49 protein-coding genes and 1 pseudogene (1 of these 50 only partly in view) are annotated in these 57,671 nt (G+C 72.9%); 27 read left to right on the top strand and 23 right to left on the bottom strand.

Features of this window, described 5'->3' with window-relative positions; translation table 11 throughout:
* The 7 genes from K353_RS08585 to K353_RS08555 form a co-directional block, all read left to right on the top strand.
* Window positions 1–103 carry the final stretch of an ROK family transcriptional regulator gene (locus K353_RS08585; protein WP_111552975.1) on the top strand. It extends 1,067 nt beyond the left edge of the window, so the window shows 103 of its 1,170 coding nt (coding positions 1,068–1,170); the start codon falls outside the window, past its left edge; its stop codon occupies window positions 101–103.
* Window positions 104–295: 192 nt separating this feature from the next.
* A complete protein-coding gene (locus tag K353_RS08580) occupies window positions 296–1,390 on the top strand; it encodes a sugar ABC transporter substrate-binding protein (protein WP_111552974.1) in 1,095 nt (364 codons plus the stop codon).
* A gap of 153 nt (window positions 1,391–1,543) precedes the next feature.
* Window positions 1,544–2,332, top strand: coding sequence for an ATP-binding cassette domain-containing protein (locus K353_RS08575; protein WP_199528041.1), 789 nt, complete (start codon window positions 1,544–1,546; stop codon window positions 2,330–2,332).
* Complete coding sequence (locus K353_RS08570) at window positions 2,329–3,588, top strand: sugar ABC transporter permease (RefSeq protein ID WP_111552972.1); 1,260 nt, start codon at window positions 2,329–2,331, stop codon at window positions 3,586–3,588. The genes K353_RS08575 and K353_RS08570 overlap by 4 nt, the downstream gene beginning before the upstream one ends.
* Before the next feature lie 203 nt (window positions 3,589–3,791).
* Window positions 3,792–5,693: a 1-deoxy-D-xylulose-5-phosphate synthase gene (gene dxs / locus K353_RS08565; protein ID WP_199528040.1), complete on the top strand. Its 1,902-nt coding sequence runs from the start codon at window positions 3,792–3,794 to the stop codon at window positions 5,691–5,693.
* 204 nt (window positions 5,694–5,897) lie between these two features.
* Window positions 5,898–7,415 carry a glycosyltransferase family 39 protein gene (locus K353_RS08560; protein ID WP_111552970.1) on the top strand — a complete coding sequence of 506 codons (1,518 nt, stop codon included), beginning with the start codon at window positions 5,898–5,900 and terminating at the stop codon, window positions 7,413–7,415.
* 4 nt (window positions 7,416–7,419) lie between these two features.
* Entirely contained in the window at window positions 7,420–7,887 is a 468-nt protein-coding gene (locus K353_RS08555; protein ID WP_111552969.1) for a hypothetical protein, read from the top strand.
* A gap of 133 nt (window positions 7,888–8,020) precedes the next feature.
* Here K353_RS08555 and K353_RS08550 read toward each other — a convergent pair whose 3' ends face one another.
* From K353_RS08550 to K353_RS08530, 5 genes are all read right to left on the bottom strand, one after another.
* Window positions 8,021–10,147, bottom strand: a complete 2,127-nt coding sequence (locus tag K353_RS08550) for a 3-hydroxyacyl-CoA dehydrogenase NAD-binding domain-containing protein (protein WP_111552968.1) — start codon at window positions 10,145–10,147, stop codon at window positions 8,021–8,023.
* Window positions 10,148–10,149: 2 nt separating this feature from the next.
* Entirely contained in the window at window positions 10,150–11,367 is a 1,218-nt protein-coding gene (locus tag K353_RS08545; RefSeq protein WP_111552967.1) for an acetyl-CoA C-acyltransferase, read from the bottom strand.
* Window positions 11,368–11,541: 174 nt separating this feature from the next.
* Window positions 11,542–12,780, bottom strand: coding sequence for a ribonuclease D (locus K353_RS08540; protein WP_111552966.1), 1,239 nt, complete (start codon window positions 12,778–12,780; stop codon window positions 11,542–11,544).
* A 316-nt stretch (window positions 12,781–13,096) separates the two neighbouring features.
* Window positions 13,097–13,837, bottom strand: a complete 741-nt coding sequence (locus K353_RS08535; protein ID WP_111552965.1) for a response regulator transcription factor — start codon at window positions 13,835–13,837, stop codon at window positions 13,097–13,099.
* Window positions 13,838–14,268: 431 nt separating this feature from the next.
* Complete coding sequence (locus K353_RS08530) at window positions 14,269–14,922, bottom strand: DUF3000 domain-containing protein (protein WP_100840285.1); 654 nt, start codon at window positions 14,920–14,922, stop codon at window positions 14,269–14,271.
* Window positions 14,923–15,107: 185 nt separating this feature from the next.
* Here K353_RS08530 and hemE point away from each other — a divergent pair, with 185 nt between their 5' ends.
* The gene (hemE, locus tag K353_RS08525; RefSeq protein WP_111552964.1) at window positions 15,108–16,187 is read left to right on the top strand and encodes a uroporphyrinogen decarboxylase; all 1,080 of its coding nucleotides are present in this window, start codon (window positions 15,108–15,110) and stop codon (window positions 16,185–16,187) included.
* A 254-nt stretch (window positions 16,188–16,441) separates the two neighbouring features.
* Here the strand turns inward: hemE and K353_RS08520 are convergent, their stop codons facing one another.
* A complete protein-coding gene (locus K353_RS08520) occupies window positions 16,442–17,452 on the bottom strand; it encodes a DUF4349 domain-containing protein (protein WP_111552963.1) in 1,011 nt (336 codons plus the stop codon).
* A 184-nt stretch (window positions 17,453–17,636) separates the two neighbouring features.
* Between K353_RS08520 and hemG the strand changes: the two genes are divergently transcribed.
* Both hemG and hemQ read left to right on the top strand, forming a co-directional pair.
* Window positions 17,637–19,040 carry a protoporphyrinogen oxidase gene (gene hemG, locus K353_RS08515; RefSeq protein WP_111552962.1) on the top strand — a complete coding sequence of 468 codons (1,404 nt, stop codon included), beginning with the start codon at window positions 17,637–17,639 and terminating at the stop codon, window positions 19,038–19,040.
* On the top strand, window positions 19,037–19,747 hold the full coding sequence (gene hemQ / locus K353_RS08510; RefSeq protein ID WP_100840281.1) for a hydrogen peroxide-dependent heme synthase: 711 nt from the start codon (window positions 19,037–19,039) through the stop codon (window positions 19,745–19,747). Before hemG ends, hemQ begins: the two co-directional genes overlap by 4 nt.
* Window positions 19,748–19,767: 20 nt before the next feature.
* Here the strand turns inward: hemQ and K353_RS08505 are convergent, their stop codons facing one another.
* From K353_RS08505 to K353_RS08485, 4 genes and pseudogenes are all read right to left on the bottom strand, one after another.
* The gene (locus K353_RS08505) at window positions 19,768–20,664 is read right to left on the bottom strand and encodes an IS982 family transposase (RefSeq protein ID WP_111552961.1); all 897 of its coding nucleotides are present in this window, start codon (window positions 20,662–20,664) and stop codon (window positions 19,768–19,770) included.
* Window positions 20,665–20,797: 133 nt separating this feature from the next.
* The gene (locus tag K353_RS08500) at window positions 20,798–21,559 is read right to left on the bottom strand and encodes a TIGR04222 domain-containing membrane protein (RefSeq protein ID WP_111552960.1); all 762 of its coding nucleotides are present in this window, start codon (window positions 21,557–21,559) and stop codon (window positions 20,798–20,800) included.
* Between the two features lie 80 nt (window positions 21,560–21,639).
* Window positions 21,640–22,698, bottom strand: coding sequence for a TIGR04222 domain-containing membrane protein (locus K353_RS08495; RefSeq protein WP_111552959.1), 1,059 nt, complete (start codon window positions 22,696–22,698; stop codon window positions 21,640–21,642).
* Window positions 22,699–22,732: 34 nt separating this feature from the next.
* Window positions 22,733–23,993: pseudogene (locus K353_RS08485) on the bottom strand (DUF692 domain-containing protein).
* Between the two features lie 215 nt (window positions 23,994–24,208).
* On the opposite strand from K353_RS08485, the gene K353_RS08480 reads away from it, so the two are divergent.
* Window positions 24,209–25,126: a GNAT family N-acetyltransferase gene (locus K353_RS08480; protein WP_111552956.1), complete on the top strand. Its 918-nt coding sequence runs from the start codon at window positions 24,209–24,211 to the stop codon at window positions 25,124–25,126.
* A gap of 18 nt (window positions 25,127–25,144) precedes the next feature.
* On the opposite strand, the gene K353_RS08475 is transcribed toward K353_RS08480, so the two are convergent.
* The 5 genes from K353_RS08475 to K353_RS08455 all read right to left on the bottom strand — a co-directional run bounded on the left by K353_RS08475 (window position 25,145) and on the right by K353_RS08455 (window position 28,853).
* Complete coding sequence (locus tag K353_RS08475) at window positions 25,145–25,429, bottom strand: hypothetical protein (RefSeq protein ID WP_111552955.1); 285 nt, start codon at window positions 25,427–25,429, stop codon at window positions 25,145–25,147.
* Window positions 25,430–25,525: 96 nt separating this feature from the next.
* Window positions 25,526–25,930: a peptide-methionine (R)-S-oxide reductase MsrB gene (msrB, locus tag K353_RS08470; RefSeq protein WP_100840275.1), complete on the bottom strand. Its 405-nt coding sequence runs from the start codon at window positions 25,928–25,930 to the stop codon at window positions 25,526–25,528.
* Between the two features lie 39 nt (window positions 25,931–25,969).
* Complete coding sequence (murC, locus tag K353_RS08465; protein ID WP_255410687.1) at window positions 25,970–27,376, bottom strand: UDP-N-acetylmuramate--L-alanine ligase; 1,407 nt, start codon at window positions 27,374–27,376, stop codon at window positions 25,970–25,972.
* Between the two features lie 96 nt (window positions 27,377–27,472).
* On the bottom strand, window positions 27,473–27,937 hold the full coding sequence (locus tag K353_RS08460; protein ID WP_111552954.1) for an indole-3-glycerol phosphate synthase: 465 nt from the start codon (window positions 27,935–27,937) through the stop codon (window positions 27,473–27,475).
* A 121-nt stretch (window positions 27,938–28,058) separates the two neighbouring features.
* Window positions 28,059–28,853: a pyrimidine reductase family protein gene (locus K353_RS08455; protein ID WP_111552953.1), complete on the bottom strand. Its 795-nt coding sequence runs from the start codon at window positions 28,851–28,853 to the stop codon at window positions 28,059–28,061.
* Between the two features lie 280 nt (window positions 28,854–29,133).
* Between K353_RS08455 and zapE the strand changes: the two genes are divergently transcribed.
* The 4 genes from zapE to K353_RS08435 all read left to right on the top strand — a co-directional run bounded on the left by zapE (window position 29,134) and on the right by K353_RS08435 (window position 34,237).
* Window positions 29,134–30,090 carry a cell division protein ZapE gene (zapE, locus tag K353_RS08450; RefSeq protein WP_233533453.1) on the top strand — a complete coding sequence of 319 codons (957 nt, stop codon included), beginning with the start codon at window positions 29,134–29,136 and terminating at the stop codon, window positions 30,088–30,090.
* Window positions 30,091–30,128: 38 nt separating this feature from the next.
* On the top strand, window positions 30,129–32,219 hold the full coding sequence (gene uvrB, locus K353_RS08445) for an excinuclease ABC subunit UvrB (RefSeq protein ID WP_111552951.1): 2,091 nt from the start codon (window positions 30,129–30,131) through the stop codon (window positions 32,217–32,219).
* 222 nt (window positions 32,220–32,441) lie between these two features.
* Window positions 32,442–33,026 carry a TerD family protein gene (locus K353_RS08440; RefSeq protein WP_111552950.1) on the top strand — a complete coding sequence of 195 codons (585 nt, stop codon included), beginning with the start codon at window positions 32,442–32,444 and terminating at the stop codon, window positions 33,024–33,026.
* Between the two features lie 224 nt (window positions 33,027–33,250).
* Window positions 33,251–34,237 carry a TerC family protein gene (locus K353_RS08435; protein WP_111552949.1) on the top strand — a complete coding sequence of 329 codons (987 nt, stop codon included), beginning with the start codon at window positions 33,251–33,253 and terminating at the stop codon, window positions 34,235–34,237.
* 81 nt (window positions 34,238–34,318) lie between these two features.
* On the opposite strand, the gene K353_RS08430 is transcribed toward K353_RS08435, so the two are convergent.
* Entirely contained in the window at window positions 34,319–34,972 is a 654-nt protein-coding gene (locus K353_RS08430) for an MBL fold metallo-hydrolase (RefSeq protein ID WP_111552948.1), read from the bottom strand.
* Window positions 34,973–35,039: 67 nt separating this feature from the next.
* Window positions 35,040–35,855, bottom strand: a complete 816-nt coding sequence (locus K353_RS08425; RefSeq protein ID WP_111552947.1) for a maleylpyruvate isomerase family mycothiol-dependent enzyme — start codon at window positions 35,853–35,855, stop codon at window positions 35,040–35,042.
* A 251-nt stretch (window positions 35,856–36,106) separates the two neighbouring features.
* On the opposite strand from K353_RS08425, the gene uvrA reads away from it, so the two are divergent.
* The 11 genes from uvrA to K353_RS08370 all read left to right on the top strand — a co-directional run bounded on the left by uvrA (window position 36,107) and on the right by K353_RS08370 (window position 48,695).
* Window positions 36,107–38,986 (top strand): excinuclease ABC subunit UvrA, encoded by a 2,880-nt coding sequence (gene uvrA, locus K353_RS08420; protein ID WP_111552946.1) that lies wholly within the window; start codon window positions 36,107–36,109, stop codon window positions 38,984–38,986.
* A gap of 97 nt (window positions 38,987–39,083) precedes the next feature.
* The gene (locus K353_RS08415; RefSeq protein WP_111552945.1) at window positions 39,084–39,497 is read left to right on the top strand and encodes a Rieske (2Fe-2S) protein; all 414 of its coding nucleotides are present in this window, start codon (window positions 39,084–39,086) and stop codon (window positions 39,495–39,497) included.
* Between the two features lie 52 nt (window positions 39,498–39,549).
* Window positions 39,550–41,553 (top strand): excinuclease ABC subunit UvrC, encoded by a 2,004-nt coding sequence (gene uvrC / locus K353_RS08410; protein WP_111552944.1) that lies wholly within the window; start codon window positions 39,550–39,552, stop codon window positions 41,551–41,553.
* Complete coding sequence (gene rapZ, locus K353_RS08405; RefSeq protein ID WP_370447570.1) at window positions 41,550–42,434, top strand: RNase adapter RapZ; 885 nt, start codon at window positions 41,550–41,552, stop codon at window positions 42,432–42,434. Before uvrC ends, rapZ begins: the two co-directional genes overlap by 4 nt.
* Before the next feature lie 86 nt (window positions 42,435–42,520).
* The gene (gene yvcK / locus K353_RS08400) at window positions 42,521–43,552 is read left to right on the top strand and encodes a uridine diphosphate-N-acetylglucosamine-binding protein YvcK (protein WP_233533451.1); all 1,032 of its coding nucleotides are present in this window, start codon (window positions 42,521–42,523) and stop codon (window positions 43,550–43,552) included.
* On the top strand, window positions 43,543–44,523 hold the full coding sequence (whiA, locus tag K353_RS08395; protein WP_014138611.1) for a DNA-binding protein WhiA: 981 nt from the start codon (window positions 43,543–43,545) through the stop codon (window positions 44,521–44,523). The genes yvcK and whiA overlap by 10 nt, the downstream gene beginning before the upstream one ends.
* 230 nt (window positions 44,524–44,753) lie before the next feature.
* Window positions 44,754–45,761 (top strand): type I glyceraldehyde-3-phosphate dehydrogenase, encoded by a 1,008-nt coding sequence (gap, locus tag K353_RS08390; protein WP_100840261.1) that lies wholly within the window; start codon window positions 44,754–44,756, stop codon window positions 45,759–45,761.
* A 164-nt stretch (window positions 45,762–45,925) separates the two neighbouring features.
* The gene (pgk, locus tag K353_RS08385) at window positions 45,926–47,131 is read left to right on the top strand and encodes a phosphoglycerate kinase (RefSeq protein ID WP_111552941.1); all 1,206 of its coding nucleotides are present in this window, start codon (window positions 45,926–45,928) and stop codon (window positions 47,129–47,131) included.
* Window positions 47,132–47,138: 7 nt separating this feature from the next.
* Window positions 47,139–47,924: a triose-phosphate isomerase gene (gene tpiA, locus K353_RS08380; protein ID WP_111552940.1), complete on the top strand. Its 786-nt coding sequence runs from the start codon at window positions 47,139–47,141 to the stop codon at window positions 47,922–47,924.
* Between the two features lie 87 nt (window positions 47,925–48,011).
* Window positions 48,012–48,245: a preprotein translocase subunit SecG gene (secG, locus tag K353_RS08375; protein WP_100840258.1), complete on the top strand. Its 234-nt coding sequence runs from the start codon at window positions 48,012–48,014 to the stop codon at window positions 48,243–48,245.
* Window positions 48,246–48,407: 162 nt separating this feature from the next.
* Window positions 48,408–48,695: an RNA polymerase-binding protein RbpA gene (locus K353_RS08370; RefSeq protein WP_014138616.1), complete on the top strand. Its 288-nt coding sequence runs from the start codon at window positions 48,408–48,410 to the stop codon at window positions 48,693–48,695.
* Between the two features lie 98 nt (window positions 48,696–48,793).
* On the opposite strand, the gene pgl is transcribed toward K353_RS08370, so the two are convergent.
* The 5 genes from pgl to tkt all read right to left on the bottom strand — a co-directional run bounded on the left by pgl (window position 48,794) and on the right by tkt (window position 55,639).
* Window positions 48,794–49,534, bottom strand: coding sequence for a 6-phosphogluconolactonase (gene pgl, locus K353_RS08365; protein WP_111552939.1), 741 nt, complete (start codon window positions 49,532–49,534; stop codon window positions 48,794–48,796).
* Window positions 49,531–50,676 (bottom strand): glucose-6-phosphate dehydrogenase assembly protein OpcA, encoded by a 1,146-nt coding sequence (gene opcA, locus K353_RS08360; protein ID WP_111552938.1) that lies wholly within the window; start codon window positions 50,674–50,676, stop codon window positions 49,531–49,533. Before opcA ends, pgl begins: the two co-directional genes overlap by 4 nt.
* Window positions 50,673–52,232, bottom strand: a complete 1,560-nt coding sequence (gene zwf / locus K353_RS08355) for a glucose-6-phosphate dehydrogenase (RefSeq protein WP_111553029.1) — start codon at window positions 52,230–52,232, stop codon at window positions 50,673–50,675. The genes opcA and zwf overlap by 4 nt, the downstream gene beginning before the upstream one ends.
* A gap of 71 nt (window positions 52,233–52,303) precedes the next feature.
* Window positions 52,304–53,446, bottom strand: a complete 1,143-nt coding sequence (gene tal / locus K353_RS08350; RefSeq protein WP_111552937.1) for a transaldolase — start codon at window positions 53,444–53,446, stop codon at window positions 52,304–52,306.
* 96 nt (window positions 53,447–53,542) lie between these two features.
* Entirely contained in the window at window positions 53,543–55,639 is a 2,097-nt protein-coding gene (gene tkt / locus K353_RS08345; RefSeq protein ID WP_111552936.1) for a transketolase, read from the bottom strand.
* Window positions 55,640–56,040: 401 nt separating this feature from the next.
* Between tkt and K353_RS08340 the strand changes: the two genes are divergently transcribed.
* A complete protein-coding gene (locus tag K353_RS08340) occupies window positions 56,041–56,985 on the top strand; it encodes a heme o synthase (RefSeq protein WP_100840699.1) in 945 nt (314 codons plus the stop codon).
* Window positions 56,986–57,011: 26 nt separating this feature from the next.
* On the opposite strand, the gene K353_RS08335 is transcribed toward K353_RS08340, so the two are convergent.
* Window positions 57,012–57,656 (bottom strand): DUF2461 domain-containing protein, encoded by a 645-nt coding sequence (locus tag K353_RS08335; RefSeq protein WP_111552935.1) that lies wholly within the window; start codon window positions 57,654–57,656, stop codon window positions 57,012–57,014.
* Window positions 57,657–57,671: the final 15 nt, after the last annotated feature.

The following is a 57,671-nucleotide window of genomic DNA, read 5'->3' as shown; positions in this document are numbered from 1 at the left end:
CCGGCAGCTGTCGGTGGTCCCGGGGACGCTCGGCGGCCGGGCCGAGGTGCTCGGCGCGCTCGCCCTGGTGATGAGCGAGATGGGCGAGAGCGGGGTGCTCTGACCGGGACCGGCCGTCGGCCGCAGGGGGGTCCGGGGGCTCGCTCGGTATCGGGTGAGCCTTCAGGAAGATAACGAAAAGGTTTGGATCCGGGGCCTTGCGGCTTTACTTATTGACGATAAGCTTCGTCACGGGGTTGACTCCTGCCCACCTCGCCGCAACATTCGCGGCTCTGTCAGGGAGGCTCCCCCCACCATGAACGCAATGATGCGTCGCGTCGCCGTCGGCACTGTCGCTGTCTCGATGGCTCTGACCATGGCCGCCTGTGGCAAGGCCGGTGACGACAAGAAGGACAGCGCCGCCTCGGGCAACAACAAGTCGATCGGCCTGCTGCTCCCGGAGAACGCGTCCTCCACCCGGTACGAGTCCTTCGACAAGCCGTTCATCGAGGCCAAGGTCAAGGAACTCTGCGCCGACTGCAAGGTCGAGTACAACAACGCCGAGGGCTCCGCGGCCAAGCAGAAGCAGCAGTTCGACACCCTGATCGCCCAGGGCGTCAAGGTCATCATCCTGGACGCGTTCGACGCCAAGTCCACCCAGGCGTGGGTCACCGAGGCGGCCGGCAAGGGCGTCAAGGTCATCGCGTACGACCGCCTGGCCACCGGCCCGGTCTCCGCCTACGCCTCCTTCGACAACGAGAAGGTCGGCGAGCTCCAGGGCCAGGCCCTGGTCGACGCGCTGGGCGACAAGGCCGCCGACGCCAACATCGTGATGATCAACGGTGACGACGCCGACCCGAACGCCGGCAAGTTCAAGTCCGGCGCCCACAAGGTGCTCGACGGCAAGGTCAAGAAGGTCGTCTACGAGCAGAGCGGTGAGTGGAAGCCCACCGTCGCGGGCCAGAAGGTCGGCGCTGCCATCACCCAGCTCGGCAAGGACGGCTTCCAGGCCGTCTACTCCGCCAACGACGGCATGGCCGCCGCGATCATCACCCAGCTGCAGTCCCAGGGCATCAACGTCCCGGTCGGCGGCCAGGACGCGGGCCTCGACGCGATCCAGCGGATCGTCGCGGGCACCCAGTCCTACACCATCTACAAGGCGTACAAGCCGCTGGCCGACTCGGCCGCCGAGCTCGCCGTCGACCTGCTCCAGGGCAAGGACATCAAGTCCGTCGCCAGCTCGACCATCGACAGCGACACCGACAAGGGCATCCCGGCCAAGCTGCTGGACGCCAAGGTCGTCACCAAGGCGAACATCAAGGACACCGTGATCGCCGACGGTCTGTACAAGGTCGCGGACATCTGCACCGCCGACTTCGCCGCCGCCTGCACCGCGGCCGGCCTGCAGTAACACCCGCCGGGCGGGGGCTCCCTGACCATCCGGGAGCCCCCGCCCGCGTCGCTCCACCCCTCAGCACCACAGCACAGCACTACCCCGCCTGCCCGGCCCGGCACGCGGGACGGCCGTGCCGGAAACGTCAGGTCCGGCACGGGACTCAAGGAGTTGGTTCACGTGACAGGCGCACCCGTACTGGCGTTGCGCGGGGTCTCCAAGCGCTTCGGTGCCGTCCAGGCACTCACCGACGTGCATCTGGAGGTCCACGCGGGCGAGGTCGTCGCCCTGGTCGGCGACAACGGTGCCGGTAAGTCCACCCTGGTCAAGACCATCGCGGGCGTCCACCCGATCGACGAGGGCGTCATCGAGTGGGAGGGCAAGGCGGTCGCCATCAACCGCCCGCAGGACGCCCAGCAGCTCGGCGTCGCCACCGTCTACCAGGACCTCGCGCTCTGCGACAACCTCGACGTGGTCGGCAACCTCTTCCTCGGCCGCGAGATCAAGCGCTTCGGCACCCTGGACGAGGTCGCGATGGAGAAGCGCGCGCGCGAGCTCCTCGACACCCTGTCGATCCGCATCCCCAGCGTCCGCATCCCGATCGCCTCGCTCTCCGGCGGTCAGCGCCAGGTGGTCGCGATCGCCCGCGCCCTGGTCGGCGACCCCAAGATCGTCATCCTGGACGAGCCCACCGCGGCCCTCGGCGTCGAGCAGACCGCCCAGGTCCTGGACCTGGTCGAGCGGCTCCGCCAGCGCGGCCTCGGCGTGATCCTGATCAGCCACAACATGGCCGACGTGAAGGCCGTCGCGGACACCGTCGCGGTGCTCCGCCTGGGCCGCAACAACGGCAGCTTCGAGGTGGCCACCACCTCGCACGAGGAGATCATCTCCGCCATCACCGGCGCCACCGACAACGCGGTGACACGTCGTCAGGCCCGAATCGCGGAGGAATCCAAGTGAGCACCGAGACCCCCACCACGCCCCCCGTCTCCCCCGCGGTGGACCCGCGCCTGCTGGTCCGCAAGGAGGGACTGGCCGGCTACTTCGACGAGTTCGTCCGCAAGATCCGCAGCGGCGAGCTCGGCTCGCTGCCGGTGGTCATCGGCCTGATCGTGATCGCCGCGATCTTCCAGGTCAAGACCGGCACCTTCCTCAACGCCGACAACCTCACCAACATCACCAAGTGGATCGCGGGCCCCGGCCTGATCGCGGTCGGCGTGGTGTTCGTGCTGCTGCTCGGCGAGATCGACCTCTCGCTCGGCTCGGTGGCCGGCGCCACCGCCGCCATCACCTCGGTGCTCTCGGTGCGCCAGGGCCTCGACGAGTGGCTCGCCATCGTGCTGGCGATCGCCGCCGCGATCGCCATCGGCGCCCTGCACGGCTACTTCTTCGCCAAGATCGGCGTCCCCGCGTTCGTCGTCACCCTGGCCGGCATGCTGGCCTGGAACGGCCTGCAGATGCTCGTGCTGGGCAACCTCGGCACCGTCAACAACCCGATCGACGGCGTGGTCGCCAACCTGGACACCTACTTCCTGGGCGACGGCGACGTCATCTGGGCCTGGCTGTTCGCGATCGTCACCATCGTGCTGTTCGCCGCCGGCCAGCTGCTCGACTCCCGCCGCCGCAGCGCCGCCAACCTGCCGGCCCGCCCGATCAGCGAGATCGCGCTGCGCACCGGTGTGATCGGCGTCGTGGTGCTGGTCGCCGCCTACATGCTCAACCAGGACCGCGGCCTGCCGCTGCCGCTGGTGATCTTCGTCGGCATCGTCGCGCTCGGCGACTTCGTGCTGCGCCGCACCGCCTACGGTCGCCAGATCTTCGCGGTCGGCGGCGGCATCGAGGCGGCCCGCCGCGCGGGCATCAACGTCGCCTGGGTCCGGATCTCGGTCTTCATGATCTCGGCCGGCCTGGCCGGCCTCGGCGGCCTGTTCATCGCCTCCCAGCAGGGCTCCGCGGACAAGGCGCTGGGCAGCGGCAACGTGCTGATGAGCGCCATCGCCGCCGCCGTCATCGGCGGCACCAGCCTCTTCGGCGGCCGCGGCAAGACCTGGTCGGCGCTGCTCGGCATCCTGGTCATCCAGTCCATCACCACCGGTCTGGACATGATCCACGCCCAGCAGGCCATCCAGTACATGATCACCGGCGCGGTGCTGCTCGCCGCGGTGGTCCTGGACTCGGTCTCCCGCCGCACCCAGAAGTCCCACGGCCGCGGCTGACCCCCGGCCCCACCACCCGGACCGCGCGACCGGCGCCCCATACCAGGGGCCGGTCGCGCGGTCCGGCGCGTTCGGCCCGGGGCCACCCGAAGAGCTGGTCGGGTCGCCCGCCGCACTACGCGCCGGTAATGGACATTAGACTCGAGCGGGGCGTACGCCCTCCGGGCCCATGCGGGCGCGAGAACTTGGACGAGGAGGAACGGGTGGCCCTGCTGACCCGCATTCGGGGACCGCGCGATCTCGATCGACTCACGCCCGCGCAGCTGACGGCGCTCGCCGAGGAGATCCGCGCCTTCCTGGTGGAGGAGGTCTCCAAGACCGGCGGCCACCTCGGCCCCAACCTCGGCGTGGTCGAGCTGACGCTCGCGATGCACCGGGTCTTCGACTCCCCGCGCGACCGCATCCTCTTCGACACCGGCCACCAGAGCTACGTCCACAAGCTGCTGACCGGCCGCCAGGACTTCTCCCGGCTCAAGATGAAGGGCGGCCTGTCCGGCTACCCCTCGCGGGCCGAGTCCGAGCACGACGTGATCGAGAACTCGCACGCCTCCACCGTCCTCGGCTACGCCGACGGCCTGGCCAAGGCCAACAAGATCCAGGGCCGCAAGGACCGCCCCGTGGTCGCCGTGATCGGCGACGGCGCGCTCACCGGCGGCATGGCCTGGGAGGCGCTCAACAACATCGCCGACAGCCGGGACCTGCCGGTCGTCATCGTCGTCAACGACAACGAGCGGTCCTACTCGCCGACCATCGGCGGCCTCGCCAACCACCTCTCCACGCTGCGCACCACCCAGGGCTACGAGCGCTTCCTGTCCTGGGGCAAGGACGCGCTGCAGCGCACCCCCGTGGTCGGCCAGGCGATGTTCGAGACCCTGCACGGCGCCAAGAAGGGCCTCAAGGACTTCATCGCCCCGCAGGGCATGTTCGAGGACCTCGGCCTCAAGTACATCGGCCCGATCGACGGCCACGACCTCCAGGCCCTGGAGTCCGCCTTCACCAAGGCGCGCGGCTTCGGCGGCCCGGTCATCGTGCACTGCATCACCGAGAAGGGCCGCGGCTACCACGCCGCCGAGAACAACGACGAGGACCGCTTCCACGCGGTCGGCGTGATCCACCCCGACACCGGCCTGCCGGTGAAGACCGCCGGCAAGGACTGGACGTCCGTGTTCGGCGAGGAGATGGTCGCGCTCGGCCGCGAGCGCCGCGACATCGTGGCGATCACCGCCGCGATGCTGCACCCCGTCGGCCTGGCCCCGTTCGCCAAGGCGTACCCCGACCGGACCTTCGACGTCGGCATCGCCGAGCAGCACGCCGCGGTCTGCGCCGCCGGCCTGGCCACCAACGGCCTGCACCCGGTCGTCGCGGTCTACGCGACCTTCCTGAACCGGGCCTTCGACCAGGTCCTGATGGACGTCGCCCTGCACCGGCTCGGCGTCACCTTCGTGCTCGACCGGGCCGGCGTCACCGGCACCGACGGCGCCTCGCACAACGGCATGTGGGACATGTCGATCCTCCAGGTCGTCCCCGGCCTGCGGCTGGCCGCCCCGCGCGACGCCGAGCAGGTCCGGCTCCAGCTGCGCGAGGCCGTCGAGGTCACCGACGCCCCCACCGTGGTCCGCTACTCCAAGGGCAGCGTCGGCCCGTCGGTGCCCGCCGTCGGCCGGGTCGGCGGCATGGACGTGCTCCGGCGGCACGAGGGCGGCTCCGCGGACGAGGCGGCCGACGTGCTGATCGTCTCGGTCGGCGCGATGGCCCCGGTCTGCCTGGAGGCCGCCGAGCTGCTCGCCGCCCGCGGCGTCACCAGCACCGTGGTCGACCCGCGCTGGGTCAAGCCGGTGGACGCCGCGCTGCCCGGCCTGGCCGCCCAGCACCGCCTGGTGGTCACCGTCGAGGACAACGGCCGGGCCGGCGGCGTCGGCTCGGCGGTCGCCCAGGCGCTGCGCGACGCCGACGTGGACGTCCCGCTGCGCGACTTCGGCATCCCGCAGCAGTTCCTCGACCACGCCTCGCGCGCCGAGATCATGGCGGAGATCGGGCTGACCGCCCCGGCGATCGCCGAGAAGATCGCGGCCCAGGTCGACGCCCGCTCCTTCGCCCGGAGCTGACCGCCCGTCCGGGGCCGGCCGCCCCGCCGGGGCGGCCCGTTCCGTCCGGAGCCGACCGCCCGCCCGGAGCCGCCCGCAACCTCCGTGGACGCACCGCCCGGGAGCCGCACCGCCGGCCCCCGGCGGTGCGGCTATTGTCGGACCGTCACACTCATTCCCGGACTGGCACTCCTCCGCCCGTTCGCGCCCGGTAGGTTGTCATCCGTGCCCAACACCGCCACGAGCCGCCCCCGCGCCCTCGCCGACCGCCTCCACGGGCACGTCCGGGCCGGGTACTGGACCAGACTGGTCCCGCTGCTCGCGGTCCTGGCCACCGCCACCCACCTGCCCTCCTTCCTCCGCCCCGTGTGGAGCCCCGACGAGGGCTACCTCGCCACCCAGGCCCGGATGCTCGCCGACGGCGGCGTCCTCTACGACACCGTCGTCGACCGCAAGCCCCCGCTGCTGCCCTGGCTGTACGAAGCCTGCTTCGCGCTCTTCGGCTCCGTCTCGCTCTGGCCGCTGCGCCTGCTGGCGATCGGCGCCCACCTCGCCACCGCCGTCCTGCTCGCCTCCACCGCCCGCGGCCGCTGGGGCGACCGGGCCGGCCGCTACGCCGGGCTCCTCTACCTGCTGGTCTCCATCGGGCTCTCCCCGGAGGACACCCAGGCCGCCACCTTCGAAGTCTTCATGCTGCCCGCCATGGTGCTCGCCTTCCGCTACGCGGAGCGCCGCCGCTGGCTGGCCGCCGGCATCGCCGTCGCGCTCTGCTCGCTCACCAAGCAGACCGGCGGCGCCGTCATGCTCCCCGTGCTCTGGATGCTGCTCCAGGACACCCGCCGCCGCGGCGTCCCCTGGCCGCCCGCCCTCGCCAAGATCGGCTTCGGCTTCGCCCTGCCGATAGCGCTGGTCGCCGCCATCCTCACCAAGCCCAAGGGCTTCCTGTTCTGGGTCGTCACCGGCTCCGGCGACTACGCCGTGCTCGGCTCCAACTGGCCCCAGATGATCGGCCGCGCCCTGGGCAACTCCGCGATCCTGCTGAGCGCCGGACTCGCCTTCCTGCTGCCCTACGCCCACCGCCTGTGGCTGCGCCGCCGGCGCCGCCCGGTCCCCGCCCGCGGCCCCGAGCGCGGCTCCACCGCCGACCTCTGGGTCTGGCTGCTCTCCTCCGCCGTCGCGGTCTCGGTCGGCTTCCACTTCTTCGGCCACTACTACCTCCAGCTGATGCCCCCGCTGGTCCTGCTCGGCGTCGGCGCGGTCGCCACCTCCGCCGTCCCCTGGCGCCCCGTGGTCGCCTACTGCACCCTGGCCAGCACCGTCTTCTGGGGCCTCGCCGTCTTCTGGCCCGGCCAGCGCCTCACCCAGACCACCGAGGTCGCCACCGCCGTCGCCGCCCAGACCACCCCCAAGGACACCGTCCTGGTCTGGGGCATGCACCCCGAGCTCTACTGGCTCGCCGACCGCCGCCCCGCCAGCCGCTACCTCACCGCCGGCTTCCTCACCAACTTCAGCGGCGGCAAGGGCGGCGAGAAGGTCGGCGAGGAGTACTCCGTCTCCGACGCCTGGCAGACCTTCGACCACGAGATCTCCGCCAACGGCCTCCCCGAGGTCTTCGTCGACGACTCCGGCACCGCCCCCTACCAGCCCGACAAGGTCCCCCGGATCGCCAGCCTGCTCGACACCTACTACGAGGTCGTCGGCGTCACCGGCGACACGGTGATCTACCGCCTCAAGAAGAGGTAGGCCGGTGGGCTACTACCTCGAAGCGGTCGTCGCCGCCGAACCCCTGCTGCGCGCCGCCGCCGCCGACCTGCCCGACGCCCGCGTCGTCCCGCTCCGCCAGGGCCTGGCGCTGATCCCGATGACGGACGCGCTGCACGACGCGCTGACCGACCCGCTCGCCGAGCGCCTGCGCCCGTTCCAGCGGCTTCCCCGGGGCTTCCAGCGCACCCTGGCCGCCTGGTCCGCGGACGGGCCGGTGGCCTACGTCGAGGCCGACATCTGGGGCGGCACCGGCGACCAGTACGCCCTGGCCTGGACCGGCGGCGCCCTGACCCTCGGTCCGCTCACCGACCGGACCCCCGACGGCCCGTCCGCGATCTCCCGGGCCCTGCGGCACCTCGGCGCGGACGGCGCGGGCCACCGGGACGAGTTCGACGCGGTCGGCCTCGGCCGCCACCGCCGCACCGAGTCCTGGCCCACCGGGGACGACTGACACCCCGCCGCGCACCGGCACGAGCACGCCCGCACCCCTCGTCGCGCGAAAGAGCGGCAGCACGGAAACGCCGCCGGGCGGCACCCCGTCCCGAAGGAGGGGTGCCGCCCGGCGGCGTGGTGTCGGGGCGGCGTCAGGCGGGGACCGAAGCCAGGCCCGGGGCCAGGAACTTCTTGCCGTTGACGCGCTCGGAGACGCCCTCGCGGTCGAGGTACGGGGTGATGCCGCCGAGGTGGAACGGCCAGCCGGCGCCGGTGATCATGCAGAGGTCGATGTCCTGGGCCTCGCCGACCACGCCCTCGTCCAGCATCAGGCCGATCTCCTGGGCGACGGCCTCCAGCGCGCGGGCGCGCACCTGCTCCTCGGTGAGGACGGTGTCGCCGAAGGAGAGCAGCGCCAGCACCTCGGGGTCGAGGACCTGCGCGCCGTCCTGCCAGACGTAGAAGCCGCGCTTGCCGGCCTCGACCACCTTGCCGAGGTTCGCGGAGACGGAGAACCGGTCCGGGAACGCGCCGTGCAGGGTCTCGGAGACGTGCAGGGCGATCGCGGGGCCGACCAGTTCGAGCAGGGCGATCGGGGACATCGGCAGGCCGAGCGGCTTCACCGCGGCCTCGACGGTCTCGAACGGGGTGCCCTCGTCGATGATGCTCTGGATCTCGCCCATGAAGCGGGTCAGGATGCGGTTGACCACGAACGCCGGGGCGTCCTTGGTGAGCACCGCGGTCTTCTTCAGCTTCCTGGCGACGCCGAACGCGGTGGCCAGCGAGGCGTCGTCGGTCCGCTCGGCCCGGACGATCTCCAGCAGCGGGAGGATCGCGACCGGGTTGAAGAAGTGGAAGCCGACCACGCGCTCCGGGTGCTGGAGCTTGGAGGCCATCTCGGTGACCGAGAGCGAGGAGGTGTTGGTGGCCAGCACGGTGGTCGGCGAGACCACCGCCTCCAGCTCCGCGAACACCTGCTGCTTGACGCCCATCTCCTCGAACACGGCCTCGATCACGAAGTCCGCGTCGCCGAACGCGACGGCCTTGTCGAGGTGGCCGGAGACCAGGCCCTTGAGCTTGTTGGCCTTGTCCTTGCCGATCCGGCCCTTCTCCAGCAGCTTGTCGACCTCGGCGTGGACGTAGCCCACGCCCTTGTCGATCCGCGCCTGGTCGATGTCGGTGAGCACCACCGGCACCTCCAGCCGGCGCGCGAACAGCAGCGCCAGCTGGGAGGCCATCAGGCCGGCGCCGACCACGCCGACCTTGGTGACCGGGCGGGCCAGCGACTTGTCCGGCGCGCCGAACGGCCGCTTGGCGCGGCGCTGCACCAGGTTGAAGGCGTACAGCCCGGCGCGCAGCTCGCCACTCATGATCAGGTCGGCGAGCGCGGCGTCCTCCGCGTCGAAACCGGCCTGCAGGTCGCCGTCCTTGACCTGCTGGATGATGTCCAGCGCCCTGTACGCGGCCGGGGCGGCCCCGTGCACCTTGGCGTCGGCGACCCAGCGGCCCCACAGCACGGCGTCGTCCCACGCCTTGCCGCGGTCGAACTCCTCGCGCTCGACGACCACGTCGCCCTTGAGCACCCGGGCGGTCCACAGCAGCGACTGCTCCAGGAAGTCGGCCGGCTCGAAGATCGCGTCCGCGATGCCGAGCTCGAACACCTCCTTGCCCTTGAGCTGCTTGTTCTGCGCCATCGAGTTCTCGACGATGACCTTGACCGCCTTGGCGGGGCCGATCAGGTTCGGCAGCAGGGTGCAGCCGCCCCAGCCGGGCACCAGGCCGAGGAAGACCTCGGGCAGCGAGAACGCCGGGACGCCCGCGCTGACGGTGCGGTAGCCGCAGTGCAGGCCGACCTCGACGCCGCCGCCCATCGCCGCGCCGTTGTAGTACGCGAAGGACGGGACGGGCAGCGCGGCGATCCGCTTGAAGACGTCGTGGCCGCCCTTGCCGATGGCCAGCGCGTCGGAGTGCTCGGTGAGGATCTCGACGCCCTTGAGGTCGGCGCCGACCGCGAAGATGAACGGCTTGCCGGTGATCGCGACCGCGACCACCCCGCCCGCGGCGGCCTCCGCCTCGACCTGGTCCAGCGCCGCGGAGAGCTTGGCCAGCGAGCCCGGGCCGAAGGTGGTCGGCTTGGTGTGGTCGAAGCCGTTGTCCAGGGTGATCAGGGCCAGCCTGCCGGCCTGCAGCGGCAGGTCCAGGTGGCGCACGTGCGCGGTGGTGACGACCTCGCCGGGGAACAGCTCGGCGGCGCGCTGCAGCAGTTCAGTGGTGCTCATGGTCACTTACCACCCTCGAAGTGGGGGTTCTCCCAGATGACGGTGCCGCCCATGCCGAAGCCGATGCACATGGTGGTGAGGCCGTAGCGGACGTCCGGACGCTGCTCGAAGCGGCGGGCCAGCTGGGTCATCAGGCGCACGCCCGAGGAGGCCAGCGGGTGGCCGAACGCGATCGCGCCGCCGTACGGGTTGACCCGCTCGTCGTCGTCCGCGATGCCGTAGTGGTCCAGGAAGGCCAGCACCTGCACGGCGAACGCCTCGTTGACCTCGAACGCGCCGATGTCCTCGATGGTCAGGCCGGCCTTGGCCAGCGCCTTCTCGGTCGCCGGGACGGGGCCGATGCCCATCACCTCGGGCTCGACGCCCGCGAAGGCGTAGCTCACCAGGCGCATCTTGACCGGCAGGCCCAGCTCGCGGGCGACGTCCTCGGCGGCCAGCAGCGAGGCGGTGGCGCCGTCGTTCAGGCCGGCCGCGTTGCCCGCGGTGATGTTGCCGTGCGGGCGGAACGGGGTCTTCAGGCCGGCCAGCGACTCCATCGTGGTGCCCGGGCGCATCGGCTCGTCGGTCGTCGCCAGGCCCCAACCGGTCTCGCCGATCTCGGGGTTGGTGTTGCGGATCGCGATCGGCACCAGGTCCGGCTGGATGTCGCCGTTGGCGTACGCCTTCGCGGCCTTCTCCTGCGAGCGCACCGCGTACGCGTCGCAGCGCTCCTTGGTGAGGTGCGGGAAGCGGTCATGCAGGTTCTCCGCCGTCATGCCCATGAACAGGGCGGACTCGTCGACCAGCTTCTCCGAGACGAACCGCGGGTTCGGGTCCACGCCCTCGCCCATCGGGTGCCGCCCCATGTGCTCGACACCGCCCGCCACCACGACGTCGTAGGCGCCGAAGGCGATGCCGCCCGCGGTGGTGGTGACGGCCGTCATCGCGCCGGCGCACATCCGGTCGATCGCGTAGCCCGGCACGGACTTCGGCAGGCCGGAGAGGAGCGCGGCGGTGCGGCCGATGGTCAGGCCCTGGTCACCGATCTGGGTGGTCGCGGCGACGGCGACCTCGTCGATCCGCTCGACGGGCAGGCTCGGGTTGCGGCGCACCAGTTCACGGATGCACTTGACGACCAGGTCGTCGGCGCGGGTCTCGTGGTAGATGCCCTTCGGGCCGGCCTTGCCGAACGGGGTGCGGACGCCGTCGACGAAGACGACGTCCCTCGCGGTACGAGGCACGGGGGCTCTCCTCCCAGGGGGACATGACGATGAGCGCGCCCAGGATCGGCGCTGCTGCGCCCACCAATCTACCCACGAGTAACAACGCCGGGCAAGGACCGTGAGGGCGGTCACGCCGCCCCGCCCCTCCCCGCCGCCGGTCCCCCCGCCCCGACCGGGGTCCGGGGACCGGCCTCAGCCCTCCGCCGCGGTCCGGAACGCCTCCGCCAGGGCCGGGGCGACCAGCTCGGTCTGCCAGGCGCGGGCGCCCAGGGCGCGCAGCGCGTCGGCGACCGCGTCGGCGTCCGGGCGGGCCGGCGGCTCCCAGGAGACCCGGCGGACCAGGTCGGGGGTGATCAGGTTCTCCGCGGGCAGGTGGTGCCGCTCGGCCAGGGCGGCGACGGCGGCCCGGGCGCCGCTGAGCCGGGCCGCGGCGACCGGGTCCTTCTCGGCCCAGGCGCGCGGCGGCGGCGGCCCGTCGTGCGGGGCGGTCGCGGGCGGCAGTGCGGACTCCGGGATCGCGCGGGCCCGCTCGATCGCGGCCAGCCACTGCTCCAGCTGGCGGCGGTTGATCCGCGGCCCGAAGCCCTGGACGGCGATCAGCGCGGGCGCGTTGGCCGGCATGGCCAGCGCGGCGTTCACGATCGCGGCGTCGGCCAGCACCCGGCCGGGGGAGACGTCCCGCTCGCGGGCGATCCGGTCCCGGGTGAGCCACATCTCGCGGACGGCGGCCAGCTGCCGGCGGCGGCGGACCTTGTGCAGCTGGGAGGTGCGGCGCCACGGGTCGACCCGGGGGGCCGGCGGGGGCGCGGCGGCCAGCGCGGCGAACTCCTGGTGGGCCCAGTCGAGTTTGCCCTGCTGCTCCAGCTCGGCCTCCAGCGCGTCCCGCAGGTCGACCAGCACCTCGACGTCCAGCGCCGCGTAGCGCAGCCAGGGTTCGGGCAGCGGGCGGGTGGACCAGTCGACCGCCGAGTGCTCCTTGGCCAGCGAGAGGCCCAGCACGTTCTCGGTCATCGGGCCCAGGCCGACCCGGGGGAACCCGGCGAGGCGGCCGGCCAGCTCGGTGTCGAACAGCAGGCCCGGGTGCATGCCCACCTCGAACAGGCAGGGCAGGTCCTGGGTGGCCGCGTGCACGACCCACTCGGTGTCGGCGAGCGCGGCGTTCAGGCCGGTCAGGTCGGGGCAGGCGATCGGGTCGATCAGCGCGGTGCCCGCGCCCGCGCGGCGCAGCTGGATCAGGTAGGCGCGCTGGCCGTAGCGGTAGCCGGAGGCGCGCTCGGCGTCGACGGCCACCGGGCCGGTGCCGCGGCGGAAGCCCTCGACGACGGCGGCCAGGGCCGCTTCGTCCGCCACCACCGGTGGGAGTCCGTCCCTGGGCTCGAGGAGCGGTACCGGGGCGGTCTCTTCGGGGATGGAGGCTACGGCGTCGGTCACCCCCCAAGGGTACGTCGTGTGTCGCCGCCGGGAGTGTTGTCTGACTGGTCGGACCATGTTCTGACATATGCCGCTCGGGGACGGCGGACCGCCGCCGGGCCGCCCGGCCCCGGTGCGCCGGGGTGCCCGCCGGGTGTCCGCCGGATGTCCGCGGCGCGGCGCGGAGGCCGCTGACGGGCTGTCACGCCGGGGTGCGCGGGGGAGCGGCGGGGGGAAGGAGCGGGGGAACGGCGGGGAGGCGGCAGGCAGACGGCAGGGCGAACGGCGGCGGCCCGGAGGAAACGTTCCTCCGGGCCGCCACCAGGGACGATGTGGGTCAGTGGATGATGCCGGTGCGCAGAGCCACGGCCACCATGCCGGCCCGGTCGCCGGTGCCCAGCTTGCGGGCGATGCGCGCCAGGTGGCTCTTCACCGTCAGTGCGGACAGGCCCATCGCCACGCCGATCGCCTTGTTCGACTGGCCCTCGGCGACCAGCCGCAGCACCTCCACCTCGCGGCCGGACAGCTCGCGGTACGCGGACGGCTGGGCGCCGGGCGCACCCGGGGCGCCGGGAGCGGCACCGGGCTGGCCGGGGGCGCCGTGCTGGCCGGGCGCACCGGGGTGGTGGTGGCCGGGGAGGCCGGGGCGGCGCATCCGGCCGGCCAGACCGGCGCCGATCGGCAGGCCGGGACGGCCGGGCATCGGCATGTTGGTCCGGGTGCCGGTCACCACGTAGCCCTTGACTCCGCCGGCCAGTGCCGAGCGGACCGCGCCGATGTCGTCGGCGGCGGACAGCGCCAGGCCGTTGGGCCAGCCCGCGGCGCGGGTCTCGGCGAGGACGGTCAGGCCGGAGCCGTCCGGCAGGTGCACGTCGGCGATGCAGATGTCGCGCGGGGTGGAGACCCGGGGCCGGGCCTCGGCGATCGAGGACACCTCGATGACGTCGCGGACACCGAGTGCCCATAGGTGCCGGGTCACCGTGTTACGGACCCGGGGATCTGCGATGACCACCATGGCGGTGGGCTTGGTCGGGCGGTAGGCGACCACGCTTGCGGGGTGCTCGAGAAGGACCGACACCTGAGGCCTCCGGGGGGAGTGGCGGACGAACCCCGAGGGGGCGGTCGGAGCGTTCCGCGTCTGGAAAGGGTCACTGACACCTTCGGCATCAACCGTGCCCGGCTTTAGCGGGTGATCACGATCTGGTGAGTAACAATACGGACAAATCGCGCAGGTGACCGGTACGACATGCTTGGAAATCGCACACATTCGATCGGGAACAGCGACGCGACGATCGCAAACGTGCAGGTAATTGACCCGGAGTGAATGCGAAGTCACACTCCGTCAGCCCTGCGGGTGGCACCGCGCCCGGGACGCGGGCTTGTCCCCCTGAGGTGTCTGCCGGGACGTCTGCCGGGGTGCCGGCCCGGGTGTCTTCCGGCGTACCTGCCGAGGCGTCCGCGCGACGCCGCCGGGGCGCCGCGCGGGGAACCCGGACGCCTGACGGCCGGTCAGTGCGAGTTGCGCGGCCGGCGGCGGGCCGGCATCGGCACCACGCCGCCGAGCCCGCCCGGCCCGTCGGCCGCCAGCGGCGCGGGCGCGGACGGCGGCAGCCCCGCGCAGACGCACAGCAGGTCCGCCCAGGCGGCCAGGTGCCGCTCGAAGCGGCGGTCGGCCGGCGTCCAGGACGCCCGCAGCTCGATCTCGGTGGACGCGCCGCGCTCGGCCAGCGCGCCGAAGTACTGGGAGTGGCACCTGGTCACCGTGCCGGACGGCTCGGCGTACCCGGCGGCCTGCGCCTGCAGCGCGTCCAGCAGCCAGCTCCAGCCGACCTCGGACAGCAGCGGGTCGCCCGCCATCTCCGGCTCCAGGTCGGCCCGGGTCATGGTCACCACCCGGAAGTCGCCGTTCCACGCCTCCGGCGCGGCCGGGTCGTGCAGCAGCACCAGGGTGCCGTCCGCCAGCTCCTCGCCGTCCACCTCCACCGAGGCGGAGAGCGCGAAGGCGTGCGGGGCCAGCCGGCGGGGGGCGGGCTGCGGGGACAGCCGCACCTCGGGGCGCAGCCGCGCCCCGGTCAGCGCCTCGACCGCGTCGCGGAACTCGATCGGCGCCGACTCCCTGCCCGTTCCTCCACCCTGCGCGGATTGCCCGCCGACCGCTGCCATGACCGGAAGCCTAGGCGGCGCGGACCCGCAAGCCGAGCACTTTCGTGCCTCCGGCGTGCCGAAAACCCGGAAACCGGGCGGGCCGTGCGCACCGCCCCGGCGGCCACCGCCCGAGGTGTCCGTTTTGCCGGCCCGGGCGGTCCGCCCGGGCCGGGGCCCACCGGCCGCGTGCGAGGATGTGACCCGTGAGTGAGACCTCCGCAGCCCAGTCCGGTCAGCGGCCCCGCGGCGCCGCGTACGACTCCGTCTTCCTGCGCGCCGCCCGCAACGAGCCGGTGCCGCACACCCCCGTCTGGTTCATGCGGCAGGCCGGCCGCTCGCTGCCCGAGTACCTGAAGGTCCGCGAGGGCGTCCCGATGCTCGACGCCTGCATGCGGCCCGACCTGGTCAAGGAGATCACCCTCCAGCCGGTGCGCCGGCACAAGGTGGACGCGGCCATCTTCTTCTCCGACATCGTCGTCCCGCTCAAGGCGGTCGGCATCGACGTCGAGATCAAGGGCGGCGTCGGCCCGGTCATCGCCGACCCGATCCGCACCGCGGCCGACCTCCGGCGGCTGCGCCCGCTCGAACCGGACGACATGCCCTACATCACCGAGGCGGTCGGCCTGCTGGTCGCCGAACTCGGCGCCACCCCGCTGATCGGCTTCGCCGGCGCCCCCTTCACGCTGGCCAGCTACCTGGTCGAGGGCGGGCCCTCGAAGTCGTACGAGAACACCAAGGCGATGATGTACGGCGCCCCCGAGGTGTGGGCCGAACTGGTCGACCGGCTGGCCCAGATCACCTCCGCCTTCCTGAAGATCCAGATCGAGGCCGGGGCCTCGGCGGTCCAGCTCTTCGACTCCTGGGCCGGCGCGCTCGCCCCCGACGAGTACCGCCGCTCGGTGCTGCCCGCCAGCACCAAGGTCTTCGACGCGGTCGCGCCCTACGGCGTCCCGCGGATCCACTTCGGCGTCAACACCGGCGAACTCCTCGGCCTGATGGGCCAGGCCGGCGCGGACATCGTCGGCGTCGACTGGCGCGTCCCGCTCGACGAGGCCGCCGACCGGGTCGGCCCCGGCAAGGGACTGCAGGGCAACCTCGACCCCGCCGTCCTCTACGCCCCCACCCACGTGGTCGAGACCAAGGCCCGCGAGGTCCTGCACGCCGCCCAGGCCCTCGGCGGCAGCCACCACATCTTCAACCTCGGCCACGGCGTCATGCCCACCATGGACCCGGACGCCCTCACCCGGCTGGTCGCCTTCGTCCACGAGGCCAGCGCCCGCTGACGCCCCCGGCCGGCTCCCCGCCGCCCGGGCGGCCAGGACGGCCGGGATGCGGCGGCCGGGCGTCCTCGGCCGGGGACGGGTCGGGCTTGAGCAGGACGCCGCCGACGGGCCGGGAGGCCGCCGCCGCGGAGACCGCCGGGCGGCGGCGGACCTCCGCGTTCGGGCAGCCCCGGGCCGTCCCGCCCTCGCCACCGCGAGGGCGCCCCGGCCCCGCTCGCCCTTCCCGACCTCCGGGGCGGTCCGGTGCTCCTCGGCTACTCCTCGCCGTCCGGGGCGTGCGTCGGGCGCGGCGGGGCGGGCGGCACCGGGCCGTGCGGGGTGTGCGGGGCGGGCCGGACCGGGCCTCGGGAGGTGTGGGGGGTGCGGGGGCGCTTGCGGAGCTGCCTGCGCAGCAGCCAGGCGAACGGGGCCAGGACCAGCAGGAAGGGGGCCAGCGCCGCCAGCACCATGAGCAGGCCGCGGAGCAGGGCCACCAGGGCGTGCCAGCCGTTGGCGAGGGCGTGGCCGACGGAGGCCCAGAAGCCGGTCGGCTTCTTCTCCGGTTCGACCCGCCCGGCCTGGCGGGCCGTCACCAGGTCCAGGGTCACGGTGGAGAGCGAGGTCCGGGCGGCGAGCTGCTGCTGCTGGTGCTGGAGCGATTCGAGGTCGGACTCGCGGCGGGTCAGCTCGCTCTCCAGCGACACCACCTCGGCCAGGCTCTTCGCGTCCGCCATCAGCGCCCGCACCCGGTCCACGCTGGCCTGCATCGACTTGACCCGGCTGTCGGTGTCGGCGATCTGCGCGGTGAGGTCCTCGGCCTGGCTGCTGAGGCCGAGCCGGGTGCCGAGCCCGCCGAGCCCGTCCAGGGTGGCCTGGTAGGCCGCGGACGGGACCTTGAGCGTCAGCGTGGACTGCGTGCTGTCGCCCGTCCCGCCGCGCAGGTCCTCCCCGGCGACGTACCCGCCGGCCCGGGTGACCAGGTCGACGGCCTTGGCGCCGGCGTCGCCGACGTCCTCCACCCGGAGCGTCAGCTTCGCCTGGTAGGCGATCTGACGCTCCGTCGCCGCTGCCGCCGCGGTCCCGGCCGCGCCCCCGGCGCCGGCCCCGGCGGAGGCGTCGCCCTTGCCGGGGGTGGCCGCCGCCGCGCCCGGCGCCCGGGCGCCCCCCTTCGCGTCGGCGACGGCCGCCGAGCTCGACGCGTGGTCGTCGCTCGCGCTGCACCCGGCCAGCAGCAGCACCGCGGCCAGCGCCCCGGCCGCGCCCGCTCTGCGCATCCGCAGGTCCATTCGGTTCCCTCCCCGTGTTCCGGGGCGGGCCGTCCGCCCGCCCCCACGAGACTGTGACGCGGCGGCCCCGGGAGCGGACCCGCACCGGCGGTACCGGAACGATCACGCTGTGGACTCACCCCGGTCTCGGGGCGCTCCGGGGCCGGTCCCGGCGATCCGGATAAGGGCTGGGAGACTGGTCGGCATGGCGAAACCTCACGTCGTGGTGATCGGTGGCGGGATCGCGGGCCTGGCCGCGGCGGCGTTCCTCGGGGACGCGGCGGTGCGGGTGACCGTGCTGGAGGCGTCCGGGCGCTTCGGCGGGAAACTGCGCGGCGGCGAGGTCGGCGGCGTCCGGGTCGACCTCGGCGCCGAGTCGGTGCTCGCCCGCCGCCCCGAGGCCGTCGAGCTGGCCCGCCGGGTCGGCCTCGGCGACCGGCTGGAGCCGCCCACCACCGCCAAGGCCGCGATCTGGACCAGGGAGGGCCTGCGCCCGTTGCCCGGCGGCCAACTCATGGGCGTCCCCGGCGACCTGGACGCGCTGGAGGCGTCCGGCGTGCTCACCCCCCAGGGCCTGGAGCGGGCCCGCCGGGAGCGGCCCGCCGCGCTCGGCGAGGACGCCCCGATCGGCCGCTACATCGCCGACCGGCTCGGCCGCGAGGTGGTCGACCGGCTGGTCGAGCCGCTGCTCGGCGGCGTGTACGCCGGGCACGCCGACGAGATCTCGATCCGCGCCGCCGTCCCGCAGCTGCTGCAACTCGCCCACCAGCCGGGGTCGTTGACCGCCGCGATCCGCGAACTCGGCAGCCGCGCCACCGCCACCGGACCGGTCTTCCAGGGCCTGGACGGCGGGCTCGGCACCCTCCCCGAGGCGGTCGCCGCCCACGACCGGGCCCACGGCGCCGACCTGCGCACCGACCACCCCGTCGAGGCCCTGCGCCGCACCCCCGACGGCTGGCGGATCACCGCCGGCGGACGCGAACTCGCCGCCGACGCCGTGGTGCTGGCCGTCCCCGCCCCGCAGGCCGCCGCGCTGCTCGCCGCCGACGCCCCCGGCGCCGCCGCCGAACTCCGGCAGGTCGAGTACGCCTCGATGGCCCTGGTCACCCTGGCCTTCCGCCGCGCCGACCTGGCCGACAGCCCGCTCACCGGCAGCGGCTTCCTCGTCCCGCCGGTCGACCGGCGCAGCATCAAGGCGTCCACCTTCTCCAGCAACAAGTGGGGCTGGCTGGCCCGCTCCGCCCCCGACGCCTTCCTGCTGCGCACCTCGCTCGGCCGCCACCGCGAGGACGCCGCCCTGGACCTGGACGACGCCGAACTCGTCGCCCGCTCGCTCGCCGACCTGCGCACCGCCGTCGGCCTGCGCGCCACCCCCTACGACCACGCCGTCACCCGCTGGCGGGCCGGGCTCCCGCAGTACCCGGTCGGCCACCTCGACCGGGTCGCCCGGATCCGCGCCCGCCTCGACGCCCTGGGCGCGGTCGCGGTCTGCGGCGCCGCGTACGACGGCGTCGGCGTCCCCGCCGTCATCGCCGGCGCCCGGCGCGCCGCCGAGCACCTCACCCCCGGCACCGGCACCGCCCGCACGGAAGGGACAATGGGCCCATGACCGAAAGCACTGAGCAGCCCGTGAAGAAGAAGGCCCGCGACCTCAACCAGGTCATCCGCTACACCATGTGGTCGGTGTTCAAGCTCAAGGACGCCCTCCCCGAGGACCGCACCGGCCTCGCCGCGGAGGTCGACGCCCTCTTCGAGCAGCTCGCCGCCAAGGACGTCGTGGTCCGCGGCACCTACGACGTCTCCGCCCTGCGCGCCGACGCCGACCTCCTGGTCTGGTGGCACGCCGAGGACTCCGACGACCTCCAGGAGGCGTACAACCGCTTCCGCCGCACCGGGCTCGGCCGCCACCTGGAGCCGGTCTGGTCCAACATGGCGCTGCACCGCCCCGCCGAGTTCAACAAGTCCCACATCCCGGCGTTCCTCGCCGACGAGCGGCCCCGCGAGTACGTCTGCGTCTACCCCTTCGTCCGCTCCTACGAGTGGTACCTGCTCCCGGACGAGGAGCGCCGCGCGATGCTCGCCGAGCACGGCATGATGGCCCGCGGCTACCCCGACGTGCGCGCCAACACCGTCGCCTCCTTCGCCCTGGGCGACTACGAGTGGCTGCTGGCCTTCGAGGCCGACGAACTGCACCGCATCGTCGACCTGATGCGCGACCTGCGCCCCTCCCGGGCCCGCCTGCACGTCCGCGAGGAGGTCCCCTTCTTCACCGGCCGCCGCAAGCCGGTCGCCGACCTGCTGGCCGGCCTCTACTAGACGAGTAGTTCCGAAGTCGGTCAGTGGTCGTAGGCGATCAGGGAGCGGGTAACGGGTCGACCGGTGGTTCGGTTGTGCCAGATCGCACACGTCATCGCGAGCAGTCGTTGGCCGACCCGGGCGCCGAGGCCCTCGATGGTGCAGCCGCCGTGCTGCTCGAGGCCAAGTTGACCCTTGAGGGTGTCGTTGACGGACTCGATCAGCTGCCGGACCGACTTCAGCAGCCCCTCACCGGGGCGTGGGGTCCGGTTGCGGTAGGAGGGCCGCAGCAGCGTGATGCCGTGCTGATCGAGGAAACGGTCGAGTTCGGCGGAGACGTAACCCTTGTCGGCGAGGATCAGCAGACCTGGCCGCTCGCGGGCCAGTTCCGGTTCGGTCTCGACGAGGGCGGCCAGGACCTCGCGCTCGTCGACCTTGGGACTGGCCAGGGCCCAGGTGACGGGCAGCCCGGCCGGGGTGCAGACCAGGTGCAGCTTCAGGCCCCGGAACCAGCGCGAGTGCGAGCGGCTGTAGCCGTAGCCGGCCCACCCGGCCAGGGCCGAGCGTCGGACGGTGTCGTGGGAGCGACCGCACTCCACCGGTGTGGAGTCGGTGATCCACACCGGGTCGGACCACAGGTCGGTCGCCTGGGCCAGGTCTCGAATCGCCTGCTGGAGTAGGGGCCTGGCGGCGCGCAGACGCTTGTTGTAGCCGGGTCGTTCGGGCAGGTGGGGAAACATGCCACGCAGGTGGGCACGGGCGAAGCGGATCCAGCGCGCTTCGGAGTGGAAGCCCAGCAGCACTTGGGCCACAGCCAGGCACACCAGTTCCGAGTCCGTCAGCCGCGGCGGGCGGCCCAGCCAACGCGTTCGGGGTAGATGATCATCGATCTGCACGTAAAGTGCGGTCAGAAGGGTGTCCAGTTCTTCGGTCGTCACAACCCGAATGCTGGACACCCTTCCTGCATGTCCGAAGCAGAACCAGCAAAGCCAGCTGACTTCGGAACTACTCGTCTAGGCCCCGGCCGCCACCCCGCCGCGCGCGGCCGGGCCGGCCCCCGTCCCCCGGGGGTCAGGAGCCGAGGGCCGCGCGCAGCCGCGGGTCCCGGACGGCGGCGGGGCCGGAGATGGCGACGGCGGTGAGCAGGTCGTCGCCGGTGGCGACGGCGTGGTGGCAGGGGAGGGCCCGCAGCAGGGTCTGGCCGGCGGGGGCGGCCCACGCGGTGTAGGCGTGGACGTCGACCCGGGCCATCAGCAGGGTCCCGCCGGTCAGGACCAGCGGGAGCGCGTACCAGGCCACCGCGGTGCGGGCGGCGGTGCCGTCGGGCGCGGTGAGCAGGACGGTCAGCAGCAGCATCGAGGCCGCCCCGAGCAGCGCGCAGCGGACCTGCCGGATCGCCCGCAGGGCGCGGTCGCGGACCACCGCCGGCGTCGCCAGCCCCGCCAGCGCCAGCCGGTCGCCGATGTCGCGGACGGTGGGGTGGTCGGCCAGCGCCGCCTTCAACTGGGCGGTGCGGCACTGGCCTTCGGGTCCGATCGCGCCGATCAGGGCCCGTTCGAGGCGGCCCCGGCCCTGCGGGTCGACGACGGTGGTCCAGCCGGTGTGCGCGAGGTGCAGCCGGCCCAGCGCGGCCATCCGGACCAGGGCCAGGTCGACCACCCGGGCGGGGCCCCCGGCCAGGTACGCGGTCTCGTAGAGGCCGACCCCGGAGGGCCGGTGGGCGGGGTGCGGGGCCCGGCCGGTGAGGGCGTCCGCGACCGCGGCGACCCGCACCAGGCGCAGGCACGAGAGCACCGCGGCGGCACAGGACGGGATCAGCAGCAACACCCACATGCCCTTCGTTCTAGTCCTGTGCGGGCCGGAAGCGGAACGGGTACCCGCGCCGCGATACCGAACTGTGACTCGGCGGCGCCTCAGGAACTGCCGCACCCGCCCCCGCCGCAGCTGGACCCGCAGGAGCTGGACGACCCGCAGGAGTGCGAGGAACCGCCGCAGGAGTGCGAGGACGAACTCCCGCAGGAGTGGTGCGAACCGCCCGAATGACCGCCCGAATGACCGCCCGAATGGCCGGACGACCCGCAGGACGAGCCGCCGGACGTCCCGCACCACACCCCCGCACCGGCCCCGGCCGCGTACTCCGTGCCGCCGCCGCCCGTCCGGCCGCGCCGCGGGCCCCGGGCCGGTCGGGCGGGGGCGGCGGCGGTGCCGTCGAGCGCCTCGCGCAGCGCCCGGTGCGCGGAGCCGCTCAGCGCGGCGGCGCCGTCGAGGGCGAACGCGCCGACCAGCCGGGCGTGCTCCCGCTCCACCTCCCGGGGCCGCCAGGCGCTGCCGCCGCGCATCAGCTGCAACTGGCGCAGGCCGGCCGGGGTGATCCGGCTCCGCGGCGGGCGGGTGGCGACCAGGACGAGCACCGTGAACAGGACGAGCGGGACGTACGGGACGAACGCCGGGGCGGCGGACTCGTCGGGCCCGTCCAGCCACCGCACGGTGGAGACCGCGCCCAGCACCACCGCGACCAGCAGCGCCGGCAGCACCAGCCGGCGGGCCCGCCGGGCGGCCCGCAGCGCGGTCGGGTCGCGCAGCAGGCCGCGGGCGGCGAGCCCGTCGCCGATCCGCTGCACCTCGGGGCTGCCCATCACGGAGGTGCGCAGCACGGACAGGTCGCGCCCGGCCCGGCCGCCCACGGCGGTGACCAGCACCCGCTCGACCGGGTCGGACGTCCGGTCGGAGGTGACGGTGACCCGGTGGGCCCGGGAGACCACCACCCGGCCCTCGCGCTCCATCCGGACCAGCGCGGTGTCGACCACCCGGGCGGGCCCGCCGGCCAGGAAGGCGGCGTCCAGGAGCGGCAGGCCGCGCCCGGGCAGCCCCCGTACGTCGGTGACCCGGCGGCTGCGCCGGTTGAAGACGGCGGAGACGGTGACGGCGCACGCGACGAGGGCGAACGCCAGGAAGAACCGGAAGTCCAACATCCCCCGTGGTTCCTTTCTGTGCGGTGCGGAGCGGTCAGGGGTGCGCCTTGGCGGCGCGGTCGCGGCGCGGCAGCAGGCGGCTCCACCGGGAGGCGGCGGGGCGCAGCAGGCGGCGCAGCGCGGGCTGCCAGTCGGCGGCGGGGCCGCCGTCCAGGGCCCACTCGGCGAAGGCCCGGGCGTCGGCCCGGTAGCCGCCGGTGAGCGGGCGGGCGGCGGCGTAGCGGTCGAACAGCGGGGCGAAGTCCGGGCCGAGCAGGTCGGGCAGCTCCGGCATCAGGTGGCCGACGGTCTCCCGGCGCTTGGCGAGCAGGCCGGCGGCCTGGACCCGCAGCTGCTCCGGGTCGAAACCGGCCGGGGCCGGACCGCCGGCCGTCAGGGCGGCCAGCAGCTCCTCCTGGCGGTGCGCCAGTTCGACCCGGGCGAGGGCGAGTTCGGCGTCAGCGCGGTCGCGGATCAGGTATTCGTGGTGCTCAGACACGGGCGGCTTCCCTCCGGTGCAGGCGCTGGACGCGGCGGACGGCGTCGAGTTCGGCGGACAGTTCGGCGGGCGGCGGGTACGCGCCGTCCCGCTCCAGCAGCACCCCGGGCGGGTCGGCCCGCTCGCAGAGCGCGGCCAGCACCTCCAGCACGGGCGCGGTGACGGGGTGGGTGTGGGTGTCGTGCCAGACGCCGTCGCGCTCGACGCCGCCGGCCACGTGCACGTAGGCGAGGGCCTCCAGCGGCAGCCGGTCCAGTTCGGCGGCCGGGTCGACGCCCAGGTTGACCCGGTTGGTGTGCAGGTTGGCGACGTCCACCAGCAGGCGGACGCCGGTGCGCTCGACCAGTTCGGCGAGGAACTGGGCCTCCGTCAACTCGTCGCCCGGCCAGGCCAGGTGGGCGGCGATGTTCTCCAGCGCCAGCGGCACCGGCAGCTCCCGCTGGGCGATCCGCACGTTGGCGGCCACCACCCGCAGCGCCGCCCGGGTGCGCGGCACCGGCAGTAGGTGCCCGGCCTCCAGGCCGCCCGCCCGGACGAACGCCAGGTGCTCGCTGACCAGCGGCGACCCGAGCGCCTCGGCGACGCCCGCCAGCCGGGCCAGCCGGGCCGGGTCCGGCTCGGCGGCGTCCCCCAGGCCGAGCGAGACGCCGTGCGGGACGACCGTGACGCCGCGGGAGCGCAACTCGGCCAGCGAGGGCGGCAGGTGCTCGGCGCAGACGTTCTCCGCGACCACCTCGACCCAGTCGAGGCCGTCCAGCCGCTCCACCGCGGTGTCGATCTCCGGGCGCCAGCCGATGCCGGTGCCCAATCGTGGAATACCGGACGAAGACATATTCCACCCCCTTTTCCGGCGGGCCTTCCGAAAGGCCCGCCTCCCCGTTGCCGAGGATGTATCCGCCGGCCGCCGATGCCAAGCGGGACAACGGAAACTCAGAGCTGAACTTGAGGTTCGGGCGCACCGGCCGAACTTCCGCGCGGGTGGGGGGAAATTCGGCGGCGCACGGACGGACGACTGACTAACGTGACATGCCTATGACTTCCTCGCCGTACCGCATCCGCCCGTTCGCCTCCACCGACGCCGTCGGGGCCGCCGAAGCCTACCGGGCCGGCCGCCCGCACCTGGTCACCACTCCCGAAGTCACCGCCTGGCTGGCCGCCCTGCCGCACTACCACCTGCTGGTCGCCGAGCGGGGCGGCCGGGTCGCCGGCACCGCCCGGTTCGGCCCGGTGGCCGAGAGCACCACCCCCCACCAGGGCTTCCTCAACGTCAGCGTGCTCCCCGAGCACCGCGGCGCGGGCATCGGCACCGCGCTGCTCGCCGCCGCCGAACGGGAACTCGCCGCCCTCGGCACCCGGGACGCCCACGGCTGGGCCGACGACACCCCCGAGGCGCTCGGCTTCGCCGCCGCCCGCGGCTACCGGCGCGGCCGGGCCGGCCGCTTCTCCGGCCTCGACCTCACCGCCCCGCTGCCCCCGCTGCCGCCCACCCCGCCCGGCGTCGAACTGCGCACCGCCGCCGACTTCCTGGCCGACCCGTACCCGATCTACCTGGTCGACATCGACGGCACCCGCGCCGAGCCGGGCGACCTCGTCCTCGACGACCAGCCCTACGAGAGCTGGCTCGCCGAGATCTGGCAGCGCCCCGACCAGGAGCACGCCCTCACCGCGGTCGTCCTCGCCGACGGCGAGCCGGTCGCGTTCTCCGCCGCCCAGACCGACGGCCACCGCACCTACTGGTCCTCCTTCACCGCTACCCGCTCCACCCACCGCGGCCGCGGCCTGGCCAAGCTCGCCAAGGCGCACTCCCTGCACCGCGCCAAGGCCCGCGGCCTCACCGCCGCGTACACCCAGAACGACGCGGACAACGCCCCGATGCTCGCCATCAACGACTGGTTCGGCTACCGCGCCTGCGCGACGGAGTGGAAGCACACCAAGGCGCTCGGGCGGTGACCGCGGCGCCGGGCGCGCCTAGGCGACGTCCACGCCGTGGTCGCGGGCCAGGCCGGCCTGGCCGGCCGCCAGCACCCCGCGCAACTCGGCGACCCACCCGCCCAGTTCGGCGCTGCGCCGGGCGGCGTCCGACTCCCGCGCCTGCTGGTACGCCTTCACCGCCTCGCGCTCGCCCCGGGCGGCCGCCCGCTGCGCCTCCCGCTGCGCCCGTTCGCTCTCGCGCTGCCGGGCGGCGGCCTCCTTGCGCTGGGCCTCCGTGCGGCGGTGCTGCTCGCGCTGCGCCTCGGCCAGTACCGACCACACCCCGGAAGACCGCCGCCGTGCCACGTCCGCCCCACCCACGTCCAAGACCGTTCGGAAGAAGATCCAGTCTTCCACGCGGGCGGGCGGGCGCGGGGCCTACTCGGCGGGCTCGAACCGCAGCGAGATCGAGTTGATGCAGTACCGCTGGTCGGTCGGGGTGTCGTACCCCTCGCCCTCGAAGACGTGCCCCAGGTGGCTGCCGCACTTCTTGCAGCGCACCTCGACCCGGCGCATGCCGAGGCTGCTGTCCTCCAGGTACTCCACCGAGTCACCGGCCAGCGGCGAGTAGTACGACGGCCACCCGCAGTGGCTGTCGAACTTGGTCTCGCTGCTGAACAGCTCCGCGCCGCACGCCCGGCAGCTGTACACGCCGACCGTCTTGGTGTCGGTGTACTCGCCGACGAACGGCCGCTCGGTGCCGGCCTCGCGGAGCACGTGGTACTCCTCCGGAGTCAGCTCGGCGCGCCACTCGGCGTCGGACTTCTGGACCTCGTAGCTCACGGCACTCTCCAGCTCGGACGGGGACGTCGGACGGTGGCGTCAGACAGCAGGTGCAACGTCGGCCAGGGCGGCCAGAATTTCCGGGCCCAGGTGGGTGACGTCGCCCGCGCCCATGGTCAGCACCAGGTCGCCGGGGGCGGCCAGCGCGGCCAGCAGCGCGGGGGCGGCGGCGAAGTCGTGCTCGGCCCGGACGTCGGCGCCGGCCCGGCGGGCCGCGTCGATGATCAGCTCGGCGGTGACGCCGGGGATCGGGTCCTCGCGGGCCGGGTAGATGTCCAGCACCACCGAGGCGTCGGCCAGCGCCAGCGCCCCGCCCATCTCCTCGGCGAGCTGCTGGGTGCGGGAGAACAGGTGCGGCTGGAAGACCACCAGCACCCGGCCCGTGCCCGCCGCCTCCCGGATCGCCTCCAGGTCGGCGGCCATCTCGGTGGGGTGGTGCGCGTAGGAGTCGATCACCTGCACGCCGCGCGCCTCGCCCTTGAGCTGGAGCCGCCGCCGCACCCCGGTGTACGCGCCCAGCGCCTTCGCCAGCCCGTCGGCCGGGACGCCCAGCGCGATGCCCGCGGCCAGCGCCGCGACCGCGTTGTGCGCGTAGTGCCGGCCGGGCACCGAGACGGTGAAGGTCAGCGGCTCGCCGTCCAGCTCGACCGTCACCTCGCTGGTCATGCCGCGCGCCTCGACCTTCCGCACCCGCAGGTCGGCGTCCTCGGCGGCGCCGACCGTCACCACGTTCAGCCCGTCCCGCCCGGCCACCCGGCGGGTCAGCTCGCGGGCGCCCGCGTGGTCGGCGGAGACCACCAGGGTGCCGCCGGGCTGGATCCGGCCGACGAAGGTCTCGAAGGACTCGTAGATCTCCTCGATCGACGCGTAGTTGGCGTGGTGGTCCAGCTCCACGTTCAGCACGATCGCCACCTCGGGCGCGTACTTGTGGAAGCTGCGGTCGCTCTCGTCCGCCTCCGCGACGAAGATCTCGCCCGCCCCGTGGTGCGCGTTCGACCCCGGCGCGTCCAGGTCGCCGCCGATCGCGTACGAGGGCTCCAGGCCCAGCTCGGCCAGGCTGACCGCGAGCATCGAGGTGGTGGTGGTCTTGCCGTGGGTGCCCGCCACCGCGAGCGCCCGGCGGCCGCCCATCAGCGCCGCCAGCGCGTCCGAGCGGTGCACCACCGGGACGCCGCGCTCCCGCGCGGCCACCAGCTCCGGGTTGTCGGCGCGGATCGCGCTGGAGACCACCACGCTGCTGGTCCCGGCCGGGAGGTGCTCCGCGGCGTGCCCGACGAACACCGTCGCGCCCAGCTCGCGCAGCGCCCGCACGGTCTCCGACTCCTTCGCGTCGGACCCCGAGACGGTCGCGCCGCGCACCGCGAGGATCTTCGCCAGGCCGGACATGCCGGCGCCGCCGATGCCGATGAAGTGCGGGGCGTGCAGGTCGTGGGCGGCGTCGTTCAAGGCTGGCTCCGTACGGGCGTGAGGAGGGGGGATCGTCCCGTGCGCCGGGTGGCTACGAGGACGCACGGGACGATTCTGCCCTAACCGGGAGGGCGGTCAGGCTTCGCTGGCGAACAGTTTGAGCACCGGGACGCCCACCTCGTGCCGGGCGCGGGAGGCCCAGTCCCGGTGGAAGAACTCCTCGACGAAGTGCGGCGAGGTCAGCACCAGCACCTCGTCGGCCCGGTTCTCCTCCACCACCTCGCGCAGCCGCACCAGCGGGTGCGCCTCGACCACCTCGCCGACCGCCTCCGCCCCGGCGCGCCGCAGGTGGCGCAGGCTGTGTTCGAGGGATTCGCTCGCGAGGGTCGGTGTCTCCTCCTCGCCCTCGTCGCGTTCGTGCACCGCCTTGTCCAGATGGCCGAGGGCCACGTCGTCCAGGGCACGCAGCAACTCGTCCTGCTTGCCGCGGGGTTGCATCAAGACGACGAAGGAGACCTTCTCCTCGCCGTGGAGCGTGGTGACCAGCTCCACGTCGGCGTCGGAGAGCGCCTTTTCGATCATCAGTACGGTCTTGAACACGTGAGTCCCTTCGCTGGTGCGGGCCCCCGGGTCCGGCTCCCTGCTCCCCTCCTTCATAGTGCCCGGAGGAAGGATTCCTCACGCTGCACACGCGCCACACGGATCACATGATCCACATCGGTCAGGATGTGTCTCGGGTGCGGGCTGGGACGCTCGGGGAGCGGTCCGGATCGGTCGGCCGCGGATGCAGATAGCGGGTGAAGAGGAAACCTTTCTCCTCGATCAATGACACCAGCCGCATCGCTCGGATGTCCGGGATTCCCGGCCCGTTCACGATCCTCGGTGAATCACCCGCCGTCACCAGGGGCGCCACCGACAGGCACAACTCGTCCAGCAGGCCGTCCGCCGCGAGCCGACCGAGCAGGCGGGGCCCGCCCTCCGTGAGCTGGCGGCGCCAACCACGCTCCGTGAGCGCGGCCATCGCCCGGGGGAGGTCCACCGAGCCCGTTCCTGCGGTGATCACATCGGCTGCGGCGGCGACCTCGGCCAGCCGGTCGGCCGGCGCGTCGACGGTGGTGACCACCACCGTGGGCACCAGCGGCTCGGTGAACAGCGGCGCCGACAGGTCCAGCTCCAGGCTCCGCGACACCACCGCGATCACCGGCGCCGGCAGCTGGCCCGCGGCGGCCCGCCGCGCCGCGAAGCCGGCCCGGGCCCGGGCCGGCCGGTAGCCCTCCGCCCGCACCGTCTCGGCCCCCACCAGCACCACGTCGCACAGCGCCCGCAGCACCCCGAAGATCCGCTTGTCCGCCTCGCCGGACAGCCCCTCCGAGAGCCCGTCCAGCCGGGCCGCCCCGTCCAGCGAGGTGACCATGTTCGCCCGCAGCCACGCCCCCTCCGCCGGGTACGCGTACGCCTGCGCCAGCCACTCGGGGCTGCCGGGAGTGCCGGGGGTGTCGCCGATCAGTTGCCTCATGCCCCGAGTCTCTCAGCCGGGGGCGCTCGGCCGGAGGGCGCGAAAAGGGGCGCGGGGAACGGCGCGCTGCGGGAGGAGCACGTCAGCGAGGTCGCGGCACAGTGCGGGCTCCCGTCCCGCGTCGCGATCCTGCGGTGCGTGCTCGCCCGGCCGCGCAGCGGTTCTCGTGGCGCGAGTACCCTGTTGTTCCGTGTCTGCTGCCTCGGAGTCCGATATTCACACCGCGATAGCCCTGACCGACCGGCGCCCGGTGGTGCCGGCCGAGCGGCTGGTCGCCGAGATGGTGCCGCCGCCGCGCTTCGCCGGGGTGAGCTTCGGCAGCTACCTGCCGGACTCCTCGCAGCCGAGCCAGTACGAGGCCGTCCAGATCCTGGAGTCCTTCGCCGCCGGGCTGAACGGCGCCGCCGAGCCGCCGAAGCGCGGCTGGTTCCGCCGTGCCGCCCCCGCGCCCACCGGGCCGGCCGGGATCTACCTGGACGGCGGGTACGGCGTGGGCAAGACGCACCTGCTGGCCTCGCTCTGGCACGCGGTGCCCGGCCCGAAGGCGTTCGGGACGTTCGTGGAGCTGACCAACCTGGTGGGCGCGCTGACCTTCCAGGGCGCGGTGCGGACGCTAAGCTCGCACCGGCTGCTCTGCATCGACGAGTTCGAGCTGGACGACCCGGGCGACACCGTGCTGGTCTCGACCCTGCTGGGCCGGCTGGTGGAGAACGGCGTCAAGCTGTGCGCGACCTCGAACACGCTGCCGGAGAAGCTCGGCGAGGGCCGGTTCGCCGCCGCCGACTTCATGCGGGAGATCCAGGGCCTGTCCGCGCACTTCCGCCCGGTGCGGATCGACGGCCAGGACTACCGGCACCGCGGGCTGCCCGACGCCCCGCCGCCGTACACCGACGCCGAGGTGACCGCCCGCGCGGCCCGCACCCCGGGCGCGTCGCTGGACGACTTCGACGCGCTGCTGGAGCACCTGAAGGAGGTGCACCCCAGCCGGTACGGCGCGCTGCTGGACGAGGTGGGCGCGGTGTTCCTGCGCGGGGTGCGGCAGGTGGACGACCAGGCGACCGCGCTGCGGCTGGTGGTGCTGGCCGACCGGATGTACGACCGGGAGCTGTCGGTCACCGCCTCGGGCGTGCCGTTCGACCGGGTGTTCACCGAGGAGATGCTGCGCGGCGGCTACCGCAAGAAGTACCTGCGGGCGGTCTCCCGGCTGGTCGCGCTGGCCCGGGACTCCGCGAAGTAACCACCGCGTTGTCGGTGGCCGGTCGTACCGTGGAGGGCGTGCGTCCCATCACGAGTATCGAGCGGTCCGTGGCGCCCTTCGAGGTCGTCAGTCCCTACCAGCCCAACGGTGACCAGCCGGCGGCCATCGCCGAGCTGGAGCGCCGCGTCCGCGCCGGCGAGAAGGACGTCGTCCTGCTCGGCGCGACCGGCACCGGCAAGTCGGCCACCACGGCCTGGATGATCGAGAAGCTGCAGCGCCCCACCCTGGTGATGGCGCCGAACAAGACGCTGGCCGCCCAGCTGGCGAACGAGTTCCGCGAGCTGCTGCCGAACAACGCGGTCGAGTACTTCGTCTCGTACTACGACTACTACCAGCCCGAGGCGTACGTCCCGCAGACGGACACCTACATCGAGAAGGACTCCTCGATCAACGAGGAGGTCGAGCGGCTGCGCCACTCCGCCACCAACAGCCTGCTCACCCGGCGGGACGTGATCGTGGTGGCGTCCGTCTCCTGCATCTACGGCCTCGGCACCCCGCAGGAGTACGTCGACCGGATGGTCCGCCTGAAGGTCGGCGAGGAGATCGACCGGGACGCCCTGCTGCGCCGCTTCGTCGACATCCAGTACACCCGCAACGACCTGGCGTTCACCCGCGGCACCTTCCGGGTCCGCGGCGACACGGTCGAGATCTTCCCGGTCTACGAGGAGCTCGCCGTCCGGATCGAGATGTTCGGTGACGAGATCGAGGCGCTGTACACGCTGCACCCGCTGACCGGCGAGGTGATCAGCCAGGACGACTCGGTCTACGTCTTCCCCGCCTCGCACTACGTGGCCGGCCCGGAGCGGATGGAGCGGGCGATCGGCGGCATCGAGGCCGAGCTGGAGCAGACGCTGGCCCGGATGGAGAAGCAGGGCAAGCTGCTGGAGGCCCAGCGGCTGCGGATGCGCACCACCTACGACATCGAGATGCTCCGCCAGATCGGCACCTGCTCGGGCGTGGAGAACTACTCGATGCACTTCGACGGCCGCGAGCCCGGCTCCCCGCCGAACACCCTGCTCGACTACTTCCCGGAGGACTTCCTCCTGGTCATCGACGAGTCGCACGTCACCGTCCCGCAGATCGGCGCGATGTACGAGGGCGACGCCTCGCGCAAGCGCACCCTGGTCGAGCACGGCTTCCGGCTGCCCTCGGCGATGGACAACCGGCCGCTGAAGTGGGAGGAGTTCCAGCAGCGGATCGGCCAGACCGTCTACCTGTCGGCCACCCCGGGCAAGTACGAGCTGGCCCGCGGCGACGGCCAGGTCGAGCAGATCATCCGCCCGACCGGCCTGATCGACCCCGAGGTGATCGTCAAGCCGACCGAGGGCCAGATCGACGACCTGGTGCACGAGATCCGGCAGCGGGTGGAGAAGGACGAGCGCGTCCTGGTCACCACGCTCACCAAGAAGATGGCCGAGGACCTCACCGACTACTTCCTCGGCCTCGACATCCGGGTCCGCTACCTGCACAGCGACGTCGACACGCTGCGCCGGATCGAGCTGCTGCGCGAGCTGCGGGCCGGCGAGTACGACGTGCTGGTCGGCATCAACCTGCTCCGCGAGGGCCTCGACCTGCCCGAGGTCTCGCTGGTCGCGATCCTGGACGCGGACAAGGAGGGCTTCCTGCGCTCCGGCACCTCGCTGATCCAGACCATCGGCCGCGCCGCGCGCAACGTCTCCGGCCAGGTGCACATGTACGCCGACAAGATCACCCCGGCGATGGAGCTGGCGATCGGCGAGACCAACCGCCGGCGCGCCGTCCAGCAGGCGTACAACGAGGAGCACGGGATCGACCCGCAGCCGCTGCGGAAGAAGATCGGCGACCTGCTCTCCACCATGGCCGGGGAGGACGTCGACACCGAGGAGCTGCTCGCCACCGGCTACCGGCAGCAGGGCAAGGGCAAGGCGCCGGTCCCGGCGCTGGGCATCGAGCGCAAGCCCGCCAAGAGCCTGCCCGCGGCCGAACTCGCCGAGCTGATCCAGGGCATGACCGACCGGATGCACACCGCCGCGGCCGAGCTGCAGTTCGAGGTGGCGGCCCGGCTGCGCGACGAGGTCAAGGAGCTCAAGCGCGAGCTGCGGCAGATGCGCGAGGCGGGAATGGCCTGATCCGGCGTCACCCGCGGCCGGACGGGGGCGATTTCCCGTCCGGCGAGTGCCGTCGTGTCGTAGTTTGGCCACAGCCCGGCCCTTCGGCGCCGCACCGGCGGTGCAACGGCGGTGCGTCGGCGTAGGGTGGGGCGCGGTCTGCCCGGGGCCGGGACGTTCCGGGTACGGCCGGAGGTGCGACAGGACGCCGGGCGGGGCCCGGAGAAAGCAGAGGTCGGCAGCGTGTCCGTGAACCTGGCCAAGGGCCAGAGCGTGAGCCTGTTGAAGTCCACCGGCGAGACCCTGTCCGTGGTCCGGATGGGCCTCGGGTGGAAGTCCGCCCCCGGCAAGCGCGGCTTCTTCAGCCGCCGCCCCAAGGAGATCGACCTCGACGCGTCCGCCCTGCTGTACGACGGCAAGGCGATGAGCGACGTGGTGTTCTTCTCCCACCTGGTCAGCAACGAGGGCTCGGTCCGGCACACCGGCGACAACCTGGTCGGCGGGGTCGGGGCGGGCGGCGACGACGAGAGCATCCTGGTCGACCTGACCGAGGTGCCCCGGCGGGTCACCCAGATCGTCTTCACCGTCAGCTCGTACAGCGGCCAGAACTTCATGGAGGTGCAGAACGCGCACTGCCGGCTGGTCGACGAGACCACCGGCAAGGAGCTGGCCCGCTACGAGCTGACCGGCGGCGGCCCGCACACCGGGCAGATCATGGCCAAGGTCGAGCGGGACGGCGAGAGCGGCTGGCGGATGACCGCCATCGGCGCCCCGGCCAGCGGCCGCACCTTCCGGGACATGCTGCCCTTCATCGAGCCGTTCCTCTGACCATTCGACGGCGGGGCTCCTTTACCTTCTTTACCTTTCCTTGGGCTTCCTGTTAACCTTCTGGGAGCGGAGGGGAGTATTCCCCGTTCAGCGACCCCGTCATCACGGGCGCCCCTCGCGGCGCCCCGGGGCGCTGGCCGTGCGGCACCCGTCGGGAGCGGGCCGCGCGGCGGAAGAGACCTCCGGCAGTGACGAGTGTTCGCCTATCTGCCGGAGGAGCAGACATGGACGTATCCGCAGGCCTGTGGGCCGGTACCATCGCGGTGCTGATCGCCCTGATCGTGGCCGACTTCTTCATCGGCGGCCGCAAGCCGCACGAGGTCTCCGTGAAGGAGGCCGGCATCTGGACGGCGGTCTGGGTGGCCCTGGCCGGGCTGTTCGGCGGCTTCCTCTGGTGGCACGGCGGCGGGAAGCCGGCCGGCGAGTTCTTCGCCGGCTACATCACCGAGAAGTCGCTCAGCGTCGACAATCTGTTCGTCTTCATCCTGATCATGGGCAAGTTCGCGGTGCCCAGGATCTACCAGCAGCGGGTGCTGATGTTCGGCGTGATCATCGCCCTGGTGCTGCGGGCGGTCTTCATCGCCGGCGGCGCGGCGGTGGTGTCGAACTTCTCCTGGGTGTTCTACCTCTTCGGCGCCTTCCTGGTCTGGACGGCCTGGAAGCTGATCAAGGAGGCCCGGGCCGACGACGAGGAGGAGGAGTTCGAGGAGAACCGCCTGCTCAAGTCGATCGAGCGGCGCTTCCCGTCCACCGACCGCTACCACGGCACCAAGCTGCTGATCCGGGAGAACGGCCGCCGGCTGATGACCCCGATGCTGATCGTGATGCTGGCGATCGGCACCACCGACGTGCTGTTCGCCCTGGACTCGATCCCGGCCATCTTCGGCCTCACCCAGGACCCGTACATCGTCTTCACGGCCAACGCCTTCGCGCTGATGGGCCTGCGCCAGCTGTACTTCCTGATCGGCGGCCTGCTGAAGAAGCTGGTCCACCTCTCCTACGGCCTGTCGGTGATCCTCGGCTTCATCGGCGTCAAGCTGGTGCTGCACGCGCTGCACGAGAGCGGCGTGCACGTGCCGGAGATCAGCATCCCGGTCTCGCTGGGCTTCATCGTGCTGACCCTGGCGGTCACCACCGTGACCAGCCTGGTCGCCGCGCGGAAGCAGCAGCGGGCCGAGCGGGCCGAGGAGCCCGCGAAGGTCGACGCCTGATCCGGCCCGCCGCCCCGGTCCGGTCGGGAACGCCCGTGGCCCCCGCCGCACGGCTGCGGCGGGGGCCCCGGGCCGTCGTGCTCACCAGCCGCGCTCGCGCCACTCCGGCAGGTGCGGGCGCTCGGCGCCCAGGGTGGTGTCGTCGCCGTGGCCCGGGTAGACCCAGGTCTCGTCCGGGAGCCGGTCGAAGACCTTCTCGGTGACGTCCCGGAAGAGCGAGTCGAAGGCGGCCGGGTCGCCCCAGGTGTTGCCCACGCCGCCCGGGAACAGGCAGTCGCCGGTGAACAGGTGGGGGTGGCCCTGCGGGTCGTCGTAGAGCAGCACGATCGCGCCGGGGGTGTGGCCCACCAGGTGGCGGACGGTCAGCTCGATCTGCCCGAAGCGGACCACCGAGCCGTCCTCCAGCGGGAGGTCGGTGGGCACGTCGATGCCCTCGGCGTCGATCCGCCCGGCCATGGTGCGGGCCCCGGTGACGGCGACCACCTCGGCCAGCGCGCCCCAGTGGTCGCGGTGCCGGTGGGTGGTGACCACCGCGGCCAGCCGGGGGCCGACGGTCTCCAGCAGCACCGGCGCGTCGGCGGCGGCGTCGATCAGCAGCTGCTCGTCGGTGGCCCGGCAGCGCAGCAGGTACGCGTTGTTGTCGTGCGGTCCGACCGCGACCTTGGTGATGATCAGGTGGGCCAGCTCCCGGACGTCCGGTGCCCCGCCGACCTTCACCGCTCCGTGGTACGTCATCACGCCGCTCCTCGCTCGCCGCCGGGCTGTTCCGCCGGTTCCGTCAATTCCGTCCACTCGCGCCCCATCATCCCATCGGGGGGAGCGCGGGCAGCGCGCCGCGGGGGTCGACCAGGCCCTCGTCGCCGCGGTGGACCTGGAGGCCGTCCCCGTCCGAGCGGCCGGACAGCCAGCCGGTGAGCGCCCGCACCGGGCCCTCGGCGACCAGCCCGGGCGCCCCGCCGTCGCCGTCGCCACCGCTGCTGTCACCGCCACCGCCACCGCCGCCGAGCCGGACCCGGAGCCCGGCGTCCTCGGCGACCAGCAGCAGGTCGGGCAGGTCGTCCCGCGCGGCGAGGCGCGCGCCCAGCCGCTGGAACTCGGCGACGGCGAACGGCTCGGGCCAGTGCGCCGGGGTGTAGCCCGCGTTCAGGTCGACGTGGTGGTACTCCAGCTCGATCAGCCGCTTCCCCGGCACCTGCCAGGCCGGGAAGACGGTGCCGTCGCGGTGGGTGATCGGGGCGGCCCAGTGCTCGGGCTCCAGCCCGGCGGCGAAGTCCTGGAAGCGCCGCTGGCTCTCCCGGAGGTCGGCGGCCTGCTCGGCCAGCGGGCGTCCGGCCCCGGCCTCGATGTCGGCGTCCCGCGTCTCGGGGGTGGCGTACTGCGGGACCTGCCGTCCGGTGCGGGCGCCGGTGAGCAGGTTGACCAGGGAGTCCGCGTTGCGGGCGAGGTGGGTCAGCAGGTGCCCGCGGGTCCAGCCGGACAGGGCGGAGGGTTCGAACACCGCCGCGGGCTCCAGCTCGGCGAGGGTGTGCAGCAGCAGGTCGGTGCTCTCCGCGGTGGCCCGCAGCCGCTCGGCTGCGGCGGCCGCGGCGGTGGCGGCCGCGGTGGTGGCGTCGCTCATCGGGCATGGCCTTTCGACGGTCGGGAAAACGGGTCGAGGCGGTGCGGTGCGGGCCCGGGGCGTTGCCCGGGCCGGTTGTCAGTCGTTGACGCTACCGTCGAGCGCGGGTGCCGTTCACCCGTCCGGGTGGCCCCGGCGGACCGGCTCGGATTCGAACGAATGAGTCAGTACGCTGGCGGGCGCATCCTGGAAGAAGCACGAAGAAGCACATCCCCCTCCTCCCTTCGACCCGGAGAAAGGCGCCAGTAGCAGTGGCAGACCGCCTCGTCGTCCGTGGTGCACGTGAGCACAACCTCAAGAACGTCTCGCTCGACCTGCCCAGGGACTCCCTCATCGTCTTCACGGGCCTCTCCGGGTCCGGCAAGTCCTCCCTCGCCTTCGACACGATCTTCGCCGAGGGCCAGCGGCGCTACGTCGAGTCGCTGTCCTCGTACGCCCGGCAGTTCCTCGGGCAGATGGACAAGCCGGACGTGGACTTCATCGAGGGCCTCTCCCCGGCCGTCTCGATCGACCAGAAGTCCACCAGCCGCAACCCCCGCTCCACCGTCGGCACCATCACCGAGGTGTACGACTACCTGCGCCTGCTGTTCGCCCGGATCGGCAAGCCGCACTGCCCGCACTGCGGGCGCCCGATCGCCCGGCAGTCGCCGCAGGCCATCGTCGACAAGGTGCTGGAGCTGCCCGAGGGCACCCGGTTCCAGGTGCTCAGCCCGGTGGTCCGGGAGCGCAAGGGCGAGTTCGTCGACCTCTTCGCCGACCTGCAGTCCAAGGGCTACGCCCGCGCCCGGGTGGACGGGCAGACCGTCCAGCTGACCGAGCCGCCGGTGCTCAAGAAGCAGGAGAAGCACACCATCGAGGTGGTCATCGACCGCCTCACCGTCAAGGCGGGCGCCAAGCGCCGGCTCACCGACTCGGTGGAGACCGCGCTCAAGCTGGCCGGCGGCATGGTGGTGCTCGACTTCGTCGACCTGGCGGAGGACGACCCCGAGCGCGAGAAGATGTTCTCGGAGCACCTCTACTGCCCGTACGACGACGTCTCCTTCGAGGAGCTGGAGCCGCGCTCCTTCTCCTTCAACTCCCCGTTCGGTGCCTGCCCGGACTGCTCCGGCCTGGGCAACCGGATGGAGGTCGACCCGGAGCTGCTCGTCCCCGACGAGGAGAAGTCGCTGGACGAGGGCGCCATCCACCCCTGGTCGCAGGGCGCCACCAAGGAGTACTTCCAGCGGCTGGTCAACGCGCTGGCCGGCGAACTGGGCTTCCGCACCGACATCCCGTGGGCCGGGCTGCCGGTGCGGGCCCGCAAGGCGCTGCTGTACGGCCACAAGACCCAGGTCGAGGTCCGCTACCGCAACCGCTACGGCCGCGAGCGCTCCTACACCACCGCCTTCGAGGGCGTCGTCCCGTTCGTGACCCGCCGGCACTCCGAGTCGGAGAGCGACGCCGGGCGCGAGCGCTTCGAGGGCTACATGCGCGAGGTGCCCTGCCCGACCTGCAAGGGCACCCGGCTCAAGCCGGTGGTGCTGGCCGTGACGGTGATGGAGAAGTCCATCGCCGAGGTCTCCGCGATGTCGATCAGCGACTGCGCGGACTTCCTGGGCGCGCTGCGGCTGGACCGCCGGGACAAGCAGATCGCCGAGCGGGTGCTCAAGGAGGTGCTGGAGCGGCTGCGCTTCCTGGTGGACGTCGGCCTCGACTACCTCTCGCTCAACCGCGCCGCCGGCACCCTCTCCGGCGGCGAGGCCCAGCGCATCCGGCTGGCCACCCAGATCGGCTCCGGCCTGGTCGGCGTGCTGTACGTGCTGGACGAGCCGTCCATCGGCCTGCACCAGCGCGACAACCACCGGCTGATCGAGACCCTGGTCCGGCTGCGCGACATCGGCAACACGCTGATCGTCGTCGAGCACGACGAGGACACCATCAAGACCGCCGACTGGATCGTCGACATCGGCCCCGGCGCCGGCGAGCACGGCGGCAAGGTGGTGCACTCCGGCTCGCTGAAGGAGCTGCTGGCCAACGAGGAGTCGCTGACCGGCCAGTACCTGTCGGGCAGGCGCGCCATCCCGATCCCGGAGACCCGCCGCCCGCGCGACAGGAAGCGCCAGCTGGTGGTGCACGGCGCCCGCGAGCACAACCTCAAGGACGTCACGGTCGCCTTCCCGCTCGGCACCTTCACCGCCGTCACCGGCGTCTCCGGCTCCGGCAAGTCCACGCTGGTCAACGACATCCTGTACGCGCACCTGGCCCGCGAGCTGAACGGCGCCCGCAGCGTCCCCGGCCGGCACACCCGGATCACCGGCACCGACCTGGTCGACAAGGTGGTGCACGTCGACCAGTCCCCGATCGGCCGCACCCCGCGCTCCAACCCGGCCACCTACACCGGCGTCTTCGACCACGTGCGCAAGCTGTTCGCGGAGACCCAGGAGGCCAAGGTCCGCGGCTACCTGCCCGGCCGGTTCTCGTTCAACGTCAAGGGCGGCCGCTGCGAGAACTGCTCCGGCGACGGCACCATCAAGATCGAGATGAACTTCCTGCCGGACGTCTACGTCCCCTGCGAGGTCTGCCACGGCGACCGCTACAACCGGGAGACGCTGGAGGTCCACTACAAGGGCAAGTCCATCGCCGAGGTGCTGAACATGCCGATCGAGGAGGGGCTCGACTTCTTCGAGGCCGTCCCCGCGATCGCCCGCCACCTCAGGACGCTCAAGGAGGTCGGCCTCGGCTACGTCCGGCTCGGCCAGCCCGCCACCACCCTCTCCGGCGGCGAGGCCCAGCGGGTCAAGCTCTCCGCCGAGCTCCAGAAGCGCTCCACCGGGCGGACGGTCTACGTCCTGGACGAGCCCACCACCGGCCTGCACTTCGAGGACATCAGCAAGCTGATCAAGGTCCTGGAGGGGCTGGTCGAGAAGGGCAACACCGTCATCGTCATCGAGCACAACCTCGACGTCATCAAGACCGCCGACTGGCTGGTCGACATGGGCCCCGAGGGCGGCTCCGGCGGCGGCGGCGTGGTCGTCGAGGGCACCCCGGAGGAGGTCGCGGCCTCCACCGCCAGCCACACCGGCAAGTTCCTGCGCGACATCCTGCCGGGCGTCTCGGACGCGGCGCCCGCGAAGAAGCGCGGGAAGAAGTAGCCGCCGGGCCCGCCCGGGGAGCACCCGTCGCTCCCCGGGCGGGCCGCGGCGCGCGTGCTACGTTGCTCGGCGCCGATTCCCGCACCGAGGAGCCCCGATGACCGAGCCCACCGCCTCCCGCCGTACCGTCCTGTGCTGCGCGGCCGTCGCGCTGGCGGGCACCGCGGCCGCCGGTTGCTCCTCCGCCAAGGACGACACCGGGAGCGCGTCCGCCGGCCCGGTCGACCTCGGCCCCGCGGCGGACGTCCCGGTCGGCGGCGGCAAGGTGTACAAGGAGCAGGCCGTCGTGGTGACCCAGCCGGCCGCCGGCGAGTACAGGGCGTTCAGCGCCAAGTGCACCCACGCCGGCTGCCTGGTCAACGGCGTGGTCAAGGAGCAGATCCAGTGCCTGTGCCACGGCAGCCGGTTCGGGATCTCCGACGGCGCGGTGCAGGACGGCCCGGCCCCCGCGCCGCTGCCCGCCTACCGGGTCGCGGTGCAGAACGGGAACCTCCAGGTCACCAAGAGCTGACGAACCCCGCCGGACGCCGCGGAGTGTCCGCGCCAGTCGGTACGGTAGGGGCATGGCAGACCCGTCCACCTACCGACCGGCGCCGGGGGCGATCCCGCTCTCGCCCGGGGTGTACAAGTTCCGTGACGCGCACGGCCGGGTCATCTACGTGGGGAAGGCGAAGAGCCTGCGCCAGCGGCTCTCCTCGTACTTCCAGGACGTGGCGAACCTGCACCCGCGCACCGCGACGATGGTGACCACCGCGGCGTCCGTGGAGTGGACGGTGGTGTCCACCGAGGTCGAGGCGCTCCAGCTGGAGTACTCCTGGATCAAGGAGTTCGACCCGCGGTTCAACGTCAAGTACCGCGACGACAAGAGCTACCCGGAGCTCGCGGTCACCCTGAACGAGGAGTTCCCCCGGGTCCAGGTGACCCGCGGGGCGCACAAGAAGGGCGTGCGCTACTTCGGCCCGTACGGCCACGCCTGGGCGATCCGCGAGACGGTCGACCTGCTGCTGCGGGTCTTCCCGGTGCGGACGTGCTCCAACGGCGTCTTCAAGCGCGCCCAGCAGGTCGGCCGCCCCTGCCTGCTCGGCTACATCGGCAAGTGCGCGGCGCCCTGCGTGGGCCGGGTGAGCGCCGCCGAGCACCGCGAACTCGCCGAGGAGTTCTGCGACTTCATGGCCGGCCGGACGGGCGGCCACCTGCGCCGGCTGGAACAGCAGATGCAGCGGGCCGCCGCCGAGATGGAGTACGAGAAGGCCGCCCGGCTGCGCGACGACCTGGCCGCGCTGCAGCGCGCCATGGAGAAGAACGCGGTGGTGCTCGGCGACGGCACCGACGCCGACCTGCTGGCCCTGGCCGAGGACGAACTCGAGGCCGCCGTGCAGATCTTCCACGTCCGCGGCGGCCGGGTGCGCGGCCAGCGCGGCTGGGTCACCGACAAGGTCGAGGACGTCGACACCGCGGGCCTGGTCGAGCACGCCCTCCAGCAGCTGTACGGCGAGGGCAGCGAGCAGGTCCCGCGCGAGGTGCTCGTCCCCGCACTGCCCGAGGAGGCCGTGCACGAGTGGCTCGCCGGCCTGCGCGGCGCCCAGGTCGACCTGCGGATCCCGCAGCGCGGCGACAAGAAGGACCTGATGGAGACCGTGCAGCGCAACGCCCAGCAGGCGCTGGCGCTGCACAAGACCAAGCGCGCCTCCGACCTCACCACCCGCAGCCGCGCCCTCCAGGAGATCGCCGAGGCGCTGGAGCTGGACTCGGTGCCGCTGCGCATCGAGTGCTTCGACGTCTCGCACCTCCAGGGCGAGGACGTGGTGGCGTCCATGGTGGTGTTCGAGGACGGCCTGGCCCGCAAGAGCGAGTACCGCCGGTTCCAGATCAAGGGCTTCGAGGGCCAGGACGACGTCCGCTCGATGCACGAGGTGATCACCCGCCGCTTCCGCCGCTACCTCCAGGAGCGCGAGCGCACCGGCGAGTGGGCGGTGCCCGAGGAGGCCCCGGAGGAGGACGGCTCGCCGCTCGACGAGAACGGCCGCCCCAAGCGCTTCGCCTACCCGCCGCAGCTGCTGGTGGTCGACGGCGGACAGCCCCAGGTCGCCGCCGCCGTCCGGGCGTTGGACGAGCTGGGCATCGACGACGTCGCGGTGTGCGGGCTGGCCAAGCGGCTGGAGGAGGTGTGGCTGCCCGGCCAGGACGACCCGGTGGTGCTGCCGCGCTCCAGCGAGGGCCTGTACCTGCTCCAGCGGGTCCGCGACGAGGCGCACCGCTTCGCCATCACCTACCAGCGGGCCAAGCGCGCCAAGCGGCTCACGGCGGGGGAACTGGACTCGGTCCCCGGGCTGGGCGAGACTCGCCGCCGGGCCCTGCTCAAGCACTTCGGTTCGCTGAAGAGGCTGCGGGCGGCGACCGTCGACGAACTGTGCGAGGTCCCCGGGGTCGGGCGCCGCACCGCCGAGACTGTTGCCGCAGCCTTGGCTTCCCGTACACCCGCCGCATTCGCGGTCAACACCGCGACCGGCGAGATCATCGAAGACAGCACGGCCACAGCGGTACCGAGAAGCGGGGAAGAGACGTGACAGTGTCCAACGCGGGGGAGACCACCCCCGAGCTGGTGATCATCTCGGGCATGTCGGGGGCGGGTCGTTCCACCGCCGCGAAGTGCCTGGAGGACCTCGGCTGGTTCGTGGTCGACAACCTGCCGCCCGCGCTGATCCCCACCATGGTCGACCTCGGGGCCCGCTCGCAGGGCGCGGTGCCGCGGATCGGCGTCGTGGTCGACGTCCGCGGCCGGACCTTCTTCGACGACCTGCTGACCTCGCTGGAGGAGCTGGAGAAGCGCGGCGTGCGGCTGCGCGTGGTCTTCCTGGACTCCTCCGACGACGCGCTGGTGCGCCGCTTCGAGTCGGTCCGCCGCCCGCACCCGCTCCAGGCCGACGGCCGGATCGTCGACGGCATCGCCCAGGAGCGCGAGCTGCTGCGCGAGCTGCGCGGCGAGGCCGACCTGGTGGTCGACACCTCCAACCTCAACGTGCACCAGCTGCGCGCCAAGATGGACGCCCAGTTCGCCGGCCAGGACGAGCCGGAGCTGCGCGCCACCGTGATGTCCTTCGGCTTCAAGTACGGCCTGCCGGTCGACGCCGACCTGGTGGTGGACTGCCGCTTCCTGCCCAACCCGCACTGGGTGCCCGAGCTGCGGGCCCGCACCGGGACCGACCCGGAGGTGGCCGAGTACGTCTTCCAGCAGCCCGGGGCCCAGCAGTTCGTGGACGGCTACACCGAGCTGCTGCGGATCGTCACCGAGGGCTACCGCCGGGAGGGGAAGCGCTACATGACGCTTGCCGTAGGCTGCACCGGAGGCAAGCACCGCAGCGTGGCGATGTCCGAGCAGCTGACCAAGCGTCTGATCGCGGACGGGGTCGAGACGGTGCTGGTCCACCGGGACATGGGCCGGGAGTAGGCGGCCGGGGAACCCCCGCACCGCCGCCCCGGCCGAGCACGAGACAGGAACATGGGGTCGGCGTGACGGGATACCTGCCAGCGCGGCTGCAGCTCCGGACTAGACCGGCCGAGCGGGCCGTCCAGCCGCGCCCCGGCGTGCCGAAGATCGCCGCGCTGGGGGGCGGCCAGGGCCTGTCCGCGTCGCTCTCCGCGCTGCGCCGGCTCACCACCGAGCTGACCGCCGTGGTCACCGTCGCCGACGACGGCGGCTCCAGCGGCCGACTGCGCACCGAGCTCGGGGTGCTGCCGCCCGGCGACCTGCGCAAGGCACTGGCCGCGCTCTGCGGCGACGACGAGTGGGGCCGGACCTGGTCCGAGGTGATCCAGCAGCGCTTCGCCGGCACCGGCGAGCTCGGCGGCCACGCGGTGGGCAACCTGCTGATCGTGGCGCTGTGGGAGAAGCTCGGCGACCCGGTGGAGGCGCTGAACTGGGTCGGCCGGCTGCTGAACGTGCAGGGCCGGGTGCTGCCGATGTCGGCCGTCCCGCTCGACATCGAGGCGCAGGTCCGTGGCCACGACCCGCTGCGCCCCGGCGAGGTGTCCGCGGTCCGCGGCCAGGCCGCGGTGGCGGTCACGCCCGGCACCGTGCAGTCGATCCGGCTGCTGCCGGACGGGCCGCCGGCCGTCCCGGAGGCCGTGCAGGCCGTCCTGGAGGCGGACTGGGTGGTGCTCGGCCCCGGCTCCTGGTTCACCAGCGTGCTGCCGCACCTGCTCGTCCCCGACCTGGCCAAGGCGCTCACCGGGACCCGGGCCCGCCGCCTGCTCACCCTCAACCTGGCCCCGCAGCCCGGCGAGACCGAGGGCTTCACCCCGCAGCGCCACCTGGAGGTGATCGCCGACCACGCCCCCGGCCTGGCGGTGGATGCGATCCTGGTGGACGAGCGGGCGGTCAGCGGCGGCGCCTTCGGCGTGGCCGACCTGGCCGGCCTGGAACAGGCCGCCGAGCGGATGGGCGCCGCCCTGGTGCTCGACTCGGTGGCCCGCGACGACGGGACGCCGCGACACGACGCGGAGCTCTTGGCCGCCGCGTACGACCGGATTTTCCGGACTCATGGAAGGATCGGCCCATGGCGATGACGGCAGCGGTGAAAGACGAGATCTCCCGGCTTCCCGTCACCCGTGCCTGCTGCCGCAAGGCGGAGGTCTCGGCGATCCTGCGTTTTGCGGGCGGACTGCACATTGTGAGCGGCCGCATCGTGATCGAGGCGGAGCTGGACACCGGCATTGCGGCCCGGCGACTGCGCAAGGACCTCCTGGAGATCTTCGGACACTCCTCGGATCTGGTGGTGATGGCCCCCGGCGGTCTGCGCCGCGGCAGCCGGTACGTGGTGCGGGTGGTGAAGGACGGCGAGCTGCTGGCCCGGCAGACCGGGCTGGTGGACGGACGAGGGCGGCCGATCCGGGGCCTGCCCCCGGCGGTGGTCTCCGGGGCGACCTGCGACGCGGAGGCCGCCTGGCGCGGCGCGTTCCTCGCGCACGGCTCGCTGACCGAGCCCGGCCGCTCCTCCTCCCTGGAGATCACCTGCCCCGGCTCGGAGGCGGCGCTCGCCCTGGTCGGCGCGGCCCGCCGGCTCGGCATCCCGGCCAAGGCCCGCGAGGTGCGCGGCGTCGACCGGGTGGTGATCCGCGACGGCGACGCGATCGGCGCGCTGCTCACCCGGCTCGGCGCGCACGAGTCGGTGCTGGCCTGGGAGGAGCGCCGGATGCGCCGCGAGGTGCGGGCCACCGCCAACCGGCTGGCCAACTTCGACGACGCCAACCTGCGCCGCTCGGCCCGGGCCGCGGTCGCCGCGGGCGCCCGGGTGCAGCGCGCCCTGGAGATCCTCGGCGAGGAGGTGCCCGAGCACCTGGCCGCGGCCGGCGCGCTGCGCATGCAGCACAAGCAGGCCTCGCTGGAGGAGCTCGGCGCGCTCGCCGACCCGCCGCTGACCAAGGACGCGGTGGCCGGGCGGATCCGCCGCCTGCTGGCGATGGCCGACAAGCGGGCCGCCGAACTCGGCCTGCCGAACACCGAGGCCAACCTGACCGAGGAGATGGCCCTGAACTGACGGCCCGTCAACCGTCCCGAGGCGCACCGCAGGGGGCGTGCGCGGCAGGCAGCGGCACCCGCCGCCGCCCACCGCGCACGCCCCCTGCGCACGTCGGGGCCGCCGCGCCCTACCGGTGAGGCGATGTGCCTTGCGACACTTGGGCGAGGTAGGGTCAGCAGTGGTCGGGGACAACCCAAATTTCACCCCCGTCGGGCTCCGGCCCGGCGTACCTAAGAGGAGATCGGTTCGTGACGATCCGGGTAGGCATCAACGGGTTCGGCCGCATCGGCCGCAACTTCTTCCGTGCGGTCAAGTCCCAGGGCGCTGACATCGAGATCGTCGGTGTCAACGACCTGACCGACACCAAGACGCTGGCTCACCTGCTCAAGTACGACACCACTCTCGGTACCTTCCCCGGCGAGGTCTCGCACACCGAGGACAGCATCACCGCCGACGGTCACACCTTCAAGGTCACCGCCGAGCGCGACCCCGCCAACCTTCCCTGGGCCGAGCTGGGCGCCGACATCGTCGTCGAGTCCACCGGCATCTTCACCAAGGCCGAGGCTGCGAAGAAGCACCTCGCCGCCGGTGCGAAGAAGGTCATCATCTCGGCGCCCGCCACCGACGAGGACATCACCATCGTGCTGGGCGTCAACGACGACAAGTACGACGCGGCCGCGCACGACATCATCTCCAACGCCTCCTGCACCACCAACTGCGTGGCGCCGATGGCGAAGGTCCTGCACGAGAACTTCGGCATCGTCAAGGGCCTGATGACCACCGTGCACGCCTTCACCAACGACCAGGTCACCCTGGACTTCCCGCACAAGGACCTGCGCCGCGCCCGCGCCGCCTCGCAGAACATCATCCCGACCTCGACGGGTGCCGCCAAGGCCACCGCCCTGGTCCTGCCGGAGCTCAAGGGCAAGCTGGACGGCACCTCGCTGCGCGTCCCGGTCCCGACCGGCTCCATCACCGACCTGGTGGTCACCCTGGAGCGCGAGGTCACCAAGGACGAGGTCAACGCCGCCTTCCAGAAGGCCGCGCAGGAGGGCCCGCTCAAGGGCTACCTGGCGTACACCGAGGACCCGATCGTCTCCTCGGACATCGTGAACGACCCGCACTCCTGCATCTTCGACTCGCAGCTGACCATGGCGCAGGGCAACCAGGTCAAGGTGCTCGGCTGGTACGACAACGAGTTCGGCTACTCGAACCGCCTGGTCAACCTGGTCTCCCTGGTCGGCGACCAGCTCTGACCCCGGCGGTAGTCGACGTGACGTGAGGGGCAGGGCCCGGACGGCTGTCACCGCCGACCGGGCCCTGCCGCTGCGCCCACCCTCGTCCGTCCCACTCCCCGATACCGGTGGCCCGCCGTCGTGTCGCCGTCTGCGCACCGTTCCACCCCCTGAGGAGCAAGACCGTGAAGACGATCGAAGACCTGGAGGTCTCCGGCAAGCGGGTGTTCGTCCGCGCCGACCTCAACGTGCCGCTGTCCGGTGACACCATCACCGACGACGGCCGGATCCGCGCCGTCGCGCCGACCATCGCCAAGCTCGTCGAGCGCGGCGCGCGCGTGGTGGTCGCCTCGCACCTGGGCCGTCCCAAGGGCGAGCCGGACCCGAAGTTCTCCCTCGCGCCGGTGGCGGTCCGCCTCGGCGAGATCCTCGGCCGTCCGGTGGCGTTCGCCACCGACACCGTCGGGGAGAGCGCGAAGGCCACCGTCGCCGCCCTCGGCGACGGCGAGGTCACGCTGCTGGAGAACCTGCGCTTCAACGCCGGCGAGACCGCCAAGGACGACGCCGAGCGCGGCGCGTTCGCCGACGAGCTGGCCGCCCTGGCGGACGTGTACGTCGGCGACGGCTTCGGCGCGGTGCACCGCAAGCACGCCTCCGTCTACGACCTCCCGGCCCGGCTGCCGCACGCGGTCGGCGACCTGATCGCCACCGAGGTGGGCGTCCTCAAGCGCCTCACCGAGGACGTCGCCCGCCCGTACGTGGTGGTGCTCGGCGGCTCGAAGGTCTCCGACAAGGTCGGCGTGATCGAGAACCTGCTCGGCAAGGCCGACCGGATCCTGATCGGCGGCGGCATGATGTACACCTTCATCGCGGCCCAGGGCCACGGCGTGGGCGCCTCGCTGCTCCAGGAGGACCAGATCCGGGTCGTCCAGGACTACCTGAAGCGCGGCGCCGAGCAGGGCGTCGAGTTCGTGGTCCCGCTGGACACCGCGGTCTCCGGCAGCTTCCCGGACGTCAAGACCGGCGCCCCGGTCGAGGACTACGCGGTGGTCGACGTGGACGCGATCCCGGACGGCGCGCTCGGCCTGGACATCGGCCCGAAGACCGCCCGGCTGTTCGCGGAGAAGATCGCCGACGCGAAGACCGTGTTCTGGAACGGCCCGATGGGCGTCTTCGAGCACCCGGCGTTCGCCGACGGCACCCGGGCGGTCGCCCAGGCGCTGCTCGACTCCGACGCGTTCACCGTGGTCGGCGGCGGCGACTCGGCGGCGGCGGTGCGCACCCTGGGGTTCGACGAGGCGAAGTTCGGACACATCTCGACCGGCGGTGGCGCGAGCCTCGAGTACCTGGAGGGCAAGACCCTCCCCGGTCTCGCCGCCCTGGAGGACTGAGAAAGACATGACTGAGCGTCTCCCGCTGATGGCGGGCAACTGGAAGATGAACCTCGACCACCTCGAGGCCATCCAGCACACCCAGAAGCTGGCGTTCTCGCTGGCCGACAAGGACTACGAGGCCGTCGAGGTCGCCGTCCTGGTCCCGTTCACCGACCTGCGCTCGGTGCAGACCCTGGTCGACGGCGACAAGCTGAAGCTCAAGTACGGCTCGCAGGACATCTCGCAGCACGACGGCGGGGCCTACACCGGCGAGGTCTCCGGCCCGATGCTGGCCAAGCTCAAGGTCGCCTACGCGGTGATCGGACACTCCGAGCGCCGCCAGTACCACGGCGAGAACGAGGAGATCGTCAACGCCAAGGTGAAGGCCGCCTACCGCAACGGGATCACCCCGATCCTGTGCATCGGCGAGCCGCTGGAGATCCGCAAGGCCGGCACCCACGTCGCGCACACCCTGGCCCAGCTCGACGGCGCCCTCGACGGCGTCCCGGCCTCGGACGCCGAGAGCATCGTCGTCGCGTACGAGCCGGTCTGGGCGATCGGCACCGGCGAGGTGGCCACCCCCGAGGACGCGCAGGAGGTCTGCGGCGCGATCCGGGCCCGGCTCGCCGAGCTGTACGGCGCCGAGCTGGCCGGCAAGGTCCGCGTGCTGTACGGCGGTTCGGTGAAGTCCTCGTCGGCGGCCGGCCTGATGGCCAAGCCCGACGTCGACGGCGGCCTGATCGGCGGCGCCTCCCTGGACGCCGACGAGTTCGTCAAGATCGTGCGCTACCGTGAGCAGGCAGTAGGCTAACGCCACTGCAGCAACGTAGGCTTTGGGGCCGGACCGCGAGGAGCGGGCCCGGCCCCTTCGCCGAAGATTCGAGAGAGTTGGTCCGTCGTGGTTCTCGGGTTCGAGATTGCTCTGATCGTCCTCAGCGTGCTGCTGATCCTGCTGGTGCTGCTGCACAAGGGCAAGGGCGGCGGCCTGTCCGACATGTTCGGCGGCGGCGCGGCCTCGACCGGTGGCGGCTCCGCGGTGGCCGAGCGCAACCTCGACCGCATCACCGTGATCCTCGGGATCTCGTGGTTCGCGTGCATCGTGGTGCTCGGGCTGCTGCTCAAGAACAACTGACAGGAAGTCGGCGGGCGATGGTGGCGCCGGCTTAACTCGCGCTTACACTAGGACGACTTCGCCACCGTCCGCCCAGCCGCGGCCGGACGGCACCAGCACGCAGGGAGTCAGACCGTGGCAAGTGGCAACGCGATCCGAGGCAGCCGAGTCGGCGCCGGCCCGATGGGCGAGGCGGAGCGCGGTGAATCCGCCCCGCGCAACCGCATCTCCTTCTGGTGCGCCAACAAGCACGAGACCCGCCCCAGCTTCGCCGCCGAGGCGGCGATCCCGGACACCTGGGACTGCCCGCGCTGCGGCTTCCCCGCCGGCCAGGACGAGCACAACCCGCCCGCCCCGGCCCGCAACGAGCCCTACAAGACCCACCTCGCCTACGTCCGCGAGCGCCGCACCGACGCCGACGGCGAGGCGATCCTCGCCGAGGCGCTGGCCAAGCTGCGCGGCGAGATCTGAGCGCACCGGCAGGCCGGTACGAGAAGAGCCGCCCACCCGGGAAGTCCTCCGGGTGGGCGGCTCCTTTCCTGCTCCGCGCCGGTCTCCGCGCCGGTGCGTCAGCCGAGCTCGGCCGCCGCCCGCTCGTCGAGGAGCCACAGGGTCCGCTCGGTGCCGGTGACCGCGCCGGCCGGGGCCGTGGTGGCGCCGGGGGCGGTGCGGGCCAGGGCGACCGCGTCGGCCTTGTCCTCGCCGGCGGCCAGCAGCCACACCTGGCGGGCGTGGTGCAGGGCGGGGAGGGTGAGGGAGAGGCGGGTGGGCGGGGGCTTGGGGGAGTCGTGGACGGCGATGACCGTGCCGTCGCTCCGCCCGGTGCCGGGGTGGCCGGGGAAGAGCGAGGCGACGTGCGCGTCCGGGCCGACGCCCAGCAGCAGGACGTCGAACAGCGGCAGCCGCTCGCCGGGGGCGGCGGCCGCGGCCAGTTCGGCGGCGTACTGCTCGGCGGCCCGCTCGGCGGTGGTGGTGCCGTCGGCCGGGGGCATCTCGTGCACCCGGGCGCCGAGCGGCCGGACGGCGTCCAGGAACGCGGCGGCCTGGACGGCGTTGCGCTCCGGGTCGTCGGCCGGGAGGTAGCGCTCGTCGCCCCACCACAGGTCGACGTGCGCCCAGTCGACCGCGTCGCGCGCCGGGTGGGCGGCGAGCGCGGCCAGCAGGGCGTTGCCGTTGCGGCCGCCGGTGAGCACCAGGTGCGCGGTGCCGCGGGCGGCCTGGGCGTCGGCCGCGGCGGTGAGCAGCCGGGCGGCGGCGGCCTGGGCGAGCAGCGCCGCGTCCCGGTGGACCAGGACCAGGTCGGTGCTCACTGGCCGCTCCGCTTGCGCGGGGCGGTCTTCTTGGCCGTCGCGGCCTTCTTGGCGGGGGCCGCCTCCTTGGCCGGGGCGGCCTTGCCGGGCAGCTTGGCGCTGACCCGGGCCGGGGCGGCGACGGCGGCCTCGACGACCTTGGCGTCCGGTTCCGCGGCCGCGGGGGCCGCGGCCTCCACGGTGCCGCCGGGGCCCGCGTGCTCGACTCCGGCGATCCGCTCGCGCAGCCGGTCGACCGGGGTGCGGACGGCGGTGGCGTAGATGTCGTCGGGGTCGAGGCGGCGCAGCTCCTCGGCGATCAGCTCGGCGGTGTCGCGGCGCTTGAGGGCGACCATCCGGTCGGGCGCGCCGGGCATGCAGAGCGTGCCGAGCAGGCCGTCGGGGCGGTCGAGCGTGATGTCGCCGTCCTCGGTGCGCAGCCGCACCGCGGTGATGCCGGGGCCGCCGGTGACGACCCGCTCGACCGGGACGCGCAGCCGGTTGTTCAGCCACAGGCCGAGCAGTTCGACGCTGGGGTTGTAGGACTCGCCCTCGACCACCGCGCCGGTGATCGTGACGTCGCGCTGGTCCAGGGCGGCGGCCAGCATGGAGCGCCAGCCGGTGATCCTGGTCCAGGCGAGGTCGGTGTCGCCGGGGGTGTAGCCGGCCGCCCGCTGGGCGAGCTGGCCGACCGGGGACTCGGCGGTCACCGCGTCGGTGATCCGCCGCTGGGCGAGCGCGCCGAGCGGGTCCTGGGCCGGGTTGAGCGGCGCGTTGTCCGGCCACCAGACCACCACGGGGGCGTCCGGCAGCAGCAGCGGCAGCACCACGGACTGGGCGTGCGCGGCGAGTTCGCCGTGCATGCGCAGGATGACCGTCTCGCCGCTGCCCGCGTCGGTGCCGACCAGGATCTCCGCGTCGAGCCGGGTCTCGGCCCGGGCGCGGGGCGAGCGCCCGGCCCGCTTGATGACGGCCAGGATGCGCGAGGGGTGCTCGCGGGAGGCGTCGTTGGCGGCCTTGAGCGCGTCGTACGCGCTGCCCTCGTCCGTCACGATCACCAGGGTCAGCACCATGCCGGCGGCGGTCGAGCCGCTCTCCCGCCGGGCGTTCATCAGGGCTGCGTTGATCTTGCTGGACGTGGTGTCCGTCAGGTCGATCTTCATGGCCGGCGCCAGCTCCTGCCGTCTCGTGCGAGCATCTCGTCCGCCTCGACCGGGCCCCAGGTGCCGGCCGGGTACTGCGCGGGCTTGCCGTTGGCTTCCCAGTACTGCTCGATCGGGTCGAGGATCTGCCAGGACAGCTCGACCTCCTGGTGCCGCGGGAAGAGGTTCGCGTCGCCGAGCAGGACGTCCAGGATGAGGCGCTCGTACGCCTCCGGGCTGGACTCGGTGAAGGACTCGCCGTAGGCGAAGTCCATCGTGACGTCGCGGACCTCCAGCGCGGTGCCGGGGACCTTCGAGCCGAACCGCACGGTGACGCCCTCGTCCGGCTGGACCCGGATCACCAGGGCGTTCTGGCCGAGCTCCTCCGTGGCGTAGGAGTCGAACGGCAGGTACGGGGCCCGCTGGAAGACCACCGCGATCTCGGTGACCCGGCGGCCCAGCCGCTTGCCGGTGCGCAGGTAGAACGGGACGCCCGCCCAGCGGCGGTTGTTGATCTCCAGCTTGATGGCGGCGAAGGTGTCGGTCTTGGACTCGGGGTCGATGCCGTCCTCGTCCAGGTAGCCGAGCACCTCCTCGCCGCCCTGCCAGCCGGCCGCGTACTGGCCGCGCACGGTGTGCTCGCCCAGGTCGGCGGGGAGCTTGACGGCGCTGAGCACCTTCAGCTTCTCGGCGACCAGCGCCTTCGGGTGGAAGGACGCCGGCTCCTCGATGGCGGTCAGCGCCATCAGCTGGAGCAGGTGGTTCTGGATGACGTCGCGGGCGGAGCCGATGCCGTCGTAGTAGCCGGCCCGGCCGCCGATGCCGATGTCCTCGGCCATGGTGATCTGCACGTGGTCGACGTACGACCGGTTCCAGATCGGCTCGAACATCTGGTTGGCGAAGCGCAGCGCCAGGATGTTCTGGACGGTCTCCTTGCCCAGGTAGTGGTCGATCCGGAAGACCTCGTCCCGGGGGAAGACCTCGTGGACGATCCGGTTCAACTCCTGGGCGCTGGCCAGGTCGTGGCCGAACGGCTTCTCGATCACCGCCCGGCGCCAGGAGCCCGGCGGCGGGTCGGTCAGGCCGTGCTTCTTGAGCTGCTGGACCACGGTCGGGAAGAACTTCGGCGGCACCGACAGGTAGAACGCGAAGTTGCCGCCGGTGCCCTGCGCCCGGTCGAGGTCCTCGATCGTGCGGCGCAGGGTGTCGAAGGCGTCGTCGTCGCCGAAGTCGCCCTGGACGAAGCGCATGCCCTTGGCGAGCTGCTCCCAGACCTCCTCGCGGAAGGGCGTGCGGGCGTGCTCCTTGACGGCGTCGTGCACCTCGTTGGCGAAGTCCTCGTCCTCCCACTCGCGGCGGGCGAAGCCGACGAGCGAGAAGCCCGGCGGCAGCAGACCGCGGTTGGCGAGGTCGTAGACCGCCGGCATCAGCTTCTTGCGCGAGAGGTCGCCGGTGACCCCGAAGATCACCAGGCCGGACGGGCCGGCGATCCTCGGCAGCCGCCGGTCGGCGGGGTCGCGCAGCGGGTTGACGGGCCGGTCCGGGGTGTCGCCCGCGGCCGGCTCCGTGCCCTCCACGTCCGGGTACGGCTGGGTGTTGCTCACTGTGGTGTGCTCCGCTCTCCGTTGCGTCAGTTCGTGAGCAGGGGTCAGTTCTTCTTGTCGTGCTCGGCGAGCGCCGCGCTGACGGTGTCGAGCAGCTCGGTCCAGGACGCCTCGAACTTCTGCACGCCCTCGTCCTCCAGCACCTGGACCACGTCGTCGTAGTCCACGCCCGCGGCGGCGATCGCGTCGAGCACGGCCTTGGCGTCGGCGTAGTTCGGGGTGATGGTGTCGCCGGTGACCTCGCCGTGGTCGTCGGTGGCGTCCAGGGTGGCCTCGGGCATGGTGTTGACGGTGCCCGGGGCGACCAGCTCGGTCACGTACAGGGTGTCCGGCAGGTTCGGGTCCTTGACGCCGGTGGAGGCCCACAGCGGGCGCTGCGGCTTGGCGCCGGCCGCCTCCAGGGCCGCCCAGCGGGCCGAGGCGGGCTTGCCGCCGTCGACCGAGCCGTAGACCTCCTCGTACGCCTGGTAGGCGAGGCGGGCGTTGGCCAGCGCGGCCTTCGAGCGCAGCTCCTTGGCCTCGGCGGTGCCGACGCCGTCCAGCCGCTTGTCGATCTCGGTGTCGACCCGGGAGACGAAGAACGAGGCGACCGACTCGATCTGCGAGAGGTCCAGGCCGGCGGCCTTGGCCTGCTCCAGGCCGGCCAGGTGGGCGTCGATGACGGCCTTGTAGCGCTCCAGCGAGAAGATCAGCGTGACGTTGACGCTGATGCCCCGGGCGAGCACCTGGCTGATCGCGGGCAGGCCGCCCATGGTGGCGGGGATCTTGATCAGCACGTTCGGGCGGTCGACCAGCCACCAGAGCTGCTTGGCCTCGGCCACCGTGGCGTCGGTGCGGTGCGCCAGGCGCGGGTCGACCTCGATGGAGACCCGGCCGTCGCGGCCGTTGGAGGCGTCGTAGACCGGGCGCAGCACGTCGGCGGCGTCCCGGACGTCCGAGGTGGTGATCATGCGGACGGCCTCTTCGGTGGTGACGCCGCGCACCGCGAGGTCGGTCAACTGGCCGTCGTAGGCGGTGCTGCCGCCGCCGATGGCCTTCTGGAAGATGGTCGGGTTGGTGGTGACGCCGACGACGTGCTTCTCCTGCACCAGCTCGGCCAGGTTGCCGGAGTTCAGGCGCTCGCGGCTCAGGTCGTCGAGCCAGATCGCCACGCCTTCTTCGCTGAGGCGGTTCAATGCGTCGGTCATGGTGCTCAGTCCCTCTTCTTCTTCTCGTACGTCTGGGGGAGTCCGGGGCGCCGGCCCGGGGCAGTGCGGATACCCCGGGCCGGGCGGGTCAGCGCGTCAGCGCGAGACGGCTTCGACCGTGCGCAGCGAGGCGCGGGCGGCGGTGGTGACCGCCTCGGCGGTGAGGCCGAACTCCTCGTACAGCACCTTGTAGTCGGCGGAGGCGCCGAAGTGCTCCAGGCTGACGATCCGGCCGGCGTCGCCGACCAGCTCGCGCCAGCCCTGGGCGATGCCCGCCTCGACCGAGACCCGGGCCTTGACGTCGGGCGGCAGCACGCTGTCCTGGTAGGACTGGTCCTGCTCGCGGAACCACTCCACCGAGGGCAGCGAGACCACCCGGGTCGGGACGCCCTCGGCCTCCAGCACCTCGCGGGCCGCCACGGCGATCTGCACCTCGGAGCCGGTGCCGATCAGGATGACCTTCGGCACGCCGCCGCCGGCCTCGGCCAGCACGTAGCCGCCCTTGGCCGCGCCCTCGGCCGAGCCGAACACCTCGCGGTCGAAGGTCGGCACGCCCTGCCGGGTCAGCGCCAGGCCGACCGGGCCGGGGTGGCTGGTGTACCGCTCCAGCACGGTGCGCCACACCACGGCGGTCTCGTTGGCGTCCGCCGGGCGGACCACGGCCAGGCCGGGGATGGCGCGCAGCGCGGCCAGGTGCTCGATCGGCTGGTGGGTCGGGCCGTCCTCGCCGAGGCCGATCGAGTCGTGCGTCCAGACGTAGGTGACCGGCAGCTTCATCAGGGCGGCGAGCCGGACCGCCGGTCGCATGTAGTCGGAGAACACCAGGAAGGTGCCGCCGTAGATCCGGGTGCGGCCGTGCAGCGCGATGCCGTTCATGATCGAGCCCATGGCGTGCTCGCGGATGCCGAAGTGGATCGTCCGGCCGTACGGGGAGGCGCTCTTGAGCGCGTTGCCCTCCGGGAGGAAGGACGACTCCTCGTCGATGGTGGTCAGGTTCGACTCGGCGAGGTCGGCGGAGCCGCCCCACAGCTCGGGGACGATCTTGCCGAGCGCCTTCAGGGTGTCGCCGGAGGCCTTGCGGGTGGCGACGTCCTTGCCGGCCGGGAAGACCGGGACGGCCTTCTCCCAGCCGTCGGGCAGCTCGCCGGACTGGATCCGGTCGAACGCGGCGGCCTGCTTCGGGTGCGCGGCGCGCCAGTCGGCGAACCGGCCCTCCCACGCGGCGCGGGCGTGCTGGCCGCGCTCGACCACCTCGCGGGTGTGGGCGAGGACCTCGTCGGTGACCTCGAAGGTCTTGTCCGGGTCGAAGCCCAGCACCTTCTTGGTGGCGGCGATCTCGGCGTCGCCGAGGGCCGAGCCGTGCGCCTTGCCGGTGTTCTGGGCGTTCGGCGCGGGCCAGGCGATGATGGTGCGCATCGCGACGATCGACGGCTTGCCGGTCTCGGCCCGGGCGGCCTCCAGGGCCTTGGCCAGGGCGGGCACGTCGATGTCGCCGTCGGCCTTCGGGGCGACCCGCTGGACGTGCCAGCCGTACGCCTCGTAGCGGGCCAGCACGTCCTCGGAGAAGGCGGTCTCGGTGTCGCCCTCGATCGAGATGTGGTTGTCGTCGTAGAGCGCGACCAGGTTGCCCAGCTTCTGGTGGCCGGCCAGCGAGGACGCCTCGGCCGAGACGCCCTCCTCCAGGTCGCCGTCGGAGACGATCGCCCAGACCGTGTGGTCGAACGGCGAGGCGCCGGCCGCGGCCTCCGGGTCGAACAGGCCGCGCTCGTAGCGGGCCGCCATCGCCATGCCGACCGCGTTGCCGATGCCCTGGCCGAGCGGGCCGGTGGTGGTCTCGACGCCGGCGGTGTGGCCGTGCTCCGGGTGGCCGGGGGTGCGGCTGCCGGCGACCCGGAAGGACTTCAGGTCGTCCAGCGACAGCCCGTAGCCGGACAGGAACAGCTGGGTGTACAGCGTGAGGGAGGTGTGCCCGGGGGAGAGCACGAAGCGGTCGCGGCCGACCCAGGCCGGGTCGGTCGGGTCGTGGCGCAGGAGGCGCTGGAAGATCAGATAGGCGGCGGGGGCCAGGGACATGGCGGTGCCGGGGTGTCCGTTCCCCACCTTCTGCACGGCGTCCATGGCCAGGACCCGGGCCGTGTCCACGGCCCGCTGGTCCAACTCGCTCCACTCAAAAACGTTCCGCGTGGTGCTCACCCTGACTCAGGGCTCCTTCCGGATTCGGTGAAGTGTGACCCCGTGAAGGGGACCGGTCGGCCACGCCGCTGTGGCTGGTGCCGATCACGGAGGGTTGATCCCGCTTCTCTGTGCGAGCCTACCGTTAGCGGGGCACCTCACCCTCTGTGCCGGGCAACGTGGGCCCGAGGCGTCGCATTCCCCCTGCCGGGCCGTCAACTCGTCTGTCCTACCTTCACCCCTCCAGGGAGGGTTTGCCCGTCCGAGGGGCGGGACGGGAGCGGACGCGGCTCGCCGGGGGACCCCGGGGCGGATCGGGAGATATGGAACGTCTATGGTTGCGTGGTACGCGCAGAGCGGACGGCGGGCACCCTGCGGGTCTCCGGGTCGCCTGTGGAAGTTCATCGACTGTTGAGGTGTCCGTGACCGCCGTCGAATCCCGCCCCGCTGGGGTGGTGGTAGGGACGAGGACCGCGCCCCGGCCGTTCGGGGCCCGCGTCGGGGCCTTCGTGGCCCTCACCAAGCCCCGGATCATCGAACTGCTGCTGATCTCCACGGTCCCGGTGATGTTCCTGGCCCAGGGCGGGGTGCCCAACCTGTGGCGGGTGCTCGCGGTGGTGGTCGGCGGCTACCTGTCGGCGGGCGGCGCCAACGCGCTCAACATGTACATCGACCGCGACATCGACGCGGTGATGTCGCGCACCGAGCGGCGCCCGATCGTCACCGGCATGGTCTCCCCGCGCGAGGCGCTGGTCTTCGGCGTCGTGCTGGCCGCGGTCTCCACCCTCTGGCTCGGCCTGCTGGTCAACTGGCTCTCCTCGGCGCTCGCCCTGGGCGCCCTGCTGTTCTACGTGTTCGTCTACACCCTGGGCCTCAAGCGGCGCACCTCGCAGAACGTGGTCTGGGGCGGCATCGCCGGCTGCATGCCGGTGCTGGTCGGCTGGTCCTCGGTGACGGACTCGCTGTCCTGGGCGGCCGTGGTGCTGTTCCTGGTGGTGTTCTTCTGGACGCCGCCGCACACCTGGGTGCTGATGATGAAGGTCCGCGACGACTACGCCAAGGCCGGCGTGCCGATGCTGCCGGTGATCCGCGGCAACATCGGCGTCGCCCGGCAGGTCGTCGCCTACTCCTGGGTGATGGTGGCGACTTCGCTGCTGCTGTGGCCCGCCGCGCACACCAGCTGGCTGTACCCGGCCACCGCCGCCGTCCTCGGCGCGCTGTGGATGAAGGAGGCCTACGCCCTCCAGTCGCGCGCGAAGGCCGGCATCGTGGGCGCCAAGCTCAAGGAGATGCGGCTGTTCCACTGGTCGATCACCTACCTGACCCTGCTGTTCCTGGTCGTGGCGATCGACCCCTTCGTGGGCTGACGCCCCTCCCGCACACCCCCTCGGCCTCAGCGCGGCGGAAGCTCGCTGGGGCCGACGTGGTTCTCCAGCCAGGCGTGCAGCGGCGCCGCCGCGTGCAGGAAGCCGGTGATCCGGCCGTACGCCCGCGCGGTGCCCAGCCAGGCCGCGGGCTCCCACTCCTGCCAGGCGACCAGGCCCCTGTGGCGCAGCAGTTCGATCCGCGGGTGGTCCCTGGCGGTGCCGCGCGGCGCGGTCTTCAGGCTGTCCCGCCCGACCACCTGCGGCCCGGCCGCCCGGACGCCGGCCACCACCCGCTCCAGCTCGGCCCCCGGCACGTCCTCGGCCACCGCGGCCCGGTAGCGCGCCAACTGGTCGCTCGCCAGCCGGTAGTAGCCCAGCCCGCAGGCCAGCCCGTCGGCGGACAGCTGCACGTAGCCGCCGGACTCCAGGGACCCGCCGATGTGCGTCTTGTACGGGGACCGGTCGGCCGAGAACCGGACGTCCCGGTGCGGCCGGAAGATCCTCCCCGGCCCGAACTCCGGCTCCAGCCGGGCCAGCAGCGCCTCCATCGGGGGCCGCACGACCTCGTCGTACACCGCGCGGTGCGCGGCCCAGAAGGTCTTCGAGTTGTCGGCCTCCAGGTGCTCGTAGAACTCCAGCGCCTCGGCCGGCCAGCCACGGAAATCGTTCACCCGGACAGTATTCAC

Origin of the sequence: Kitasatospora sp. SolWspMP-SS2h, assembly GCF_003259315.1 — a bacterium.
In the GTDB taxonomy this organism is placed as follows: Bacteria; Actinomycetota; Actinomycetes; order Streptomycetales; family Streptomycetaceae; genus Kitasatospora; species Kitasatospora fiedleri.
This window is presented reverse-complemented; position numbering and strand designations above follow the sequence as displayed.

Bases quoted from the DNA above. Each gene is read 5' to 3' on its own strand.
- K353_RS08580 (WP_111552974.1), top strand. From the start codon at position 296: ATGAACGCAATGATGCGTCGCGTCGCCGTCGGCACTGTCGCTGTCTCG.
- K353_RS08550 (WP_111552968.1), bottom strand. From the start codon at position 10,147: ATGAGCACCACTGAACTGCTGCAGCGCGCCGCCGAGCTGTTCCCCGGC.
- K353_RS08530 (WP_100840285.1), bottom strand. From the start codon at position 14,922: ATGGCAGCGGTCGGCGGGCAATCCGCGCAGGGTGGAGGAACGGGCAGG.
- K353_RS08520 (WP_111552963.1), bottom strand. From the start codon at position 17,452: ATGGACCTGCGGATGCGCAGAGCGGGCGCGGCCGGGGCGCTGGCCGCG.
- hemG (WP_111552962.1), top strand. From the start codon at position 17,637: ATGGCGAAACCTCACGTCGTGGTGATCGGTGGCGGGATCGCGGGCCTG.
- hemQ (WP_100840281.1), top strand. From the start codon at position 19,037: ATGACCGAAAGCACTGAGCAGCCCGTGAAGAAGAAGGCCCGCGACCTC.
- K353_RS08500 (WP_111552960.1), bottom strand. From the start codon at position 21,559: ATGTGGGTGTTGCTGCTGATCCCGTCCTGTGCCGCCGCGGTGCTCTCG.
- K353_RS08495 (WP_111552959.1), bottom strand. From the start codon at position 22,698: ATGTTGGACTTCCGGTTCTTCCTGGCGTTCGCCCTCGTCGCGTGCGCC.
- K353_RS08480 (WP_111552956.1), top strand. From the start codon at position 24,209: ATGACTTCCTCGCCGTACCGCATCCGCCCGTTCGCCTCCACCGACGCC.
- K353_RS08455 (WP_111552953.1), bottom strand. From the start codon at position 28,853: ATGAGGCAACTGATCGGCGACACCCCCGGCACTCCCGGCAGCCCCGAG.
- zapE (WP_233533453.1), top strand. From the start codon at position 29,134: ATGGTGCCGCCGCCGCGCTTCGCCGGGGTGAGCTTCGGCAGCTACCTG.
- K353_RS08435 (WP_111552949.1), top strand. From the start codon at position 33,251: ATGGACGTATCCGCAGGCCTGTGGGCCGGTACCATCGCGGTGCTGATC.
- K353_RS08430 (WP_111552948.1), bottom strand. From the start codon at position 34,972: ATGACGTACCACGGAGCGGTGAAGGTCGGCGGGGCACCGGACGTCCGG.
- K353_RS08425 (WP_111552947.1), bottom strand. From the start codon at position 35,855: ATGAGCGACGCCACCACCGCGGCCGCCACCGCCGCGGCCGCCGCAGCC.
- K353_RS08415 (WP_111552945.1), top strand. From the start codon at position 39,084: ATGACCGAGCCCACCGCCTCCCGCCGTACCGTCCTGTGCTGCGCGGCC.
- uvrC (WP_111552944.1), top strand. From the start codon at position 39,550: ATGGCAGACCCGTCCACCTACCGACCGGCGCCGGGGGCGATCCCGCTC.
- whiA (WP_014138611.1), top strand. From the start codon at position 43,543: ATGGCGATGACGGCAGCGGTGAAAGACGAGATCTCCCGGCTTCCCGTC.
- tpiA (WP_111552940.1), top strand. From the start codon at position 47,139: ATGACTGAGCGTCTCCCGCTGATGGCGGGCAACTGGAAGATGAACCTC.
- K353_RS08370 (WP_014138616.1), top strand. From the start codon at position 48,408: ATGGGCGAGGCGGAGCGCGGTGAATCCGCCCCGCGCAACCGCATCTCC.
- opcA (WP_111552938.1), bottom strand. From the start codon at position 50,676: ATGAAGATCGACCTGACGGACACCACGTCCAGCAAGATCAACGCAGCC.
- tal (WP_111552937.1), bottom strand. From the start codon at position 53,446: ATGACCGACGCATTGAACCGCCTCAGCGAAGAAGGCGTGGCGATCTGG.